We start from the raw sequence: 56754 nt of genomic DNA on the forward strand, positions 1-56754 counted from the left end.
AAAATAATTATATTCAAAGCTCCTATAAATCCAAATCTTTCGACCAAATAAGCAAAAATAAAATCGCTACTAGCAATTGGTAAAAATTTTAATTGAGTTTGGGTAGCTTCATTTTTATTTTTTCCAGTAAGTCCACCACTCCCTATTGCTATAAGAGATTGTTTTACATGATAGCTAGGCTTATTTAAGAAATGTTCGATTCTTTTTTTTTGATAATCTTTTAATAAAAATTTATAAGCAATAGGCACAAAAATAATACTAAAAATAGAGATACTTATCCATATTTTCTTATCAACTCCTACTATAAAGAGTACTCCAAACCCAATAATAAGAGTAATAAGAGCAGTACCTAAATCAGGTTCTTTGGCTATAAGAAAAAAAGGAATTAGTATATAAACTGAAAATCTCAAAAATTCTTTTAAATTATAAACGAGTCTAGGAGGGTATTTATAAATTAAAAATCCTAGCATTAAAAGAAGTGTGGTTTTCATAAATTCAGATGGTTGAATAGTGAGATTAAGAATAGGAATTTTTAGCCATCTTTGAGCACCAAGTATTTTTATACCAAATAAATCTACCATTAAAAGTAATATTACATTTAACCAATATATAAAAGGAATAACCCATAGAAGTTTTCTTATAGGTATAAAATAAACTATTATAAAAACAATAAATCCGATTCCAATATAAAGTAATTCTTTATAAAAAAGTTTTTGAGATATTTCATTAACTAAAAATAAACTAATAATTATAAAAGGTAAAATAAGAAAAAGAATAAGAAAGTCGAATTTTCTTATTGACATTGTTTTTGAGTGTAATGGTCAAATAGTTTTTCTATCTCTTGAGAGAGTTTTTGAGAAGCTTCGTCAACTTTTGTAAATATTTTAATAATATTATCTTTATTTTTAATACAGCTTTTTTCTTCTGTACATTCAAGAGCTTTATTTGTAAGTTCATGTATTTGTGTGTGATAATTGTTTTTGATGTTTTTATATTCTTCAAGACAACCAAATTTTTTAAATGTGTTATCACTTAATAACCATTTTCCAAATTCACAGTTAGTAGGTAGTATTCTTTCAATTGATTTTTCTTCAACTACTGCTTCATATGCATTTAGTTTGTATACTAAATGAGCAAGTTTTGCAAGGTCTAGGAACATTCTTGTAAGAGCAAAATCTACATTTTTTCTATTTTCTTGAGCTTTATCTCTAAATCCTAAAACTAAACTGCTAACTGTATCAATATCGTCTTTTGATGCACTTGCCATATTTGTTATTGTTTCTGCATTTGATTGAATATCACTTGTTTCCTGTTGGAGAGTTTTGATAGTAATAGAAATTTCACTTGTTGCTTTTTGAGTACGTTCTGCTAGTTTTCTAATTTCATCTGCAACTACTGCAAATCCTCTTCCATGTTCTCCCGCTCTTGCTGCTTCAATTGCCGCATTAAGTGCCAGTAGATTTGTTTGGTCTGCTATGTCTGTAATTAACTCAACAATTTTACCAATTTCTTCAGCTCTTTGAGATAGCATATTTATTGATTCATTTGTATGAGCAATAAATTCAATTAACTCATTAAGTACATTTGATAGATTTTCAATTTTTGAAGCTGAGTCATTAGCACCTTCATAAATTTCTTGTGATAGAGAATCAATTTTTTGCATATATTCTTTTAATTTTGTATTAAATGAAGTTTTGATATCGTTAATTTGTTTTTTTGTTCCTCCACCTAATTTATTTAGAGTAATAAACATTTCACTTCTAGCTTGTTCTTTCATAGCAGTAGAAATTGCTTTAACAGCATCGTTTATCATACTAGCAGTACTTCTAAATCTGCCTTTGTATCCAGCAAGTGCAATATCTCTATAATCAATCCCACTCTCAGCTGCTCTGATTGACTCTTTAATATCCCTCTCAAATGCTTCTAATTGGTCAAGAATGTCATTTATATCCCATGCAAGTTCAGATAAGGGGTCATCTTCTGGTATATTTGTAATTCTATCGTTAAATTGACCGTTAGCTATATTTTTTATAATAGTTTGTATTTTTTTTAAAAGAGTAGTATTTGTTTGAGATTTTTCTTTTTTAAGTAAAGGTAAGACTATAATAATACCAACAATACTTCCAATTCCTACAATAAAATCACCATTAAAAAAACCATAAACACTGATTATACCAAAAAGCAAAGCTGCTACTGAGTTTAATATTTTAGAGTTCATTGATTATTCCTTTTTGGATTTTTATCATAAGTTCATTAAACGTTAGTTTTTTTGATTCAAGAAGTTTGTTAACTTCTTCCAATGCTGCTTCCATTCCATGAGTTTCTTCAATTGAATTTAGTTTTTTATATAATGGTTCAATTAAGTTTCTAAAATTATCATTTGGTTTTCTTCTTACAGAATAGTAACTAATTATCTGATTGTTAGCATTAAAAGTTGGTGATATGTTTGCAAATACCCAATAAAACCCTCCATCTTTTCTTAAATTTTTAACAAATCCAAACCACTCTTTTCCATTTTGAATATGGTCATATAAAATTTTAAAAGCACATCTTGGCATATCAGGATGTCTTAAAATGTTATGAGGTTGACCTAGCAATTCGTCTTCATTATAACCGCTAATTTCAATAAAAATTCTGTTTCCATAAAGAATTTTGCTTTTTAAATCAGTTTTTGAGATTATAAAATCTTCTTCTTTTAAAAGTACTTCTTTGTTAGTTGGAGTAACTTTTGGTTTTCTCATAAATTCTCCTTTAATTTAACTGCATCTATTCCAAGTTCTGCTGTTTTTTCTATTTCATCTAGTGAATTAGCTAGATATACAATTTTTGTATCAAGCAAATATTTTTCAGCAATTTGTTGAAATTTTAATGCCTTTTCTAAAATATCGGTAAAAATATATTTTGCTTTAAGGTTTGAAACAAAAATTAATTCTTTAATTGAATTTATAATAACTCCATACTCAATTGAGTTTTTTTTACAAAAGTTAAAAACTTCAAGAGATGAATCTGAGTAGAGAAATATAAGTGTGGAGTTACTAGGAGAATTTTTTATATCTTCAATTGTTTTTACTCTATAAAACTTTTCATTGCTAAAGGGCTCTTCAAGAATTAGCATAGCAATCCTTACAAATATTTTTATTATCTATTGTGTTTATTTCATTTTTTGGATAAAAAGTTTTGCACTTATCACATAAAATTAAATCTTTACATTCTTTTTCATTTTTATTTTGGACTTTAGGTTTTTTAAAAAAGAAAAAATAAATTGTTCCTATTATAAGTAAAAAGATTATTAATTTACCCATTGTTTTCCTTTATAAAAACATAATTTCTATTGCCTTTTGATATTATATTAGCTTTTATATTTTCGAGTTCATCTAATACATTTGAACCTTTATATAATAGTATTGTACCATTTTTATTAAGATATGGTTTTGCTATTTTTATTATTGTCTCTGTTTTTGTTACAGCTCTGCTGGTTATGAGTTCAACTTTTACATTATCTAACTCTTCTAATCTTTTAGGGCAAACTATTACATTTTTTAACCCTAAAAGAAGTTTTATATAGTTTAAAAAACTATATCTTTTTTTTAGAGGTTCCACTAAGTACCATTTAGTATCAGGCATTGCAATAGCAAGAATTAAACCTGGAAATCCGGCACCGGTTCCTATATCTAGAGCACTTTTTACATTTTTTATTTTTTCAATTGGAAAGAGACTATCTTCGATTTGGGCTTTTATCTCTTCTTCACTTTTATAGTTTGTAAGTTTGTGAGTTTTATTCCATTTTAAAAGTTCACTGACAAAAATATCAAACTGCTGATTTAGATTTTGCATTGTAAATCCTTAAGTATATTGGTTGATTAGTATTAGAGGTAATATGGGTTATAGAGGTTTAAAAAAAATATCCTTTACTAACCTCTATAACCCCTACTAACCTCTATTAACTTCCCACTTAGAACTTGGCTACTAAAGCTTGTGTCCAAGCTTTTCTTTTTTTGTTTTTAAGTAATTTTTATTATAAGGATTTGGTTTTACTTTTATAGGGATTCTTTCAATAACCTCAATCTCTTTAAATGCAAATTCTTTTCGTGGGTTGTTTGTTAAAAGTTTTATTTTTTTTATTCCAAAATTTTTTAAAATTTCTTCTACTATGCTAAAGTCTCTAAGGTCTGCCTCAAAGCCTAGCTGGTGGTTGGCTTCAACGGTATCAAGCCCTTTATCTTGAAGTGCATATGCATTTACTTTATTAAAAAGACCAATACCTCTACCTTCTTGTCTAAGGTATATTACCATACCACCTTTTTCATTAATAGTCTTAAGCGCATACTCTAATTGTTCTCCACAATCACATTTAAGACTACGTAAAGCATCTCCAGTTAAACATTCACTATGAATTCTAACAATTGGTATTTCTGGAAGATTTTTCGTAAATATTACTAAGTGTTCTTTTTCTTGATCTTTAAAAGATTGGATTTTAAACTCTCCATAAATAGTTGGCAGATTTGCAATATTAGAAATTTTCAAAAAATCTCCTTTTTTTTGTTAAAATTATAACTTAATAAATTTAGCAAAAGGATAAAAATTGAGACATTTTTTATGGCTGATAGATTATACCAAAGAGGAAATTAAAGAGATATTAAGTATCGGATTTGAAATCAAAAAAGAGACTAAAGCCGGAGTTTTCAAACCATACTTAAAAAATAAACAACTTGCTATGATTTTTGAAAAGTCTTCAACGCGTACTCGTGTATCGTTTGAAGTAGGTATAAATCAGCTAGGAGGTAATGGTATATTTTTGAGTAGTAGAGATATTCAGTTAGGTAGAGGTGAGCCTATTAAAGATACGGCAAGAGTGATTAGTTCAATGGCTGATTTAGTTATGATTAGGACTTTTGGTCAAGAGAGACTAGAGGAGTTTGCAAAATATTCAAAAGTGCCGGTAATAAATGGATTAACTGATTTATGCCATCCAGTGCAATTACTTGCTGATATTATGACAATGATTGAATTTGAAAAATTTGATTTTGATAAACCAAGTCAAACAACAGTTGCATATGTTGGTGATGGAAATAATATGGCAAATTCTTGGGTAGTTTCAGCATCAAAACTTGGATTTAATCTAAAAATTGCAACTCCAAAAGGGTATGAAGTTGATGATTTTATTCAAAAAAAAGCTTTTGAGTTTGCTAAAGAAAGCAAGGCAAAAATAGAATTTTTATATGACCCTAAGGAGGCTGTAAGAGAGGCAGATGTAGTAACGACTGATACATGGGTTAGTATGGGGCAAGAAGAAGAGAAAGAAAAAAGAATAAAAGACTTTAAGGGCTTTGAAGTTGATAAAAACTTAATGTCTCTTGCAAAAAAAGATGCTTTGTTTCTTCATTGTCTTCCGGCATATAGAGGATATGAAGTGAGTGAAGAAGTTTTTGAAGAACACGCTGAAGAAATATTTACAGAAGCAGAAAATAGACTTCATGCTCAAAAAGGTTTAATGGTATGGCTAGAGAAACAGCAGAAAAATTAAATACAAAAACAATAGTAGAGTGTAAAAAATTAGAATTGATTGAAGGCGATTTAAGTGAGCCTATGTGGGTTATGTTAACACAGGATAACAATGTAAAGGTAGTTATTTCTCCTGAAGATTATATTTCTATGATGGAAACTTTAAAAGGGGTTATGAAAGAAAACTTAGAGCTTAAACTTGAAAAAGCAATTCTTAGTGAATTTCCTATTGATTATGAAGATGTAAAAGCAGTAGTTTTAGAAGAAATGAAAAAGAGTGATAAAAGTATTAAAGAAATAGTAGAGAAAGTAAAACTCGAACATCCTAATCTTTTTTATAATATTGACTTAGATAAAATCCTCTAAAGGAAAATTTTTTTCTTTTTCTTCTTTTTATCCTTGACAAATAAATTTTAATAGATTATAATTTGAACATAAAATTTATTATAAGGAGGTGCCAAATGGCATGTGAAAGAGAAACAAAAGAATTAGCACAAGAAACTAAGGAGGTAAAAATGGAAGAAGTTAAAACTCAAGAAGGGGTACTTGTTTTAAAACAAATGCCAGAATTTAAAGCAGAAACTTATGATGCAGAAACAGGTCATTATACAGAAGTTAGCAGTGAAGATTATAAAGGTAAATGGACAGTAGTATGTTTTTATCCAGCAGATTTTACATTTGTATGTCCAACTGAGATTGCAGCAATGAATGCAGCACTTCCATTCTTAAAAGAACTAGGTGTTGAAGTATTAGCAGTATCTACTGATACAAAATTCTCTCATAAAAGATTTGTAGAAACTGAACCACTGCTTAAAGGTCTTAAACTTAAAATTGCAGCTGACCCAACAGGAGAAATTACAAGAAAATTTGGTGTAATGATTGAAGGTGCAGGACTTGCTCTTAGAGGAAGATTTCTAATCAATCCTGATGGACAAATTGTAGCTGAGGAAGTTCAAGCGCCACCAGTTGGTAGAAGCGTGAAAGAATTTTTAAGACAAATTATTGCTCATCAACATGCATATAAAACTGGTGAAGTAACTCCTGCAAACTGGAAACCTGGTAAAAAAACATTACCAGTAAATACTGATATTGAACCAATGACAGGAAATGTTGGTGCATATGTAAGTATAGAAGATTTAATTGATGAGAATGATGTAAAAGAAATGGAAGAAATGGTAAAAGCATTTAAAAACAGCTAATTTCTTCCTTTTACTTTTCTTTAAAAAGTTTTAAGAGCTTTTTAAAGAAAAGTAAATAGAAAGGGAAATATGAAAAGTTATAAAAGTTTGCTTGAGGAATCAAATCTCAAGACTACTCCTCAAAGACTTGCTATTTTAAGAGAGCTTGATAAAAAAGGTCACGCAAGTATTGAGGAAATTTATGAAAATATAAAAGAGATGTTTCCAAGTATTTCGCTTGCTACTATTTATAAAAATATTAATGCTTTAAAAGAAGAGGGTGTTATTAGTGAAATTTGTCTTCATCAAAAACCAAAATTTGAGATAGCAAAAGAATCTCATGCGCATTTTATTTGTAAAAAATGTGGAAAAGTTGAAGATGTGCCTCTCAATGAAATAATTAGAAATGATATAGAAAAACTTTATCCTAATTCACAAAAAGAACTTTATATTTATGGTATTTGTAAGGCATGCGACTCTTAGTGAATTGATAATGGAAAGAAGTAGCCAAGTTCCAAGTGAATAAGCGTATAGAAGCGATCAGTTAAATATTAAGCGGCTAAAGGTTGAAAGTTTGTTGATAGTAAATATGATAGCTGATTTTGAGCTTCCTTTTGCAGTCTCACTTAAAAGTAGGCGAAAAGTTATTAATTCTATAAAAGATAAACTAAAAAAATTCAATGTTTCAATTCTTGATATTTCTGGTGAATATCCAAAAGAAGCTAGTATTGCTATTGTTTTTGCTGTTCATAATGAAAAACAAGCAGGAGAAATAAGTAGGAAAATAGAAGAGTTTTTATATAAAAACTTTCCTGAAATAGAGTTTTTCTTTGACAGTGAAATTATTTAAATTTCAATTACTCTTATCATATTTGTAGTGCCTTCTCTACCAATTATACTTCCCATTGTTACTATTATTTTATCACCTTCTTGTAAAATATTTAATTTTTTAGCAGTTTCTACGAATTTACGAATAAGTTTTTCAGGATCTTTTATTTTTGGCATTTCAAATATTTCTTCAACTCCCCAGACTACTTTTAATTTTCTACTAGTCTCACGAGAGTGTGTAACTGCAATTATTGGTGCTTTTGGTCTATATTTTGCAATTGAACGAACAGTAGTGCCACTGCTTGTGAAACTCACAATTGCTTTTGGTTCAATTGCTTTTGATAAATCAGCAACACTTAGAGCAATTGCATCTGTATCAATTGTTTCATATTTTTTATAATAAGGATATATACCTTGGATCTCTTTTATAATTTTTGTCAGCGTCTCAACAGCTTTTATTGGATATTTTCCAACAGTTGTTTCATCACTTAGCATTACTGCATCAGTCCCATCCATTACTGCATTTGCTACATCACTAACTTCTGCACGAGTTGGAAAAGGTGAATTTACCATAGATAGAAGCATTTGTGTTGCAGTAATTACAGGTTTTTTTAGTTTGTTTGCCTTTCTTATTATCTTTTTTTGAATTACAGGGACTTTTTCTATGCCAACTTCAATACCTAAATCTCCTCTTGCTACCATTACACCATCACTTGCTTCAAGTATTTCATCCAGATTTTCAACTGCTTTTTTTGTTTCAATCTTTGCAATTACCCATGGAGTTGCCCCGGCATTTTTTAATATTTCTTTAGCTTTTAGTATGTCTTTTTTACTATTTACAAAAGAAATAGCAACAATATCTACTGCGTTTCGTGCGCCAAAAATTAAATCTTTTTCATCTTTTTCTGTAATAGCTGATATTTTTAGATTGGAGTTTGGAAAATTTACCCCTTTTCTACTTGATAACACTCCTTCATTCTTAACTTCTAAAACTAAATAGTCTTGTGTTTTTTCAATAACTTTTGTACGAATACTTCCATCTGCAAAGAAAACATACTCATTAATTTCAACTTGATCTATAATTTCAGGATAGCTTAAAGTTAAATCATATGCACTTTTTGGATTTTTTTTGATAAGCCTTATTTTGTCTCCTCTTTTAAGTTCAAGCAGACCATTAATTTCTCCAATTCTAATTTTAGGTCCACTAATATCTTGTAAGATTGCTGTTTTACTATCAAGTTTTTTTGCTATTTCTCTTATTTTTTTTATACTTGCTTTATGGGTTTTGTGATCCGCATGAGAAAAATTTAATCTAAAAACATCAACTCCTGCTTTAATTAAATCTTCAATCTTGTCATTACTAGAAGGGCCAAGTGTTGCTACAATTTTTGCTTTTTTCATTTTACTCCTTTTGTATTTGTATTTTTATTATACCAATTAAAAATATAAAATGGAAAATGTAGAAGAAGTAAAAACTTAATTTGTATATTTTGTATATTAAAGACTAGTGTTTAGCAAATAGCAAATTCACAAATAACCCATATACAAATAACTATGAAAAGTGAAAAATTTATAATGATTTAGAATAAACTGATGCTTATAAAATGAGAGAGGGGAGAGAGAAAATTATTTTACTTTGATACAATCAGTTTCTTTTTCTTTGTCAAATGCCCACCACTCTTTTTGTGACCAAGGTTTTAGTTCTTTTAATTTATTCATTAAGTATTCAAAATCTCTAGGAAGCAATGCTTGGTCTCCATCACTTAGTGCTTCTTTTGGACAGTTATGCATTTCAATTATAAGTCCATCAGCACCAACTGCCATTCCAGCATATGCAAGGGCACTTACAAATTCTCTTTTCCCAGCTGCATGACTTGGGTCAACTATAATTGGGAGATGAGTCATTTTTTGCATAATTGGTACAAGTGTTACATCAAGAGTATTTCTTACCGCACTTTCATAAGTTCTTGTTCCTCTTAAACATAAAATTACTTTATCATTCCCTTCACTCATAATATATTCTGCACTCATTAGATGTTCTTTAACAGTTGATGCAATTCCATTTTTTAAAATTACTGGTTTATCAAGTTTTCCTATTTCTTTTAGTAAAGGGAAGTTTTGCATATTTCTAGCACCAATTTGAATAACATCAGCGTATTTATATACAACATCAATATCATTTATGCTCATAAGTTCTGTTACAATAGGAAGGCCAGTCTCTTTTTTAGCTTCCATAAGCATTTTTAGACCTTCTTCTCCGTGCCCTTGGAAAGTATAAGGTGAAGTTCTAGGTTTATAAGCTCCTCCTCTTAACATTTGAGCACCATTTTCTTTTGCTACTTTAGCTAGGTAAACTACATTCTCTACTGTATCAACACTACAAGGCCCTGCTATAATTACTTTGTTTCCTCCACCAATTTTTACACCTTCAACATCTATTACTGTATCTTCTGGATGAAACTCGCGACTAGCTCTTTTGTAAGGAGCTGAAACTTCTAAAACTTTTGCTACCCCAGGTAGTGTATTTAGTGGTCTTCCAAGTAAATCAGTCTTATCTCCAATAATGCCAATAACAACTTGTTTTTCGCCAGGGGCAATACTTACATCGTGACCCCATGCTTTGATTTGTTCTATGGTTTTATTAATCTCATCTTGAGTAGCCCCCACTTTCATAACTAATACCATATTTATCCTTTTTTTAATTTTTTGAGATATTATAGCAAGTTTAAATTAGGAATGCAATAAAAAAAGATATTAATTGATAAAAATTTTCCATTTTAGTTTTGTTATAATTTTATTAAAAAAAGAATAGGTATGTTTGAGAAGCTTATTAATAAATTAAAATATGGTATTAGCAAAAAAGAGTTTGTAAGTTTTATGAAGAAGTATTATCCAGGTTTTAATTTTGAGCAAATTTTCGATATATTAAAATTTCAAGGGCTTCCTTTAACATTAAAAAGTAATAAAGTTTATTTAAAAACTTCATTAATTCGTTTTGATGAAGCTGAATATACTATTTTTGATTTAGAAGTTAATAATTCAAAGCCAAAAGATGGTCAGATTATTGAAATAGGGGCAGTAAAACTTAAAAACTTAAAACCTGTAGATGAGTTTTCTTTTTTAATTTATGCTAGAGATTTACCTAAATATGTAACAAAGGTTACAGGCATAGATAATGAAATGTTAAAAAATAAAAAAACTCAAAAAGAGATTTTAGAAAAATTTAGATTATTTTTAGGAGACAGTATAATAGTAGCACACGCAGCTGATTTTGATTATAACTTTTTAGCAATTCAGTTTAAAAAAGAAAATTTAGGAGAACTTTTAAATAGACATTTATGTACTATTTCACTTGCTGAAAAAACAATAAAAGCTAACAGGTATGGACTTAAATATTTAAAGGAAGAATTAAATTTACCAAAAGAGATAGACCATAGAGCTCTTGGAGATGCAAGAACTACAACAAGAGTTTTTCTAAAAGCTATCGAAAATTTACCAAAAGATATAGTGACAGCGGAAGATTTGATAAATTTTGCTCTTCCTAAAAAGAATAAGTGTAAAAAGAAAAAGAAATAGTTTTATTTTTTTAATTCTTCATTAAATAAAATAACTTTATTTCTTCCTTCATTTTTTGCTTTATATAAAGCAATATCTGCATTTTTTATACATTGCCAAGGTTGGTTGCAGTGGTCTAGAAATACACTTATACCAATGCTTACTGTCTTGTTGATAGTTGTGTTATTAAATTGAATAGGTGTTTGAGAAACTTTTTTTCTTATTTTTTCAGCTACATTTACTGCATCATCTATTGTTTTTATGTTTTGTAAAATAATTATAAATTCTTCTCCCCCATATCTAATTGCAATATCACTTTTTCTTATGCTATTTTGAAGAACTCGTGCTAACGTTTTAAGAGCTATATCTCCTGCTTCATGTCCGTATGTATCATTTATTTTTTTAAAATAATCCATATCAATCATTAAAAAGCCAACTTTTTCGCCTCTTCTTTTTGCACTTGCAATAAGAGTTGTAATAATCTCATTTAGATATCTTCTATTGTATAATCCAGTGAGAGGGTCTTTTATAGTTTGTTTGTGCAATAATTCAAGAGTATATTTTGCTTCAATTACTGAGGATACTTCATTTAAATATGCTTTTATGTAAGGTAAATTTTTATTGATAGATTCTTTGTCATTTTCATTTATCATTATCTTTAGTATTCCGCTAAAGTTACCTCCACTGCTAAAAGGGATACATATGTATTCATTATTACAAATATGTGAAAGACATATTTTAGGGTATTTTAAAGAGTTGGTTTCTTTGTTTAACCTATATGCTCTGCATTTCTCAAATTCTTCAGTAATATTACAGCAAATATCTCCTTCTTGATAGATTACATTTAAGTTTTTATCATTATTATTTATTGCTATCAGCGAGAACTGTTCTATATTAAAACTTTTTACAATATCAATTAATCTTTGAAGGACATTTGTTGAACTGTAGTCATCCTCAATAAGTCTTTTAAACTGAAAAATATTTGCAAGTTGTTCTATTGTTTCTTTTGCATCAATTAATGGATCATTTGATTTTTCTTTTTCAATTAAAGAAGTATATTTTTCTTCAATTACTCCAAATGAGTTTTTCATTTTTGTTAAAAAATCATTGTATGAATTTACGAAATCTTTTGCTTCTCCTTTTAGTTTTGTTTCAATTTTTTGATCAAAATTTCCTTTTAGCATTTTTTCAGTAGATAGTTTTACTTTTTCAAGTATTTCAAGATAAGGAGTTAGATAATAGTTTACAATTAGGATAATAAAAATCAATGATATAATAGCAATTATTATGAGTTTTATTATTGCTTCAAGAAGTTTTGAAAAATAATCTTCTCCTGAAAAAATAATTTTAATAGCTTTATTGTTGTTTATAGGAATTATAGAAGTTATTGTTTTTGAAGAGAAATTATATTTTATTTCTATATTGTTTAGATGAGGTTTAGTTAAATACTCAATATGATTAATATGGTGTAAATTTTTGATAATCTCTAAGAACTTTTTTTTGTCAGATACTTCTTCTAAAATATCTTTTATAAGAAGAGATTGATTTTCTATAAGTTGGTTGGAAAAATTAAAAAATGAGGCTCCAACTACAATTGTTCTAATAATTGTAGAGATTATCATAATTAATGCAATAATTATTAAAATCTTTTTTTTCATTTGCTAAGGGCCTTTAAAATTTCTTCTTTTTTTTCACAAAATCTGCTTGTTTTTGGAATAATAAATAGATCTCTTGCTATATTTTTTTGAGATGAAATTTTAACATCTTCTACACTTATATCAAATTTATCAAATATATCCATGATAGTAGAAATTATACCTTTTTTATCTTCAGTTTTTAGTTTTACACTTATGTAGTTTTGAGAGTGATTGCAATCTATTTCAAACTCTTCTTTTTTAAATTTAATTTTGTTTTTGATAACTTTCGGTTTAAAAGCATCATTAATATATTTTTCAATTAAAGGCAAATCATACTCATCTACATTTTTATCAAATTCTATTTTAAAATATTTAATATCACCTATCTTATATATAGATAAATGATTTAAATTTAATTTTTGTAGTTTCTCAAGAAACCATCCAAGAGAAAAATTTAAAGTATCTTTTTTTGCTAAGTGAATTACTAAATGTTTTTCGTTTTCAAATTTAATCTTTTTATCATTTATATCTTTTATCCATTCAAGGATTTTAAGTATATTTTGAATCGAGTTTTGCAAAAATAGTTGATTTGAAGGTGATTTTAATAGCTCTTTTTTTAGTTTTGTAGGTAAACTTTTAAACTCTTCCTTTGATAAAAGCATTTTTTCTTTTCTTTTTCTTTGTGATATTTCATTTAATAATTCTTTATTTTGCAGAGCATTTAGCGTATTTTCATAAAGTGTTTTTAATAAATATTCTTTATATGAATTAAATACTCCCTTTCCAACTGCCTTAATATCAGCAATTGTTAGAATATATAAATATTCTAAAAATTCTTTATTTTGAACTATTTCAGCAAAAGATAGGATTACTTTATCGTTAAAAATATCTTCTCTTTGAGCAATATTTGACATTAAAGTGTGATGTTTTATTAGTTTTTCTATAATTTCTGGGTTTGGAAATTTTAAATTTTCAGCAAATTCTTTTGCGATTTTTGCTCCTACAATTGAATGGTCTTCACTTCTTCCTTTACCAAGATCATGAAAAAATGCGGAGAATCTCAGAATTGCTTTTTCTTTTTCATTTAGTTTATGAAACTCATCAATGCTATTTAGTTCTTTTAAGGTATATAAAGAATGTATATCAACTGGATATTGATGATATCCATCAAATTGGGCTAAATATTTTACCTTTTCAAATGGAGGAATAATTTTATCAAGTTTATCTGCTCTATATAATGCAAAAAATAGAGGATATAGTTTTTTATAATAAAAAAGTTTTTTGATTAAATATTTTGGTAAGTTTTCTTTTTTTGATTTTAAATTATTAACTACTGAAATGTCGCACTTTTCATATTCTTTTTCAATTGTTAATATTTTTTGAATGTAATCTTTAAATGTGTGTTTTGTATAAATATTTGAATAAAGGGTGTTTTGACATAGAAAAAAATTTTTGTCAATTCTTTTTTGTTTAGTCTCAGAAAAACTCATTTTGTATAGGTAAGGCTTTATTATTTTTTTGATTGTTATTTCACAAAATGTATTAACTCTCCATAGAGATTTTAATAAATCTCTTATAAATTTTCTTTCAGCTCTAAGACGAGGAGAATCTTTATATCCTAAATTCAAAGCTATATCTCTTTGATATTCTAGGTAAACAGTATCTACTTTTTTCTTTGCTACTAAGTGTAAATAGACTCTAGTTTTGAATAAAAATTCTAGAGCACTTCTATACTCTTTAAATTCTTCTTCATTTACATATTTTGGAATTAGATATGAATTATTTGGGTAGTTAAATATAACTTTACTAAGCCAAAGCAAGGTATTAGAGTCTCTAATTCCTCCAAAACCATCTTTGATATTTGGTTCCATTGAAATTGGGTATTTTTTGTGTCTTTGCTTTAGTTCTTTAAATTTTGCTAATATATATTCTTTTTTGTTATGGTTCCTTATTTTATTAAGTTCATTTTGAGTTTCATACCATAAAAATTTACTACCGGTTATAAATCTTGATTCAAGCATAGCGGTTTTTATAGTGATATCTTCATTGCTTGCAATAAACAGATCTTTTAATTCGTGTACTCTATGACCAATTTTTAGTCCCAAATCCCATATCATAGTTATAAAATTTTCAATGATTTGCCGAGTATTATAACCTTGCAAATTTTTATAAACTATCATAATATCAATATCTGAAAATATAGAGAGTTGCTCTCTTCCATAGCTTCCAAGAGCAATAATTGATATAGGGATATTATTCATTGGAGGTCTAAATTCTTCAAAAGACTTTTTGAGGATGTATTTGTATATTAGAGTTAGAAAAAAATCCATTTTTTTAGTATGTTTTACAAAAAAGTCTTTTCCACCTTCAATTGTAACTTGATTTAAATATTTTTTTATTTCTTGTTTTATTTGTTTTGAAATTTCAAGGTCGTTATTTGAATTATATATTAATTCTTCTATTTGCATTTTTCCTCTTTTTGTGGTATTTTATCAAAAAAATCAAAGGTATTTAATGGTAGAGCTTTATAATCTTGATTTGTTTGAACTTGGTAAAAGGGCGAGTGAGATAAGGGAAAAGCTTTATGGCAGAAAAATATTTTTTAATATAAATAGACATATAAATCCTAGCAATATTTGTAAAGATGTATGTAAATTTTGTGCTTTTTCAGCTCATAGGAAAAATCCAAATCCTTATACCCTAACTATTGAAGAGTGTGTAGAAATTGCAAAAGAGGTTTACTTAAAAGGAGCAAAAGAAGTTCATATTGTATCAGCTCACAATCCAGAAGTTGGATATGAATATTATATGAATATAGTAAAAAGTATAAAAAAGACTCTTCCAGATATACATATAAAAGCTTTTACTGCGGCTGAGGTGAATTTTTTAAGCGAGATTAGCGGTAAAAGATATGAAAAAGTTTTAGATGATATGATTGAAGCTGGGGTTGATTCAATGCCAGGTGGTGGAGCTGAGATATTTGATGAGGGTATTAGAAATAAAATTTGCAAAGGAAAAGTTAGTAGTGAAGATTGGTTAAAAATTCACGAGCTTTGGCATAAGAGAGGGAAAAAGAGTAATGCGACAATGCTTTTTGGTCATATTGAAAATCGATATCATAGAATTGACCATATGATTAGACTCAAAAAACTTCAAGATAAAACAGGCGGGTTTAATTCTTTTATTCCTCTTGTATATCAAAAAAAAAATAACTTCTTAAATGTAAAAGATTTTTTAACTGGAGTTGAAATTTTAAAAACTGTAGCAATAAGTAGAATAATTCTTGATAATATTCCTCACATTAAAGCATATTGGCCTACATTTACTCTTAATTTGGCACTTGTAGCTGGGGAATATGGTGCTGATGATATTGATGGTACTATTCAAAGAGAGTCAATTCAATCCTCAGCTGGTGCTGATTCGAGAAATGGACTTGATATGGAAGAACTTATTTTTCAAATAAAAGATGCAGGGTTTATCCCTGTTCTTAGGGATAGTCTTTATAATGAGATAAAAGTTTATAAATAAGAGCTAGCTTTTTCTAATATTTCTATAGGATTAATAGGTTTAATAATTACTTCTTTTGCTCCTGCATTTAATGCTTCTTGTTTCTTTGTATCATCAGTTGTGAGTATTACTACTGGAATGTTTGAAAATTCTTTTTTTTCTGTTCTTAGAATTTCTAAAAATTTAATTCCATCCACAAGAGGCATTATTATATCTAAGAAAATAATTCCAATATCAGGAGAAAGAAGTTCTAAAGCTTCAAGCCCGTTATCTGCTTCTAATACTTCATATCCTCCTTGTGCAGCAAGTATTGTTTTTAAAAGTTTTCTATTAGTTGCATCATCGTCTACAATTAATATTTTTTTCTTTTTCATTTGTTACCTTTTATAGAGTTTATTGTGTTTTTAATTGCTTCTGGATTTAGATCAGGAATTATATCATCTACTCCATCGTAATGTCTATCACCAATTAAAATTATTTTAACATTAAGTGATACTTGTTTTATAGACTTAATCAATAAACTCATATCTGCATCATTAAACTCATCTTCAATTAAAATTATAGCATTTGAATGTTCATTTAATTTTTTATTAAGTTCATTTAATTGCATTGCACTATCAAAATCAATATCTAACACATTTTTTAAATAATTTAATAAAAATGAACTTTCAGTTGCAATAATTATTTTTTCTTCATTATTACTTGAAGTTGTAGTATTTTCTTCAATTTTAGCAGTAGTTATTTCGTTTTCTTCTTTAATGTTTTCAACTTCTGTTTCTTCAAACTCTGCATATTTGTGTTTTGCTACATTTTCGAGAACTCTTTCAAGTTCTTTTGTTTCAATTGGCTTAGAAATATAATCGTCCATACCAGCACCTAAAAATCTTTCTCTATCTCCTTTTAATACATTTGCAGTTACTGCAATTATAGGTGTGTGAGGAATTTCTTCCTCTTTTTCAAATTCTAAAATTTCCTGAGTTGCTTCAACTCCATCCATTACTGGCATTTGGATATCCATAAATATTACATCATATTTTTCAGGATTCATTGAATATTTATTAAATGCTTCAAGCCCATTATTTGCTGTATCTGATTCAATTCCCATAGATTTTAGTTTTGTTTGAAGAAGCTTTCTATTAATTGGATTGTCTTCTGCAATTAGTGCTTTTAACTGATAAATTGGTTTTTCTTTTGTTTCTCTTTTTATTCTAGTTATGACTTTTTTTTCTTTTGAAGTTGTAATTGCGTTATATATTTTTGATGGTACATTAGGGTCAAAAATAGTGATTTCTGGGTCAATTTTGTCTATTTCTTCTTTAAATGCAAAAGATGAAATTATTATAATAGGTAAGTTTAGAGTTTTTAATTTTAATATTTCATCTTTATCGCTTTCTTCATAAAACACTATTACTCCATTTATATTTTCAGAAGTTTGAAGTTTTTTGATTTCTTCATAGTTATTAAATCCAATTCTTGATACCCCAAAATAATTTAGATACTCTATACTATACTCTTTTCTTAAACTGTCTCTTAAAGTATTAAGAACGGCAAAAGTTGTATTTTTGAAGATATTTTGTTTATATCTAGGAGTGTTATCAGCTATTTCAAATTCAATTGTAAAGAAGAATTTACTTCCTTTATTAATTTCACTTTCAACATTTATATGACTTCCCATCATTTCAAGATAACTTTTTACAATTGTAAGACCAAGACCAGTTCCACCATATTTTCTCGTAACTGATTCATCAGCTTGTGCAAAAGCTTCAAATATTTTTTCTTTTTGTTCTTCATTCATACCAATACCAGTATCTTTGACTTCAAAATATATTTTTGCTTTATTGTCTTTTATTTCTTCAAGTAAAATTTTTACGCTAATAAGTCCTTTTTCAGGTGTAAATTTAATAGCATTGTTTACTAAATTTGTAATTATTTCTTTAATTTTTAAGATATCCCCTTTTAGTACTGATGGAATATTAGGTGAAACTTCAGCAACATATTGAATCTGTTTTTGAGCTGCAGGTGTTGCGAAAATTTCAAGTGTATTCTCAAATTCATCAATTGCTTTAAAGTCAATAATCTCAAGTGAAACTTTATTACTTTCAATTTTTGAAATATCTAAAATATTATTAACAATTTGAAGTAGATTTTTTGCACTTTGAGAAATAGTATTTACGTACTCTTCTTGTTCTGGTGTTAAGTCAGTTGTTTTTAGTACTTCAAGGAATCCTAAAATACCATTAAGTGGGGTTCTTATTTCATGTGACATATTTGCAAGGAAAAGTGATTTTGCTTTTGTTGCTTCTTCTGATTTTTTAATTGCTTCTTGAATAATCTTAATAGCATCATCAACTACTTTAATAGCTTCATTAATTCCTTTTGTAGAACCAATATCAATTTCTACTTCTTTTCCAATAATTGGAGTGAGAGAAGTAAGTAAATCAGATAACTCTTTAATATGTAGTTTAATAAGTTTTAAGATATATAAACCAATGAAGAAGATAATAATTGCAATAGCAAATATTATCGCATTTATAATGAGATTTTGATTTGCTTGTTGAGTAATGTGAGTTAATTCTTTAGAAATTTTGTTATTTAAATCTTTAACCGCTTTTTGGAAATAAGAAATCCTTTTTGTGAATAGATTAAAGTAATCTAATGCATCAATTGGATATCCATTAAATTCTCCATTTAGATAATATTCCATATTTGCTTGTTGGATATAAAACATAACAGTTTTAATATCACTTTCTATTTTTTTGAAATCTTTAGATTGAAAATATGTTTGAGTTTTTTTATCTAAGAAAAGTAATGGTAAAATATTTGTATCATGGTAATAAGTCAAAAGTACGTTTGTATATTCCTCTTGAGATATTGGAGCGTCTGCAGTAATATAATATGAACCAAAACCTCTAATAATACCTGAGAAAGAAATAATTCTCTCAAATGGGAACTTTATTTCATAAATAGTTTTGATTTTATTTGGGAAATGTTTTTGAATTTTTGCAATTGCTTTAATAATCTCTGTTTCCAGTGCTGTATAGTAGTTAAAAAAGTAAGTTTTGATGTAATTTTCTTTAAAAGAGTCAATTTTTTTTCTAATTATAGGAAGCTTATTTGTAAGATTTAAAACTGGTTTTATATCATTATAAAATTCTGGATTTTGATTGATAAATGTTTTTAGTTCATTTATTGCATTACTAAAAAGAACTCTTTTACTTTTAACAATATTTTTTGAATTTGGATAAGACCCTTTTGATACTGCATAAATAGAAGTGGCTCCTCTTTCTTGACCTAAATATACAAGCATATTTTCAAGTTTGTTAGTTAACTTCATATATTTAATACTTTTTTGGACTTGTTGATATTTTTGAAAATTTTGATACAGAAAATAACCACTTATTCCCATTAAAATAAGTGTTGGTAAGAATATTGCGATTGCGATTAATTTTATAAGTGAGCTTTTCATTTTTTCTCCTTAAGTGTTTTAGGGTTTATATCTGTACAATAATGAGAGAGTCTATCATGTGACATTGCATAGTCAAGATACTTTTTAGCTTTGTTATATTTTCCCATTCTAATATAAAGTCTAGCTAAACAGCAATTAACTCTTTCATTTCCAAGAGCTAGAGCTTTTTTAAAGAACTCTTCTGCTTTTTTATAATCTTTCTCTATTCCCCAGCCATTACAATACATTCTTCCAAGCATATAATATGTCTGAGAAGATGGCTTATCTTTTATTTCAGTTAATAAAATATAAGCTTTTTGAAAATATTTTTGTGCTTTCTCTGGGTCTGTTTTTTCTAGTTTTATTCCTTTATTAAAAGCTCTATAAGCTTTTGTAAAAGTAAAGTCAAGTGAAAAAGCAAAAATAACACTAATTAATAAAATAAAAATCTTTTTCATTTTATTCCTTTATAATATTTTGTAAATCTTGTATTGAATTAATTTTGACTTTTAATAATTTTTCTATATATTTTTTATCTTTTTGAAATTTTTTATTATTTTGTGTTAGTAAATAATCCTCTACTGTTTTTATAATTAAACTTTTAATTTCAGGAGGAATTTTGTCTTTTGGTTTTGAGTGTGTATCTATTTTTTCTAGGAAGTTATAAAATTTATTTGTTAGATACTCTATTTTATGTAAGTCAGTTTTATTTCTTGAGAGTTCATCTATTTTTTTAAGAATTAAAGCTAAATTACTAAGTCTTAAATTTAATGCTGCACCTTTTAGTTTATGGGCAGTCTTGTGTATTTTATTATAGTCTTTTTCTTTTATTGCAGATAATAAATCTATTTTATCTTCTTTTAGTATTTCAAAAAGTTCTTCTTTTAGTTCATAAATAGTTTCTACATCAATTCCAAGCTCTTTTGAAGCATTTTCGAGTTCATTTTCTAATGCTTTTGTGGCATCTTCTTTTGATAAGTCAAGCATTTGTTCAATTTCAGAAAACTCATCTTCAAAATTAATAGAAATTTCCATTATTGAAACTTCAGGTTTTGTAGGGGTTTTAGGCGTTTGTTGAATATCAATTTTAGTTGTTTCTAATTTATGTTTAGTTTCTATTGAATAGTTTGTTTGAGAAGAAGTTTCTTTTATTGGATGTGGAGTTTCTTTTGGTTTTGGTTCTAGAGGAGATTTTATTTCTTGTGTTAAAATAGGGTTTAATTCAGTTTTTATATTAGGTTCTATATCTTGAGAGGTTGAATGTTTTGGATTTGGTTTTGTTTCTTCGATTTCAATAGGTTTAATTTCTTCTAATTTTATTTCTGACTTTAATTGTTCTAAAGGTTCAATTGTTTCAATAAGTGGTTTGATTTGAGGAGTCTGTGATTTTATTTCTTCTATAGTTTCTTTATGAATAGATATATCAGGTATGTTTAGTGTTTTAAGTGAGGTTTTTTCTTCTAATTCAAATATATTAATATTTTCTATACTTAAAAGTTCTTTTTTTGATATATTAAATTCTTTGTCGTTTATTTTTAATGTCTCTTTTTTAATAGATGAAAGTTCTAGTTCTATTGTGTTTATAATTGATGAGAGGTTTTCTAGTGTAACATTTATTTTTTTTAATAGTTCCTTGTCAACTGCAATTATTTTAGAGTTTTTTGTAACTATTATCATTTTATTCTTCCTTCTTTTTCATCTCTTGATAAATTTTAGAGTATTTTTCTTTATCATGTTCAGAAATTGGTTTTCTAGCTGAGATATAGCCAATTTTTTTTCCGTTGTCATCAAAGATTGGTTCAATAAAGGCTTCTACCCAGTAATATTTTCCATCTTTTCTCAAGTTTTTAACAATACCTCTCCAACTTTGATTTTTTTCAATTGTATCCCACAAATTTTTGAAGACAGATTTTGGCATGTCGGGATGTCTTATAATGTTGTGAGGTTTTCCAATTAGTTCATCTTTTTCGAAACCTGCTAGTTTGCAAAAAGCTTTGTTTACAAAAGTAATAATACCTCTTAAATCAGTTTTGCTAATTATTGGTCTATTTGCTACCCCTGCTTCTTCAAAAGTTACCTCTTCATTAATAATTTTTTTCATCCATATCCTTCTGTTAAAAGCCCCTTTTTGCAATTTTAGCCAATTTTGAGTAAAATACAATATATTTTTTTAAAAAAATTAATAAAATTTTAATAAAAGGAACAAAATGAAAGTATTACTTATAAAAGATGTAAAAGGCTTAGGTAAAGCTGGAGAGATAAAAGTTGCAAAAGATGGGTATGCAAGAAACTATTTAATTCCAAAAGGTTTTGCAAAACTTGCAACGGATGAAGTGATTAGAGAGTGGGAAAAACAAGAAGCTGAAAAAAAAGCAAAACTTGAAGCTGAGCTTAAAGAACTTAATGAAACAAAAGAAAAATTACAAAATTCTAAAATTGTAATCAAACATAAACTAGGAGCAAATGGTCAGCTAATAGGTTCTGTAACTAATAAAGAAATTGCAGAAAAACTAAAAGAACTTGGGTTTAGTATTGAAAAAAAACAAATTGAACACACTTCTATAAAAGCACCAGGTGAATATGATGTTGATATTAAACTAGGTCATGGAATTCATGCAAAAATAAATTTAGTTGTAGAAGGTGAATGATGTCTATTAATTTAGAAGCGACAACGATACTTGGGTATAAAAAAGATGGAGTTGCTGTAATTGGAGGTGATGGTCAAGTTACTTTTGGTAATGCTGTTTTAAAAGGAAATGCTAAAAAAGTAAGAACTCTTTATAATGGAAAAGTACTTGCTGGATTTGCTGGAAGTACTGCTGATGCATTTATACTTTTTGATATGTTTGAAAATCATTTGCAAAATAGAAAAGGAGATTTATTAAAAGCTGTTGTTGATTTTGCTAAAGAGTGGAGAAAAGATAAATATCTAAGACGCCTTGAAGCTATGATGATTGTACTTAATACTAAACATATTTTTATTCTCAGTGGTAACGGAGATGTAGTTGAACCAGAAGATGGAAGACTTGCTGCTATTGGAAGTGGCGGTAATTTTGCTCTCTCTGCTGCAAGAGCTCTTGATAAGTTTGCCAACTTAGAACCTGAAAAATTAGTTAAAGAATCACTTCAAATTGCAGGTGAACTTTGTATTTATACAAACACAAATATTACTATTTTAAAATTGGAGGATAAGTGATGGAAATGACCCCAAAAGAGATTGTAAATTATCTTGATGAGTATGTGGTTGGACAAAAAGATGCTAAAAAAACAATAGCAATTGCTCTTAGAAATAGATATAGAAGAATGAAACTCCCAAAAGAATGGAGAGATGATATTTTGCCAAAAAACATTTTAATGATAGGACCAACAGGTGTTGGTAAAACAGAAATAGCAAGAAGAATGGCAAAAATGATGAAATTGCCATTTATAAAAGTTGAGGCAAGTAAATATACTGAAGTAGGCTTTGTAGGTAGAGATGTTGAATCAATGATAAGAGACCTTGTAAATAATTCTATGAATTTAGTTAGGGCTGAAATGGAAGAAAAATCAAAAACACAAATAGAAGATGATGTTATTAATGAAATAACAAAAAAATTAATTCCTCCTCTGCCAAAAAATGCTCCAGAAGAAAAGCAAAAAGAGTATGAAGTTACTTTTAATAAAATGAAAGAAAAAGTAAAAAAAGGTGAAGTTGATCATTTAAAAATTACTATTGAAGTAGATGAAGATATGGGTATGGATGACAATCTTCCTCCTGAAATGCTAAAAGCACAAGAGAGTATAGTAAAAATTATAGGAATTTTTAATAAAAACAAAGAAAAAAGAGAAGTTACTGTAAAAGAAGCAAAAGAATTACTTAGAAAATATGCAGCAGAAAAATTTATTAATAAAGATGAACTTAAAAAAGAGGCTATTAAAAGAGCAGAAAATGGAATTATTTTTATTGATGAGATTGATAAAATTGCAGCTACTGGAAATACAAGACAAGATCCAAGTAAAGAGGGAGTTCAAAGAGATTTACTTCCAATAGTAGAGGGCTCAACTGTAAATACTAAATATGGATATGTAAATACTGACCATATTTTATTTATTGCAGCTGGAGCTTTTCATGTTAGTAAACCAAGTGATTTAATTCCTGAACTTCAAGGTAGATTCCCACTTAGAGTTGAGCTTCAAAGTCTTGATGAAGAAGCTTTATATCAGATCTTAACAAGACCTAAGCATTCATTAATTAAACAATATCAAAGGCTTCTGGAAGTTGAAGGAGTGAATTTAATCTTTGAAGAAGAAGCACTTAGAGAAATTGCAAGATATGCCTTTTTGGCTAATGAAAAAACTGAAGACATTGGAGCAAGACGCCTTCACACAGTAGTAGAAAAAGTTTTAGAAGATATTAACTTTAATGCAGATGAGTATAAAGGTCAAGATTTTGTAATTACAGCCGATTATGTAAAGACAAGACTTGAAGATATAGTTGAAGATGAAGAAATAACTAAATATATTTTATAAGGAAGTATATGCCAAAAAGTGGATTTGTTGGAATTCTTGGAAAGCCAAATGCTGGTAAATCAACTCTTCTTAATTGGCTTTTAGGAGAAAAAATTGCCCTTGTTTCTCCTAAAGCTAACGCTAGTAGAAAGAGAGTAAATGCAATTGTAATGCATGGAGATGATCAAATTATTTTACTTGATACTCCAGGTCTTCATGAAAAAGAAAGGCTTCTTAATAAATTTATGTTAAAAGAAGCGCTAAAAGCACTTAGTGACAGTGATTTAGTGTTATTTTTGGCAGATGTTAGAGATGATTTAGATGGCTATAAATGGTTTTTAGAACTTAATAAAAAAAATATACCTCATATTGTAGTTCTTACAAAAATAGATCTTGTTTCAAATGAAGAAGTAGAAAAAAAGAAAAAAGAGTATGAAGATATAAAAAAAGCATTAGCTGTTGTACCTATTAGTGCAGTATCAGGCATAGGAAAAGAAGAATTACTAGATGAAATTGTAAAACATTTACCAGAACATCCTTACTACTATGACCCAGAAATTATATCAACTGAACATATTAGAGATATATATAAAGAACTTATAAGAGAAGCTCTTTTTGAAAAGTTAGGAGATGAGTTGCCTTATGAAACAGATATTTTAATTGATAAAATAGAAGAGTATGATAATATTGATAAAGTATATGCTACAATTATTGTAGAAAGACTTTCTCAAAAGGGTATGATTATAGGAAAGAAAGGCCGTAAAATAAAAGAAATAGGTATATATGCTAGAAAGTTATTAGAACAATTTAGTGGAAAAAAAATTTATTTAGAATTGTATGTAAAAGTAGTTCAAGGATGGAGCAAAAATAAAAAGATGCTTGAAGAATTAGGTTATGAGGTAGATTAATGAAACAGGTTACTAAAGAAAAGTTTGAAAATTTATTAGAGACTTTAAAAACAAAACTTAGATTAATTAATAAATATAATTATAATATAGATGAAGTAATAGGAGTTAAATTAAAAGAGAAATATATACTTTATGTAAGAAAAAAATTAATAAGAATTTATAGAGGAGCTTTAAAATCATCTCCTCTGCTTTGTAGTTATTTACCTATTGAAAATGCAATTTTTTATAACTTTAAAATAGAAAAATCTGTAATAGAAAAAGTTGATTTAAAAAGTTTTATAGAAACTAAAGTTTATGAAGAAGCAGGAGTTGAAGAGACTGAAGAGTATATAATTAAATATAAGGTTGTGGATAATTTAAAAGATAATAAGTATGTAGTAATTGAGACAGTAATAGTTCCAGTGACATTTTTAAATAGATATTATCAAGATATATTAAATGAGTCAGGCTATATTGATTATATTTCTTTTCCAGCTTTTTCTTATAAAGCTTTGTATGAGGAAAAAATATTAAAAAAGGCAAATGATTTATTTATTGTATTATTATATGATAAGATTTTTTTAACTTTTTATTCTGAAGGTGAACTTGTATTTATGCAGACTTTATCTGGAGGGCTTGATAAATTATATGATTCTCTTTCTTCTTTAAAAATTAAAGAGTTTAATTTTGAGTTATTTAAGAAACTTCTAACCAAAAAAGGTTTAGCTATTGGAAAGTATTCTTCTGAGGAACTTATTGTATTTGAAGTAATAAAAAAAGAATTTAATAACATTGTAAATGTACTAAAAGAGCAAATTATTCAATTTTTTGATGAGTATCAGATAGAAGATCTTGAGAGGGTATTTATAACATCAGAATACGGTGATTTAAAAGGATTAGAAGAGTTTATAGAACAGCAGTTAGAGATTGAAGCAAGAAGTTTTGAATTTTATGAAAAATATAACCTTGATAGACTTCCAGTTGACCCATTTTTATTTCTTTCAATGCTTGAAGCTCACTATGCTTATCAATATAATGATTTAACATATAATTTTTCTTTGTTTTTAAGAAAACCTACTTTTTTTTATAGACCTTCTGGAATTTTATTTATATCTTCTTTTATTTCTATGATTTTACTTGGAATTTATCCTTTTTATTTATGGATATTAGGTGTGAATTATGAGAATATGAATAATAAATTATCTAGTGATATATCAAAAATAGAGTCAAATCGTAAAGTTCTTCAAAAAACTGTAATTTCTTTAAGTAATAAAGAAAAATTATTAGATAAAAATATTAAAACTTATGAAAAAGATATTAAAGAGTTACAAAAATTTATAGAAGAGGTTTATAAGTTTAAATATTCATATCTTCCTAAGTCTCAGGAGTTAGTAGATATAACATATATTATGAATAAAAATAAAGTTTTTGCTAAAAATATTAATTATAAAAAAGGGGTTTATATTATAAAAGTTTTTTCTTATAATGAATCAGATATTCCAAATTTTATAAAAGACTTGTCCGATAATGGTTTTTCAGTTGATTTTAATGAAATTGTTTATGAAGGAAAAAAATATAATTCTGAAATTAGGGTAAAAGAATGAATACTTTCGATAAAATAGATAACTATTTTTATTCTAAAGATAAAAAAGAGTTAGTTTATACTATAGTATTATTAATACTTGTTATAGGATTTTTGGTTTATTATTTTATTTTTCCAAATATTCAAACTTATAAACAAGCTCAGGAAAAAAAATATTCTGAACTGCAAACTAAATATAATATTTCAAAAAATACTTTAAGAGTATTGCAAATAAGAGTATCTGTATTAAATAAGCAAATAAAAGAGAAGCAAATCAGACTCACTGGTCTAAAAAAACAGAAAATGTTTTATGATGAGCTAGCAAATTTACTTGATTTTGCTGAATTTGATCAACATAAATGGGCAAATTTTATAAAGAAAAGTGTAATTGATGCTAAAAATAAGGGAATTAATGTTGTAAAAGTAGAGAATAAAATTTATAAAATAAATCAAACAAATAGTGATATGCCAAATATTGTAAAAAGAATGGATATAGGTATCCAATTACAAGGACAGTATACTAATTTTATTTATTATTTATACAATTATGAAAATAGAAAAGAACTAATAAGGGTTAATGAAATGAATATAACTTCACCTTCTACTTTTTATGTTAAATTTTCTATATATGGATATGATAGATGAAAAAAATATTGTTATTATTTATTGGGATGTTTCTTTTTGCTAAAAGTGATATATATTTAGATTATGTGAATAAGCTCGTTAATTATGGTTTTGAGCTTAAGAATTTACAAACTGACAAAGCGCCTTTTGAAATTAAGATTGATAAAAATATAAAACATAAAAATAGCGTAGAAAGGACTTTAGTTAAGAAAATAAAAATAGAGTTATTGTCTATTTTTAACAATCAAGTTTATTTAAAAATAGATGAATATTTAGGAGATCAACTTATAAAAACTCAGAAAAAATGGCTTAAAAAAAGTGATAGGATATATAATTGCAAAATTATTAAAATTAGGTTAGAAAAAGTGATATTAAAATGTGGGAAAAAGATATTAATAAAATCATTAAATAAAAAAATACCAGGTTTTAAGGAAACAAGATGAAAAAAATAGTAGCTGTTTTGTTGATAACTATATTTAGTTTTGCATCTAACTGCAATAATAAGCTTTTTTCTTATGCAAATAGTTTTAATAAAAATGAAAGAGTAAGTATTAAAGAGTTTTTATATTTACTTGGTACTCAAAAATGTAATGTAAATGTTATTATTAAAGATACAAAAGCAGAAAAAATATTAAATGAAAAAATGCCCTTTGTTAGAATAAAAGATTATACTTTTTCTCAAATACTAGATTTAATTCTTAAAAAAAGAGGACTTTTTTATATATTAGATAATAATGAGCTTGAGATAAGCTATTATCAAACAAAATCTTATAAACTGGATTTTATTTCAAGTAGTAGAAAAGGAGAAGCAATATTAGATGCTACAAATAACAAAGTAACTAATAATTATGAATTTACTTTTTGGGATAAACTGGAAACGCAGTTAAAAAAATTACTTGAAAATAATAAAGATGACTCGCAAAATGTAATTTATGAACCGATAGTGAATAAAGATACAGGAGTAATTGTAGTAACTGGTACTATGAAACAATTAAAGGCTGTTGATAATTTTATGAATAACTTAATAGATTCTTTGACAAAAGAGGTATTAATTGATGTAAAAATTTATAGTGTTGAGCTTAGTAAGTCTCATAAAACTGGAATAGACTGGTCTCAATTATCAATTAGTTTACCAAATAGTAGTGTGCCTTTAAGAGCAAGAAATATATTTGGTTCTAATTCTATTTTTAATTCTTCACAATTTAATTCGGAAGCTTTATTAAATTTTTTAGCTCAAAATGGAAATGTTAACTCTATTTCAAATCCAAAAATTATGACCCTTAATAATCAAAAAGCAATAATAAGTGTAGGTGATACTATTTATTATAAATATGCTTCAAAAGTAGTAACAGACCAAAATGGAAATCCTCAGACTGAGTATACAATAGAATCAAAGTTTGTAGGAGTTATACTTGATATTACTCCTCAAATAAGTGATAATGGAGAAATTATTTTAAGTATTGCTCCAAGAATAAGTTCTTTTAGAGACTTAAACCAACTAAGCACTCAAACTATAAGAGATATGCCACCTGATACTAGAGTTAATACAATGCTTAGTGTTGTAAAAGTAAAAGATAATGATACGATAGTACTTGGTGGACTTATAAGTGATGATAAAAGTTTAAAAGTTAATGGGGTGCCTATTTTGAAAGAAATTCCTTTAATAAAATACTTATTTTCTTCAAAAGAAGAAATTAGTAATAAAAAAGAATTAGTTTTTGTAATTACTCCACATATTATTAATTTAAAAAAGAAAAAAACATTAAGGGATCTGGGTTTTGGTAAACTTCGCTAAAGCACGCGAATTATTTAGGGATGTAGTTGATTTAAATAATTATATACCTCTTAGTACGTCAGAAAAAACAAAAAATGACTTGCTTCTTGCAATTAATCAAAAAGAGAAAATGATACTTCTTACTGGAGAAGCAGGGAATGGTAAAAGTTTGCTTCTAAGGACTGTTTATGAAGAATTGAAGATTAATAAAAAAGTTTTTTTTGTAACAAATCCATATCTTGAAATAAATTCTATTTTGTCTTTGTTAAAATCTCTTGATATAAATACTCATCAAATTTTATTGCTTGATGAAGCACAACTTCTTACACCAGAAATTTGGGAAAATCTTAGAATTTATTCTGATAGAGGCAATGTTACCATTGTTTTTGCAACTCATGATACTGATATCAAAAAACTTCTTGAAAAAAAACATTTTAGTACAAGGATTAATTATATAATCCCGGTAAAAAAAGTTACACAAAGTGAAATGGAAAATTTTATTTATTCTAAACTTTTAAAAAATAATTTGAATGAAATTGCAGATATGTTTAGTAAAAGGAATTTTAAAAAAATTTATAAATATACAAAAGGTTCACTGAGAGCTACTAATCAATTAATGTTCAAACTTTTTGATGTAATGGATTATTTTTATAAAAAATATCCAAGCAAATTTGAAAATAAGAAAATAAAAAATAAATATATAGAAATAGCTATAATGGATTTGAAGGCTAATTAATGCATAGATATGAGGAATTAGAAAAATTGTATTATAAGAGGCTTATATGGAAATTTTTTATATTAATTTTGCTTTTTGTATTTTTTGTATTAATAGGTTTTTATAGTTATTCAAAAAAAGGTAAAAAAATTCAAGCAAATGAAGAAAATATTACTATGTTCAAGGAAAGAACTTTAAAAGAAAAAAAAGAGATTAAGTCTGTAGAAGTTAATAAAAGTATTAAAATGGATAATAAAATTAATAAAAGTAATGATAAATTAGTGTTTGTTTTACCACAAATAAAAGAAAAAGATATAACAGAGTCAATCCATCAGAAAAATATACAGAATGTAAAAAAAGAAAATAAACTTAATAAAGTTTCTAAAGATATTAAAAACACTTCTATAGTTGTCATTAAAGAAAAAAAAGTGAATATTAAGGAGCTAATTCAAAAATATAAAGAGCAACCAAATTATGAAATAGCTATGATAATAGCAAAAAAATATTTTGATAAAGATTTAAAAAAATCTCAACTTTGGGCTTTAAAAGCAAATAATTTAGATCCGAAAAGAGAAGAGAGTTGGTTACTTTTTGCTGATATTCTATTAAAAGAAAATAAAAAACAAAAAGCTATTGAAATTTTAAATATATATCTTGATACATATGGAGAAAACTCAAAAGTTATGGCAAAAATAAGGAGTATAAATGAATGATAAAATAATAGGGCAGATTAAATCTCTTCCGCCTCTTCCAAAAAGTGTTATAGAAGTTCAAAGAATTACAAATGACCCTAATTCATCAATAGCTGATTTAGTAAAGGTTATTAAAGATGATCCAATGCTTACTGCTAATTTATTAAAAGCTGCAAATTCCCCACTTTATGGTTTTGCAAGACAAGTTAGAAGTGTAGATCAGGCTGTTGCACTATTTGGTATGGTTACTATTAAAGGTTTTGCAATATCTTTTGCAATCAGAAATAGTATGAAGTTTGATTTAAGTGCTTATGGAGTTGATGAAAATTATTTTCATGATATATCTATTTTAAGAAATGCACTTGCTATTAGATGGTATAATGGTAAAAAAGAAAAACTTGATATAATAGCTACTGATTCTTTTTTAATAGATTTAGGGGCGGTTATAATTTCTCTAGTATTGAATTTCGAAGGTAAAAGTGAAGAGTTTAGAAAGAAATTAACTAAAGAAAATAGAGAAGAGTTAGAAAAAGAGTTTGTAAGCGCAACTACTTATGAAATTACTGCTGAAGTTTTTAAACATTGGCATTTTGGAGAAGAGCTTATAGAGCCTATTAAAAATATAAATACTCCTCGAAATTCTAAAAATTATCAAGAAGCAGCTGTACTTGATACAATAAGAACAATATATGATTTAATAGATAATAATTTTGAAAAAAACTCTAAACTTGGAATAGAAAAAGCTAAAAATTATGGCTTAGATGTTAAAAAGTTAAATCAAGTATTAGAAAAAATTAATCAAGGATAAAAATGAAAGAATTTGCTTATAAATTATTAAAAGGGATAGATAGAAAGGATATTCCTAGAGATAAAAGAGATATTGTTAATGATTTAATTGTTTTTGGAATTGTAACTAATGGGAAAATTTTAAAGTTAAAATCTAAATATAGAGTTGGAAAAGTTGATGTTACTAAAAAAGGATTTGGATTTTTGACTCCTTTAGGGGTTAAAGAAAAAGATTACTTAATAGAAGAGTATCATTTAAATGGTGCTAGTAAAGGTGATTTAGTAATAGCAGAGAGACTTTTAAATAAAAAAGGTCGTCCAAAAGTAAAAGTTTTATATATCTTAGAAAAAGCATTTGCATATAGTGTGGTATATCTTACTTATGAAATTAAAAAAGGTAAAAAAGTACCAGTTCTTAAAAATATAAAAACAGATCAGCCTGTATATGTAAATGAAAAGAAAAAAGCTCTTAAAAAATTGCCAGAAGGAGCAGTTTTTAAAGTAAATAACTATACTGCGAAAATTGAAGAAGTTTTAGGAGTATTACAAGACCCATGGGTAGATGAAAAAATTTCACTTGCACTTTATAATAAAAAAGAAGAATTTAGTAAAAAAGCAATGCACGAAGCAAAGGCTTTTGGAGATTATGTAGATAAATCAATGTATCCTGATAGAGTAGACTTAACTCATTTGCCTTTTTGTACAATTGATCCTCCAAGTGCAAAAGACCACGATGATGCAATATATTATGATAAAGAAAATAATGCAATTTATGTTGCTATTGCAGATGTGAGTGAATATGTATATCTAAATGGAAATATAGATAAAGAAGCAAAGGAAAGAGGTTTTAGTATATATTTTCCTCATAAAGCTGTGCCTATGCTTCCGAGGGAACTAAGTGAAAATATTTGTTCATTAAAAGAAAATGAAGATAGACTAGCTTTTATTTTTAAAATTGTTTTTGATAAAAATAATGAGGTTATAAGAGAAGAATTGTTTGAAGGAATCATTAACTCAAAAAGAAAATATTCATATGATAAAGTAGATGAGTTTTTAGAAGGAAAATTTGATGGATTAGATGATGTTGATAAAGAGATACTTGATTGGTTAATTCCTTTATGGGAAAAAATTAAATACATAAGACAAAAAAGATTAAAAAATGGACTTGAATTTGAGAGTGATGAGATTAGAATGAGTTTAGATAAAGATGGCAATATTAAAGAAGTTATGTTTGAAAAGGAGACACCATCCCATAAATTGATAGAGGATTGTATGTTACTTGCGAATAAGGCTGCTGCTAAGATGATTGATTTTGGTATTTTTAGAGTTCATGAAAAGCCATCCCAAAACTCACTTGATGAACTATATAGCGAACTTGCTGCTTTAGGAATAAATGTAAATGTAGATGAAAAAAATTTTGTGAAAGTTATAGAAGATGTTCAAATCCAGGCAAAAGAGATGGGAATTAAAAAGTATGTAGACAAATTAATAATCCGCTCTCAAGCACAAGCAAGATATGATGCAGCTTGTACTCCTCATTTTGCTTTAGGTTTTGATAGATATACTCATTTTACATCACCTATTAGAAGATATTCAGACCTTATTTTACATAGAATCTTAAAAGCAACGATAAAAAATGATAAAAAGGTATTAGATTATATTTTAAGGAATGTAGAAGCTTTAGTTGTAAAGCTAAGTGAGTTAGAGCGTGAAGCTATGAAAGTTGAATGGGATTTTTATGATAGGAAATATGCGAGATTTGCAAAACATAATATTGGTAAAAAATTTAAAGGTGTTATTGAAGATAAAGAAATTCCTCCAATTGCAAAAGTAGTTGAGGGTAAACTTTTAGGGGCTAGAGTATTTTTAAAAAATAGTGAAAGGTTTAGTCTTTTTGAGAAAGTAGATATAGAAATAGTAGATAGTAATATTGCAACTGCAAAAATTAAAGGGAAAGCACATAAACTAGAGGAGGAGTGATTTTGTTTAGTATGAGTAGGTCATACCAAAAGCAAATAAATATGCTCCTCCTTTACTAAACTCTCCATTTGTATATGTTTGAGAAACTGGGTCATAAATACTTGCTCGTCTTGTTTTTTGTTTTGTATAAAGAGCAGATAATCCAAAAGTCATTCTATCATCATATTTATATTTAATTCCTGTAGAAAATATATGTTTATCACTGTCTGGCAAACTAAAATCTATAGTAGAATCAGGAACAGGAGTTTTATCATAAGCGTATCCTATCATTGCTGTTAGTTTATCTGTACATTTGTGTGTTAGACCAAATCTGTAAGTGTTTGAATCTTTCCAGTTTTTTGGTTTTGGATTACCAAAAATGCCATTTACAATTGGGTCGCTAAAATCAAAGTCTAAATTTGTATAACTTGACCAATATGTTCTATCAAATACAAATTCAACTGTAGTTTTATTAAATGTTTTTGCTATTGCTAAATTAAGAGTAGCAGGAAGAGGTATAGTTACTTTTCCTGGGGTATTAAAGACAATTACTTTATAGACATCTGCTATATTTTTTGTAATTAAATATTTATTGTAAAATCCACTTGATATACCTGAGAGAGATAAGTTTATTTTTGAGCGATAAGTTGCTGAAAATGTTAAAGTATTATCATATTTATAAGAAATTGCAGCGTTCCAACCTTTATCAAAACTATCTCCATTTAAATATTCAGAATAAAGAGGAGTATAAGTATCATCTCCATTTTGCTTTAGACCTAATACATTTGCAATTCCTTCTGATTTTACAAATCTTATACCAAAAGCGATACCTATGTTATTATTTATTTTTTTAGCAATAACAGGATTAAATTCAATTGTTTTTAGAGTAAATTCTTTAGCTCCTGCTTCTGGAATAGTATTATCCCATCTTTTTGAAAGTCCTCCAGGATATGTTACAGAAAATCCTATTCTCCATCCGTTAATGTCTTTTGAAGCAAAGTGAAACTGCGGTACTACAAAATCTTCTTTTCTTGAGTAATAAACTTCTCCATTATCATTTTTAAATTTTATTTTATTTAAGTGAATAAAGGTTGAAGTTAGTTCGAAAAAGTTTTTATTTTTATCATTAAAGACCATATTTGCAGGATTGTAATATGCTGAATCAGCTCCACTCGCATTAGCAACATATGCAGCGCTTAGTGCTACTCCACTTAGTGATTGTTCTGGTATTTTGTAACCACTTGCAAAAAGAATTGCTGTTGAAACTGATAAAAACATTACTTTTTTCATTATCCATCCTTTTGGTTTATTGTATAATTTTACAAAAAGTTTGAAATGTATAAAAAGGATTTTGACAAATTAAATGAATTACCTCACTTTTTGTTGTTATATGGGGATAGTTTTTATCTTCAAGAATATGAGAAAAAAATAATAGAAAATTTTAAAGATGCAAATTTAATCAAAATGTATTATGATGAATTTGATTACGAAAAAGCTAAAATTCACTTAAGTGAAAACTCTCTTTTTGGAGATATAAACATTTTAATTGTAAAGCATAATAAAGTTCCCCATAATATTGAAAAGTTAATAGAATATACTAAAGATAGCTATCTTTTTTTCTTTTATTATGGAGATAAAAAACCTGATGTTTTTGGAAAAAACTATGTTCGTTTTTTTGAACCAAATTTAAGAGAAAAAGTAGAATTTATTGACAATGTTGCTAAAAAATTTAATATAAATATATCAAAAGAAGCTAAACTTTTTTTGGCAAAATCAATAGAACCTTCTTTTTTAAGAAAAGAGATTGAAAAACTTTCATTGTATTCTAGTGATATTGCATTAAATGATGTAAAGGAATTAGTTTTTATTTATAAAGAAGAGTCTTTTGAAGATTTAATTGTTTCAATATTTAGTGGTGAAGATTTTTATGAAAAGTTAAATTCTCTCTTAGAGATAGTTGATTTTAAAAGAATAATACCTGCGATTATTAGGTATGTGAGGGAACTATATACTTATAATCTTTATATTAAACAAACTGGAAACAACTCACTAGAGGGACTTTTAGGTTATAAACTTCCTTTTGATATTGAAAAGCAAAGGATTGCATTAGCTATCAAATTTAAAGAAAAAGATTATTTAGAAGTTTTAAAAAATTTACTTAATTTTGAGCTTAAAATAAGAAATAGTGATAAAAATAAAGAAGCAATTTTTTGGGAAGCTATGAGCTATTTAAAAATTTTTAATTCTTTTTAAATATACTTTTAAGTTTTTTTGCAGCTTTACTTAGACCTAGCTTCATTCCAGAGTATCTCATTATTTTAGCCATTTGTTTGAACTTTTCTTTTTCATAACAAGGGTCAGTGCAGTTTCTACATCTAGGTTTTGGGTCGTTTGGACATTCTTGAAGTTTTAATATTGCATATTTAAGAAGTTCATGGCACTCTTCACATAAAGAAATTTTAAAACTAAATGTTTTTTCTTTATATGGGATAATATATTCTTTTTCTTTTCTGTTTTGGTGTTTGTCATTACAATAAATAGTAAAAAATTTATTAAGAGTGGATATTTCGCTTTTAAATTTTTCTATAGTCATTTTTTTGCCTTAATATGTACATAAAATAATTATAAACAACTTTATCTATTTTTTCATTGATTTATGTCAAGAAAAGTAGAGTAGTTTTGTTTTATTGCTTCATAAAGAATTATACCACAACTTACTGCAAGATTAAGGCTTCTTCCATCTTTACTCATAGGTATAGTAATACACCTATCTTTATATTTGTTTAAGATGTTTTCATCAATTCCTTTTGTTTCACTTCCAAATATTAAATAATCACCCGCTTTGTAAGTTTTTTGAAAATAAGGGGTTTTTGTCTTAGTTGTTGCAAAAAAACATCTATTTATATCAACGCTATCTAAAAACTCATCTACACTTTCCCATATTTTTAAGTCTAGTTTATTCCAATAATCAAGTCCAGCGCGTTTAACTGCTTTTTCACTAATATCAAACCCTATAGGTTTTACAATATGTAAAGTGGCTTTTGCATTTACACAAAGTCTACCAATATTTCCTGTATTTGGTGGTATTTGAGGATTAAAAAGTACTATATTAAACACTTTTTTGCCTTTGTATAATATGAGTTAATATTTTTGCAATTGATTTTGGTCTTTTAGCGAAAATATTTCTAAGTCTATCTTTTATTATCTTATATTTTATCTCTTTTTTTAATTTTCCATTTTCCATTTTCAATTTTCCATTTATAGAATGATTGTTTTGTTTGCATATACAAAAATTCTGTCTTCTATAGCATATTTTATTGCTCTACTGAGTACTATTTTTTCTATATCTCTTCCTTTAAGTCTCATTTCCTCCCAACTCATTTCATGATTTACTCTAATTATATCTTGTTCAATAATTGGACCATCATCAAGATTGTTATTTACAAAATGAGCAGTAGCACCAATAATTTTTACTCCTCTATCATACGCTTGTTTATAAGGGTTCGCTCCTATAAATGCTGGAAGAAATGAATGATGAATATTTATAATTTTATTTGGGAATTTTTCTACAAAATTTGGGGTTAATATTCTCATAAACTTAGCTAGTATTATAAAATCAGGATTTGTAGGGGTTATAATTTTTAGCATTTCATTTTCATGTTCTATTCTGCTTTTGCCTTCAGCAGGGATATAGTAAAAAGGTATATCAAACTTTTCTACTAAGTCTTTTAGATTTTCTCTATTTGCAATAACACCTAAAATTTCTACATCTAAATCACCTGAATATTGTTTTATTAAAATGTCTCCAAGTGCATGAGCTTCTTTTGTAGCAAGTAGGAATAATCTTTTTTTCCTTTTTTTAAAGATTCTAACATTTGCACAAGGGACTTCTTTTAGTATTTCTTCTTTTAATTTTTCTTTGTCAACTTCTCCTGCAATTACTGTTCGAAAGAAGAATTTATTATTTTCTTTATCAACAAATTCTTGCTGAGTTTCTATGTTAAAATCATTTTCATATAGTACTTTTGAAATTTTATATATTAGCCCTTTTTTGTCATCACAATCGATTAAAAGATTATATTTCATATCAGGCCTTTTTAATTACAATTTTATCATAACTTCTAATTTCATTTAAAATTGACATTCTAGGATTTTTAGGATCAATATTTTTTGGTTTATATTTTTTATCCCACAGGTTTTTTTCTTTTATCCATTCTTCACAGCAGTTGAGGTTAAGAATACTAAACATTTTTAGAGGATATTTTAAAGAAAGTGCATATAGGAATTTATTTGTAACAATTTTAGGGCATTTTTTAATTTTTATTTCTTTTTTTAATTTATTAGGTAGGCCTAGTTTTTCTATTATATAACTTTGGTTTAGGTTTTTATGGTAGATTAGGTGATAAAGAAAAAAACTAAGGCTTGGATTATTTTTATAAAGTTTTGCTAAATGAAAAAACTCTTTTTTTTTAAACTCAAGATTAAAAAGTTTTTTAGCAATACCTAATGTGATAAAATAATAAAATCCATAGTATAGATACTTACTTTTAAACATCTTTTCAAATTCCATATAAATTCTCTCTTTACTTAAATCATCTAAATTAATGTCAAGACACAGTTTAATTGTCTCTTTTGCAATTTTAAATTTAAGTCTACTAGCAAACTGCATAGCCCTAAGTACTCTTAGCGAGTCTTCTTTAAATTTGTTATCATCAATATGACGAATTACATTTCTTTTTATATCTTGTTCTCCTCCCCAAAAATCAAGAACTTTACTTGTATAAATATTTTTCATAAGAGCATTCATTGTAAAATCTCTGCGTCTACTTGCTTCCTTTTCATTTTGAGTTAAACTTACTTCAAATCCTTTATGTCCTTTTCCTACTTTCGTTTCAGTCCTTGGTAGTGCAATATCAAAATTTTTCCATTTATATACAAAAAAACTTTTACCAACTCCAATAGCTCCAAGTTTTTGCATTAATTTATCAAATTCTTGAGGCTTTATGTCATAAACTTCTAAATCAAACTCTTTTGATTTTATACCTAAAAACTCATCTCTTACACATCCACCAACTAAATAAACTCTTTTTGAAAAGGGAGCAAAAAATTTTTTTAAAAATTCTAAATCATTTTTCATTGTGTGAGAGTTTTTCATCAATTCTAGCAAGTAGATATTCTAAAAAATTTAATGTTACATCAAGTTTTACGTCAAGGTTTTGTGTATTTGGAGATTGAAGGCCGTCAAAAAGTACAAGTAGTCTCTCTTTTATATGTTGTAAAAACTCTTTATCATCACATTCCGGTTCTTCTATTTTTTCAAAAATTTCGTTTTCTTCTATTTCTTGGATAGTCTCAAGTATTGTTTCTTTTAAATCCATTAGAACTCACTTAGCCATTTTTCAAATTCATATCTATTTTTTTGATTTATATTATTAAATTCATTTAATTTTAAAATATTTACACCACTAAATTTTTTTCTTTTTTTTAATCTTTCAATTGATTCTAATAATTCTTTGTCATTAGGATATTTTTTTAAGAGTTTTTGATAAATACTAAGGGCTTCTCTTTTAAAGCCCTGTGATTCTAAAATTTTTGCATATGTTTTAGTTAGCGGCATGTTCTGCTATTAGACTTCCCATTTCGTTTGTAGTTACAACTTCTTTTGCATCAAAGTTTGCTAAATCTTTTGTCCTAAATCCATCTAATAGTACTTTTTTAATAGCTTCTCTTATTCTTTTAGCTCCATTTACTTCACCTAAGTAATCTAGCATCATAGCAGCACTAAGAATTGTAGCAATAGGATTTGCTATTCCTTGACCTGCAATATCAGGAGCACTTCCATGAATTGGTTCAAAAAGTCCAACTTTACCTCCAATACTTGCACTAGGGAGAAGACCAATGCTTCCTACAATCATACTTGCTTCATCACTTAAAATATCACCAAAAATATTTCCTGTTAAGATAACATCAAATTGTTTAGGGGCTCTTATTAGTTGCATTGCTGCATTATCAACATACATATGTTCAAGTTCAACTTCTGGATACTCTTTTGATACTTCAGTGACTACTTCTCTCCAAAGTTCACTAACTTCAAGTACATTTGCTTTATCTACTGAAGTTACTTTTTTTCTTCTTTTTAGAGCTTCTTTAAATGCAATGTGAGCTATTCTTTCAATTTCATCTCTTGTATAAATCATAGTATTGTAAGCTTTATTATCATCTTTATATCTTGGTTCTCCGAAATAAATTCCACCAGTTAATTCTCTTACAACTATTAGATCTACCCCTTTTATTACTTCAGGTTTTAGACTTGATGCATTTGTCAGTTCATCAAAAATTATTGCAGGTCTTATATTTGCAAATAACCCAAGAGATTTTCTAAGTTTAAGAAGTCCTGTTTCTGGTCTTTTTTCTTTTGGTAAAGAATCCCATTTAGGTCCACCAATAGCACCAAAAAGCACTGCATCTGAATTCATACATCCTTTAATTGTTTCATCTGGACATGGGTTATCAAATACATCAATTGCACTTCCACCAAGCAAATATTCATTATATTCTAAATTAAACCCTTCTTTTCCTGCTACTGCATCTAGGACCTTAATTGCTTCATCTACAATTTCTGGGCCAATTCCATCCCCTTTTAATACGGCGATTTTATAACTTTTCATCGTTTTCCTTTAAAATTTCTTTTGCATAATTTATAAGACCCCCAGCAGCTATTAGATTTTGCATAAACTCTGGAACTCTTTCAAATTTATAATCTTTTCCTGTATCTACATTATGGATTATACCTTTATCAAGGTCAATTTTAATTAAATCACCTTCATTTATTTCATCAGCCTCAAGAAGTTCAAAAATAGGAAGCCCCATATTAAAACTATTTCTATAAAAAATTCTAGCAAAGCTTTTAGCAATAACTGCTGCTACTCCTGCAGCTTTTAATGCAATTGGAGCATGTTCACGACTACTTCCGCTACCAAAATTATACCCCGCTACAATAATATCTCCAGGTTTAACTTTTTTAGGAAATTCAGGGTCAGCATCTTCCATTACATGTTTTGCTAATTCATGTGGGTCAGATGTATTTAAATATCTTGCTGGAATGATTAAATCAGTGTCTATATTATCTCCAAATTTCCAAACTCTACCTGTAATTATATTCATATAAAGCCTTTTTGTTGGAATTTTATCAAAAAATATAATTTAAGTAAAAATGGTTTATTAGTGGTACTGACTAAATAAAACGAAACAATTACAAATTTTAACATAGCAAAAGCGTTAAAAAAGTGCACTTAAAGCAAAAGCGGTTTGCACTTTTTAGCTTTTTCGTAGTAGCTACAATTTGCTTTCTTGTTGAGTGTATTTAGTCAATGCCTTATTAGTTAACTAGTTAAGTGTATTAATAAATAAAAATATACCAAAAAACCAATAACTAATAACCAATAACTAATCTACCTTTTTAAATTATTTACTGTTTGAAGCATTTCATCACTTGTCATAATTGCTTTACTTGCTGCATCATATGCTCTTTGACCTGTAATTAAATCAGTCATCTCTTCTACAAGTTGAACGTTACTCATTTCAATAAAACCTTGTCTAATTTCTCCAACTCCATCAATTCCGGGAGTAGTTACAATAGGGTCTCCACTAGCAGATGTATTGATATAGAGGTTACTACCAAGTGAATGAAGACCAGCTGGGTTTATGAATTTTGCAAGTTGAATTTGACCAATTTGTTGTACTTGAGTTTGTCCTGCTTCAAGTATACTTACAGTCCCATCAGTTCCAATTGAGACTTGAACAGTTGTAGCCGGAAGAGTTATTTCTGGTATTAACTTATATCCATCGCTTGTAACTATATTTCCATTTGCGTCAAGTTTAAAAGCCCCATCTCTTGTATAAGCTATTCTTCCATCTGGTAACTGAACTTGAAAAAAGCCGTCACCTTGAATAGCTAAATCAAGATTATTATTTGTTTGTTTTAAATTTCCTTGAGTAAATTGTTTAGCTACTGCTGTAGGTCTAACTCCAAGACCTACACTAATTCCAGTAGGACTTGTTGTAGTAGTAGAAGTTGCTGTTCCTGCATATTCCATTGTTTGATAAAAAAGATCAGCAAACTCAGCTCTTTGTTTTTTATATCCAATTGTATTTACATTTGAGATATTATTTGAGACAACATCTATTTGCATTTGTTGAGCCATCATTCCTGTTGCAGCAGTATATAAACTTCTTACCATTATTTCTCCTTAATTTTCAATTCTTCATTCTCCATTCTCAATTAGTATTATGCTCTTACATTTGCTAATTTTTCTATTGCATCACGGTTTAAATCGTCCATAAATGTGCTCATTACTTTTTGATATTGTTCTACCAGTCTATTAGTTTCAATAAGTTCTGTCATTTCTTTTACTACATTTACGTTTGATTTTTCTAAAAATCCTTGAATTGTCGAATTTGTAGTGTCTATTTTTTCACTTCCAGGTACAAAATCCCACATTTTGTTTCCAACTTTTTTTATAGTATTTAAATCATCAATTCTTACTATTTTCAAAGTAGTAATTTTTGTTCCATCTACATAGATATTTGCATTTTTATCAATTGTTATATTTTTTGCATTTGGTGGTATTTGGATAAAATCGTTTTTAGTGTCTAAAACTTTATAACCTTCTTTTGTAACTAAATATCCTTCATTATCGAGATTGAAACTTCCAGCTCTTGTTATTTTTTCTCCTGTTGGTGATTCTATTACAAAAAAACTGTTTTGTTTTTTTAGTGCAATATCAAGAGGATTTGAAGTTTTTTGCATATTTCCAAGAGAAAAATTTGTATATTCTTCAACAACTTGTGGAACTTTATTAAGGGCTCTATTTATAAATTTTGCTGCTTCTTTTGTATTATTTTCTAAAGGCAAAATATCTCTCTTTTCACTAATTAATCTTTCATAATTGCCGATTATTATATCATCTTGCTTAAAACCATTGGTATTTACATTTGCAAGGTTGTTTGAAATTACATTTAGTCTGTTAAATTGAGTAACCATACCACCGGTTGCTGAATAGTAGCCGTTAATCATTTATTAACCTTTTTTGTTTATAATAAGCAAAAATCATTCCAAATGAAAATTTTTAAATTTATGATACAATTACGGTTTACTTATTTTGACATTTAAGTGAATTTTAAGTTCTTCACCTAAACTTTAAGGAGATTTAATGGCACTTCCAAAAGAGCTTATAAAATTATTTAAAGATAATAAAAACGGAATTGTTACTTATGAAAGTATTGTAAACTTTTTACCAAAAGCACCTACTAAAAAAGAAGCAAAAGAGATTTTAGAATTAGCAAAAGAAAATAATATAAGGCTTATGACTGCAGCTGAGGTTGCAAAACTTAAAAACTTAGAAGATGTAGTAAAAAGTGAGGAAGAAAGAGAAAGAAAAAAAGAAGAACTTGCTGAAGATATTTTAAAAGACAAAGAGTTACTTGAGTGGAGCCGCTCAGACAGCCCTGTTAGAATGTATTTGAGAGAAATGGGACATATACCACTTCTTGATAAAGATGAAGAAGTAGAAATTTTTAGAAGAATTCATCTTGGAGAAGAGATTATTCTTGATGCCATATGTTCTATTCCATTTTTAATTGATTTAGTACTAAAATATAAAGAGCCACTACTTAATAGAGAAAGAAGAGTAAAAGAGCTTTTTAAAAACTTTGTTGATGAAGAAGAAGTAGAAGACGAGGACACAAAAGAGGGCAAAAAAAATAAAAAAATAACTTTACGCGAAAAAAGAATAAATGAGTTATTTAACAATCTTGAAAAAGCGAAAAAAGAGTGGGAAAAAGTTATTGATGAGTATGATGCTGTTCTTCAAGATAAATCAATGCCTGAACTTGATAGGCTTTATAAAATTTTACAATTAACATTTAAAAAGAAAAAAGTAAAAGAAGCTCTTAATGAACTTGGTTATACATCAAAACTTATTAATGAAATTGTAAAAACAGTTGAAACAGCTTTAAAAGGCGATAAAGATTTTGAAAAAGAACTTAAAAAGAAAGAGTATAGATTGCCTCTATTTAATGAACAACTTAGAAAGCTTCATAAAGAAATTTTAAGCAAAATTACAGAACTTAGCAAAGAAGATATAGCAGCAATGGTTCCGGAACATACTATGGTAAATGTTTATATGGATATTAAAAAGCTTGTAGAAGCTAAAAAAGCCAGTGAAAACCGTTTTGGAATGGACCCTAAGAAGCTTGAAGTAATTTTAGAACAATTAAAAAGAGGTAAAAAAATAGTAACTGAAGCAAAAGAAAAAATGGCAAGAGCAAACTTAAGACTTGTTGTTAGTATTGCTAAAAAATATACAAATAGAGGTCTTCCATTTCTTGATTTAATTCAAGAAGGAAATATTGGACTTATGAAGGCTATTGATAAATTTGAGTTTGAAAAAGGGTATAAATTTTCAACTTATGCAACTTGGTGGATTAGACAAGCAATATCTCGTGCAATTGCAGACCAAGCAAGAACTGTTAGAATTCCAATTCATATGATTGAAAACATTAATCAAATAAATAAAATTATAAGAAAATATGTTCAAGAAGAAGGAAAAGAACCTACTCTTGAGATTATCGCAAAAGAGATGAAAATGCCAATTGAAAAAGTGAAACAGATATTAAAAATTTCAAAAGAACCTGTATCTCTCGAAGCGCCAGTTGGTGAGGAAGAAGATGGAAAATTCGGTGACTTTATAGAAGATAAAAGTTTTTCTAATCCTTATGAAGAAGTAGTTCAAGAAGATTTAAGAAAACATATTGAAGAGATACTTGAAAATCTAAATGAAAGAGAAAGAGCAGTAATTAAAATGAGATTTGGCCTTATGCCAGATAAAAGTGAAAGAACACTTGAAGAGATTGGAAAAGCACTAAATGTTACAAGAGAGAGAGTTAGACAAATTGAAAGCAGTGCTATAAAAAAACTCCGTCATCCAAATATTGGAAAGCTACTGAAAAACTATATTGAAGGGTGAAATATAAAAATGAAAAGTGAAAAGTGAAAAATGAAAAGTGAAAAGTGAAAAATGAAAAGTGAAAAATGAAAAGTGAAAAAAGAGGGAAATTGAGAATGGAGAAATGGAAGTTAATTGAAGAGTTTTTAATAAGATTTATAAAAGAAGAAATAACAAAAACTGGTATAAAAAAAGGAATATGTGGGCTTAGTGGAGGAATTGATTCAGCAGTTGTAGCAGTTTTAGCTAAAAAGGCATTGGGAGATAATTTTAAAGCTTTTCTTCTTCCGAGTCAATTTTCTTCAACTTCTAGTATTGAGGATGCAAAAGCTCTTTGTCAAAAATTTGATATTGACTATGAAATTATCTCAATTGCTCCTCTTCTTGAATCTTATAAAATAGACGATAAAGTAAGACTTGGAAATTTTAGTGCTAGAATGAGAATGGCGATTTTATATGATAAAAGTGCAGAGCTTGGTGCTATAGTAATTGGTACTAGTAATAAGAGTGAGTTAATGCTTGGATATGGAACTCTCTTTGGAGATTTGGCTAGTGCACTTAATCCAATAGGGGATCTTTATAAAACTGAAATTTTTGAATTTGCTAAGTTTTTAGGAGTAAATGATAGTATTATAAATAAACCTCCAAGTGCAGATTTATGGGAGGGTCAAAGTGATGAGAAAGAATTAGGTTACTCTTATGCTGAGATTGATCCAGTGTTAGAAGATTTTGTAGATAATCGTGCTACAAAAGAAGAACTTCTTAAGAAATATGATAAAGCTTTAGTAGAGTTTGTATTAAAAAAAGTTTATCAAAATCAATTTAAAAGAAAACTTCCAATTATTGCAAAAATAAAGCCAAGAACAATAGGTCATGACTTTTTGTATGAGAGAGACATCAGATTATAAGTGAAAAGTGAAAAGTGAAAAGTGAAAAGTTAAGGATATATAGTTTTTTTGAAGAGATACTTTTTTATCCAAAGTGGTATCATTGGCCTTTTGTAGTTTTACTTTTTCCTTTTTCTTTTATTTATATGACAATACTTCATTTTAAGTTTCCAAGAAAATTTGAAAATTTAGGAATTCCTATTGTATCAGTTGGTAATATAATTATTGGAGGTAGTGGCAAAACTCCTTTTAGTATAGCTCTTGCAAATTATTTTAATAAATATAAACCGGCTGTTATTCTTAGAGGATATGGTAGAAAAAGCACAGGTTTATTAGTAGTTAGTGAGTGGGGGGATATAAAAGTAAATGTTGAAAAAAGCGGTGATGAAGCAATGGAAATAGCTATATCTACCAAATCTTTAGTTATTGTAAGTGAAGATAGAAAAGAGGCAATACTCAAAGCAAAAGAAATGGGGGCTGGATTTATAATACTTGATGATGGATTTGATAAGCCTTTTAAGAAATTAAATATTGTAATAGATACTAAAATAAAAAATCCATTTTGCTTGCCTGCTGGTGGATATAGATATCCAAGGGTTGCTCTAAGATTTGCTGATTTAGTTATAAAAGAGAATAAGGACTTTAGTAGAATTGTAAATGTTCCTGAAGGTGATATTTTAATTAGTGCAATATCAAAACCAAATAGACTTCTTAAATACTGGAAAAAGAAATATAAATTTTTTCCAGATCATTATTATTATAAATTAGAAGATATTAGAGAATTTAAGGATAAAATAATTGTTACGACAAAAAAAGATTATGTAAAACTTAAAAAGTTTAAATTAAATTTGAAAGTAATAGATCTTAAAATTAATATCAATAAAAATGTTTTAGATAAAATAGAGAAATATTTGATAAAATTTCAACAAAAAGGCTAAATATGGATATTAAAGAAGTAAAAGAAGAGATAAAAAAAGAAGAAGAGTTACTTATAAAAGTATTTCAACTTGAAAAATTTATAAAAAAATATAAAACCCCAATTATTGTAATATTTGCTATTATTGTTATAGGTTTTATTAGCTATAATGCATATAACTATTATAAAAAACAACAATTAATTGCTGCAAATAATGCATTAGATGCTATTATTCAAAACCCAAACAATAAAAAAGCATTAGAAGAATTAAAACAAAATAAAAAATTATATGATTTATATCTACTTCAAAAGGGAGAACTAAATAAAATAACAACTCCTGAACTTCAAGAAATAAAAGCATATAAGCTTGCAATGCAAAAAGGAGATATTGCTTTACTTGAAGAATATTTAAATAATCCAAATTACCATATATTAAAAAATTCAGTAAGAGTAGCACTAATAAAACTTTATCTTCAAAAAGGAGATAGAAAAAAAGCTATTTATTATGCTAATCAAATTCCACTTACTTCAAAATATAAAGAAATTGCTAATTATTTAATTCACTATGGAATAGTTAAATGAATATAAAATTAAAAATTTATAAATTTATGTTAAAGTCTTAAAATAAAAAGGAATATAAATGTATAAGATTATAAGTTTAATAATATTTGTGTTTTTAATTGGTTGTAGCAATAAAGATATCTTTATTCCAAAAGATTATAAAGAAAAAACGTTAAAATCAAACACAAATACTAAAATTTTAGAAGGCTATACTAAAGATACAGTTACGCTTAAAGAACTTCACCTAAAATATGTAAAAAAGACTTCTTTTATTGATAATGGTGTAAGAGGGGAGTTTATATATTATGATGATAAAGGAAATAGATTAGGTAAATTTATTAAAATAGATAATGATTTAGCAAAAAATGGAAGTAAGTTACTTTTGATAAAAGAGAAAAAAGTTATAAACCTTCCATATATGATAGCAAGTGCGAAAAAAAGGAATAATTTAATCGCAATTGTTTTTGAAAATAATGCAATTGGGATATACGATTTGAATAAAAATTCTTTAATATTTTACCAAGAAAATGAACCCGTAATAGTTGCAAAGTATTTAAAGGCAAAACCGATTTTTTATAATGACTTAGTATTATTTCCTCTTCTTAATGGAAAAGTTGGAGTTTATGATTTAAAAGATAAAAAATTTATAAGAAATATAGATTTGAGCAGTGAAAGTATTGTAAATAATATAATTTTTCTAAAAATTGTAAATAATCAACTTTTTATGGCGACGCCTGAGAAAATTGTTCTTTTTGACCCGAACTATTTAATAGATTTTAGAGGAGATATTAAACATATTATAAGTTTAGGAAGATATCTTTATGTATTTATGGTAGATGGAAAAATAATAAAATTTGACACTAATCTTAAAAAGATAAAAGAAGTTAATCTTCCATTTGCAGATTTTTTTGCACCAGGTAAATGCGGAGGAAATATTTACACAGTAACATCCAATAAATATCTTATAAAGATAACGCCAGAACTTAATGTAACTGTTTATAAGGGTAATAATTTTGATACTAATTCTCCTTTAAGAATAAATAATTGTAAAATTTATAATTCTAATAAGGTTTATTTCATTGAGTAGATATCTTGAAGCGTTTTTAGAATATCTTATAATAAACAAAGGCGTTAGTAAAAATACATATGATGCTTATAAAAGAGATTTAGTGCAATTTGAAGAGTTTATAAAAAAAACAATAATTGAAGCTGATGCAAGTGATGTTATTGCTTTTTTGTCTCAAATAGAAAATAAACGTTCTCTTAACAGAAAACTAAGCGCGATTAATTCTTTTTTTGACTTTGCTTACAGAAGAGACTTTGTAGAAGAGAAGTTTAAAATAAAGCAGGCAAAAATTCCAAAAAATTTACCAAAATTTTTGGAAAAAGATGAGATTTTAAATGCTATATCACAAATAGATTATAATTCAAGCTGGTTTGAGTTAAGAGATAAAGCGTTGATTTTGTTTTTGTATGCTACAGGACTTAGGGTTAGTGAAGCTCTTAATACAAAAATTACTGATATAGAAGATGGGTGGGTAAGAGTTTCTATGGCAAAAGGTGAAAAGCAAAGAATTGTTCCAATTGCAGATGTAGCAATTAAAGCTTTGGATGAATATTTGCATAAAAGACCTTGTAATAGTGAATATGTTTTTGTTAATAAAAATTGTAAAAAACTTAGTCGGATTAGTGCTTTTAATATTACAAAAAAATATTTAAATGTATCTCCTCATGTGCTTAGGCATTCATTTGCTACTGCTTTAGTTCTTGGAGGAGCTGATTTAAGGGTAGTGCAGGAATTATTAGGACATGCTTCATTAAATACTACTCAAATTTATACCCATATCCAAAAAGAAAATCTAAAAGAAACTGTTTTAAAATATCACCCTTTAGAGGAAATAGAAAATTAGAAATGTAAAATGAAAAGTGAAAAATGAAAATTAACAAATAACCAATAACTAAAAAACATATCTGTGTAATTTAGAATAAAAAATGAATGGAGAAAGTATTGAAAGACATTATAGACTTATTACAAAAAAACGTAATAATTTGTAAAAAAATAAAAAAAATAGAATTAAATACTAGAAAAAAAATAAAAGCATATCTTGGAGTGAATTTAAAGAATGAGTATTGTTTTATAGTTGTATTTGAAAAAAAAAGCAGGTTTTTAACTAAAGATATAGAAACTTTAAATGAAATATTACCTGATATTAATTTTAGATATAAAAAAAAGGTACTTATTTTAAATTCTCCTATATGCAGTAAAGCAAAAAAGAATCTTAAAGATTGGAGGATTCTGTGGTCTTAGTAGATATTGGGAATACTAATTTTCATATTTGGGAAGATGGCAAGATATATAATATTAAAACCCCATATACTATGAAAGATGAAGTGTTTTATATAAGTGTTAATCAAAGAAAAGAAAAAGAATTTTTAAAATTAAATCCAAATGCAGTTAATTTAGAGCATATTGTAAAATTTGATACTCCTTATATAGGTTTAGGTATTGATAGAGTTATGGCGTGTAAATCAATTGATGATGGAATAGTTGTAGATGCTGGAAGTGCAGTTACTATTGATATAATGCAGCAAGGTATTCATCTTGGTGGAGTAATTATGCCAGGTATCAATGCTTTTAGAGAGGCTTTTGGTAAAATTTCAGATAAACTTGATTTAGAGTTTGAAGGAATTGATTTTTTTAAAATTCCTCAAAATACAAAAGAAGCAATAACTTTTGGTAGTATTGGGGCTATTGTATTAATGATAGAGAAGTTTAAGAAAGATAAAAAAGTGTATTTTACAGGTGGAGATGGAAAGTTTTTAAGTCGTTTTATTGATGGTATTTATATAAAAGATTTGGTATTTAGAGGAATGATTAAGACAATAAAGGAAGATTTATGACTATTGCTTTGCCTAAGGGAAGAATTGCAAGTGAAGTTTTGGATATTTTTAGAAAAATTTTTAATGAAGATTTTGAGTTTGAAAATAGAAAGCTTATTTTAAAAAAGGCTGGATTTACATTTTTAAATGTTAGAAATTGGGATGTTGCCACATATGTAGAAAAACAAGCTGCTGATATAGGGGTAGTGGGATTAGATGTTATAACTGAACTTAAAAGTGATGTATTAGAGCTTTTAGACTTAGGACTTGGTAAATGCAGGGTGAGTATTGGTGGAATAAAAGGTGATGAAAGTTATAAAAGTAAAATACAAATAAAAGTGGCAAGTAAATTAGCAAATATTGCAAAAGAGTATTTTAGCAAAAAAGGAATTCCAGCTGAAGTTATAAAATTAAACGGTTCAATTGAACTTGCTCCTCTTGTAGGACTTAGTGATGTTATAGTAGATATAGTTGAGACAGGGAATACTTTAAGAGAAAATGGACTTGAAGAAAAAGAAGTAATCCTTTATTCTAGTGCAAGACTTATAGCTAATAAAAATTCATTTCTTACAAAAAAAACTGAAATTTTAGATTTAGTGGAGAAGATAAGGAAAGTGCATGGGGCTTGAATTATATGCAAAAGTTGAAGAGTTATTTTTAGATAAAGTTGCTGCTAATATTTTGTGGTCAAAATTTATAGAAATTTTAAAAAATTTAGATATTAAAGAGGTTCTAGATATTGGATGTGGGGGAGGAGATTTCTGTTTAATGGCTAAAAATGAAGGGATTGATGTTTTTGGAGTTGATTTAAGTAAAGCTCAAGTAAAGAAGGCTCAAAAAAAAGGATGTAAGGCTATATCAAAAAATGTATGTGAGCTTAATAAAAAGTTTGAAAGCGGCGTTGCAATTTTTGATGTAATAAATTATATGAATGAGAATGAATTAAAAGTATTTTTTGAGTGTGTAAGAAAAGTAATAGATAAATATTTTATTTTTGATATAAATACTTTGTATGCAATGGAAGATTTAGCAGTAGGAACTTTAAAAGCTGAAGATGAGAGTAGATTTTCAACGCTTTTTAGTGAATTTAAAGATAATAAATTAATAACTGAAATAACACTTTTTGAGAAAAACCAAAACTGTTATAAAAAACAACAAGAAAAAATAGTTCAGTATTATCATTCTCTTGAAACTTTAGAAACATTAACTAATATGAAACTAAAAGAAATAATCCCAATTTCACTGTATGGAAGCGAAGAAGCAGAAAAACTGATTTTAGTTTTTGAGAAATAATTATTTTATTTTGCTTTAAAACTTTCTTTGCTTTTACAAAATTCATTTACAAAGCATTTTTCACATTTTGGATTTTTTGCAGTGCATATATATCTTCCAAATAATACAAATGCTTGATGTAATTCATTTAAATCAGTTTTAAAAGCTTCTGTCAAATCTTTTTCAGTTGCTTCTACTGTTTTAGCATCAGTAATTCCTAGTCTATGAGCTACTCTAAATACATGAGTATCCACTGCCATTCTGTTTTCGCCCTCAAGTTCTATTAAAAAAACATTTGCAGTTTTATTTCCAACACCAGGCAGTTTTATTAATTCTTTATGTTCTCTTGGAACTTTCCCTTTGTGTTTTTTTTTTACTATTTTTGCCATTGCAACTAGATTTTTTGCTTTATTGTTAAAAAAATTACAAGATTTGATTGTTTCTTTTACATCATCAACTTCGGCATATGCTAAACTTTCAATATCTGGATATTTTTCAAATAATGCAGGTGTTATTATATTAACTCTTTTATCTGTACATTGAGCAGAAAGAATTATTGCAACAAGTAGTTCATATTCATTTTTATAATTAAGTTCAGTTTTACTTCCTTTGTAATGAGCTAAAAATCTTTTTTTAATCTCTTCAAGTTCTTTTGGCTTTCTTAAAACCATTTTTTTCCTTTTTAAGGTTTATTTGTCTCTTAAAATGCTATAATAACAAATATTTTAGCAAAGGAGTTAAATGGCTGGACATAATAAATGGTCAAAAGTGAAACATATTAAAGCTAAAGAAGACGCTAAAAAGGCTAAAATTTTTACTAAACATGTAAGAGCAATTATGACTGCTGCAAGACAAGGTGGTGGAAATCCAGATAATAACCCATCACTTCGCCTTGCAATAGAAAGAGCAAAAGCTGATTCAATGCCTATGAGCAATATTCAAAGAGCTATTGATAAAGCTACAGGTAATTTAGAAGGTGTAACTTTAAGCGAAGTAACATATGAAGGATATGGTCCAGGTGGTGTTGCTATTATGATAGAATGCTTGACTGATAATAAAAATAGAACTGTTGCAGAAATTAGACATGCATTCAAAAAAGCTGGTGGAAGTTTGGGAACTAGTGGAAGTGTTGCTTGGATGTTTGAAAAAAAAGGTGTAGTTGTTGTAAATAGAAGTGACAAAGATGATGAGGTAATGGAAAAAGCTATTGAAGCTGGAGCTGAAGATATAAAAGAATTAGATGAAGTTTTGGTAATTGAGAGTACACCAGAAGATTTTAATGCAGTTTTAGAAGCAGTAAGCGAAATTGAACAAATAGAAATTATTGAAAGTAATGTGCAGCTTGTTGCAGTAAATGAAAGTGAAGTTGATGATGAGACAGCTGAAAAAGTTGAAAAACTTATAGAAGTTTTAGAAGAAATAGATGATGTCCAAAACGTAATACATAATATGGCTTAAAAATTATAAAAATAAAGTTGAAAGGAAAACTATGAAAAAGTTAATAATTAGTTCGATGGTAGTAACAGCTGGTCTTTTTGCATTTCCAGGAATGGCAGGTGGAAGTATGCAAGGAAATGCTGGTATGATTGGAAAACCGTTACCTGGACTTACTGATAATACAGTAATTGCAGAAGCAAATGGTAAAAAGATTACAGTAAAAGAAATAAATTCTTATCTTCAAGGAATAACAGGGGATTATAGAATTAGACTTCAAGATTTACCAGCAAAGCATATTAAAAAATTTATTCAAGATTATGTAGATACTCTTGCATTATATAAAAAAGCAAAAGAAATTGAAAATACTCCTCAATTTAAAGCTGCTAAGATGAAATTAGCAGTAGATATGTGGTTAAAAGACAGATTTAATAAAATTAAGATAAGTGATAAAGATGTAAAAGAGTTTTATGAAAAAAATAAAGACTTATATTTTAAAACTACACCTCAAATTAAAGCTAGACATATCTTAGTAAAAGATGAAAAGGAAGCTCAAAAACTTATTAATGAATTAAAAGGTTTAAAAGGAAAAGCTCTTGAAGATAAGTTTATTAAACTTGCTAAAGAGTATTCAACAGGACCTAGCAAAGTACAAGGTGGTGAGCTTGGATGGTTTAGTCCAAAACAAATGGTACCTGAATTTGCAAAAGCAGCTAGTGAACTTAAACCTGGAGAAATTACACTAAAACCAGTTAAAACTAGATTTGGTTATCATATTATTTTAGTTGAAGATAAAAAAGACAATAATTATATGCCATTTAATCAAGTAAAAGATCAAATTATTGCATATCTAAAAAATAAAAAATTAAAACAAGAAATCGAAAGTCTCAAAAAACAAGAAAAAGTTAAGTTTTTAATACCAAAAAACTAAGGAGAAGGGAATGGGAATTAAAGACTTAGTAAAACCTGGAGTTTTGAGTGGTAGTGAAGCTGCAAAAGTACTTGATTATGCAAAAGAGCATGGATTTGCTTTGCCAGCAATTAATATAGTAGGTACAGACTCTGCAAATGCTGTAATGGAAGCAGCAAGGGAATTAGATTTACCTATTATTATTCAATTTAGTAACGGAGGTGCTCATTTCTGGGCAGGAAAAGGCCTTGATAATGAAGGAGAGAAGGCTGCAATTCTTGGAGCAATTGCTGGAGCGAAGCATATTCATACTTTAGCTGAAGCTTACGGAGTTCCTGTAATTTTACACACAGATCATGCAGCTAGAAAACTTTTGCCTTGGATTGATGGGCTTATAAAAGCAAATGAAGAGCATTTCAATAAATATGGAAAGCCTCTTTTCTCTTCTCATATGCTAGACCTTAGTGAAGAGCCGCTTGAAGAAAATGTATCTACTTGTAAAGAGTATCTAAAAAAATTAAGTGCACTTGATATTATGCTTGAAATTGAACTTGGTGTAACTGGTGGTGAAGAAGATGGAGTAGATAATACTGGAATAAATAACGCAAAACTTTATACTCAACCAGAAGATGTTGCTTTCGCATATAAAGAATTAAGCGAAGTAAGTGAACTTTTTATGATTGCAGCAAGTTTTGGAAATGTTCATGGTGTTTATAAGCCAGGAAGTGTAAAACTTGAACCAATTATCCTTAAAAACTCTCAAGAATACGTGAAAGAAAAGTTTGGACTAAAAGAAGATAAACCTATTAGATTTGTGTTCCATGGAGGAAGTGGAAGTGAACTAAGTAAAATTCACGAAGCAATTGATTATGGTGTAGTGAAAATGAATATAGATACTGATACTCAGTGGGCATTTTGGAGTGGAGTGAAATCTTATGTTGAAAAATACAAAGATTATTTACAATCTCAAATAGGAAATCCAGAAGGCGAAGATAAACCAAATAAAAAATATTACGACCCGAGGAAGTGGCTTAGAGAAGGTGAAAAATCAATGAAAGAGAGAGTTATTCAAGCTTATAAAGATTTAAGGGCTATTTAAGCCCTTTTTTAATTTAAAATGAAAAATAAAATTATTCTAAATTCTCCAATTACTCCTTTTATCTTTAAAAATAACTTCTACCATATAAAAAGAGATGACTTATTAACTCCGTTCGAAGGAAATAAAGCTAGAAAATTTTATTATTTTTTAAAAAGAGATTTTCCTAAAATTAAAAGAGTTATTTCATACGGTTCGAATCAGTCAAATGCAATGTATTCATTGAGTATGTTAGCGAGAATTAAAGGTTGGGAGTTTATTTATTATACCAATCATATATCGTCTTTTTTAAAAGAAAAACCTAATGGCAATTATCTTGAAGCTCTTAAGAATGGAATGAAAATTAAAGAAATCGATTTAATAGGAGATGAATTAAGAGAATTTATTTTAAGTTTAAAAAACTATGATACGTTAATTATAGAAGAAGGCGGAAGAATTAAGGAAAGTGAAGAAGGAATAAAACTTTTAGCTAATGAAATTAATGAGTACGCAAAAAAAAATAATTTAAAAGTATTTTTACCAAGTGGGACAGGAACTACTGCATATTTTTTAGCTAAACATCTTGATGTTGAGGTAATTACAACTCCCTGTGTAGGAGATGAAGAGTATTTAAAAAAACAATTTCAATGGCTTGGAGGGGGAAAAATCCCTACAATTTTAAAACCTAGAAAAAAATATCATTATGGAAAACTATATAAAAACTTATATCTATTATGGTGTGATCTCAAAACCGCTGGAATTGAGTTTGATTTGATTTATGACCCCATAGGTTGGGAAGTTATTTTAGATAATAATATAACAAATATATTATATATACACCAAGGTGGATTAAAAGGCAATATTTCTATGCTTACTAGATATAAAAGAAAATTAAATTTTTATTGTGTGTAAATTCGAAGCATTATTCATTTATTATAACTTATTCTTATAGAAAAAATTGGATAAATTTGCTATTATTTACATATAAACCGAAAGGAGATGAGATGGGAACCTTGGTTACACTTAACATTGTTTTACCGTGGGTTATAGCTCTGGTAATTTACTTAGCTAAAAAGGACATTGTAACAAATGTCCTAACATTTTTAACGTTGCCAATTCTTTTAGTAACAGCATACCTTGCCTATATTCAACCGCATCCGGTCTTCATTGAGACGCCAAAATGGGTTGATCTGTTGATTACGATTTATGACTTTGGGTTGTTAGGGTACTTTTTCTATCAAGGTATTGTTAGAAAAAATTCTCTTATCAGTATTTTAGCGAGCATTCAAGTTGTGTTTCTAGTTATTGTGCTATTAATGGTGGAGCATACAGGTACTGCAAACATTTATGTTGATGATGTTACGTTGATGTTTTATTTAATAGTAGCAATTGTTGGTGTACCTATTGCTATTTTTGCAGCAAAATATATGGATTATGGTGAAAAAGGTAAACATTCATTCGTTGCAATAGTTGTGTGGTTTTTAGGTGTAATGAACTTTGCTGTGAGTGTTAATAATATAGAGTGGTTTTTTGCTCTATTTGAAACAACTACTTTAGCATCTTATGTTATGATAGGATTTAGAGGTGATAAAGAAGCAATCAATAACTCTAATCTTGCTTTGTGGATGAACCAAATTGGTGGTATTGCTATTTTAGTTGCATTAATGATTTTTATAAAAGTAAATGGAGTTTATCATTTTACAGATTTACTTAAAAATCCTACTGTTATTTCAATGGCAGCACTTGGATTTTTATCTTTAAGTGCACTTGTTAAGGGTGCTCAAATGCCATTCCATAAATGGTTACTTGGAGCAATGGTAGCACCAACACCAGTTAGTGCAATTCTTCACTCTGCAACAATGGTAAAAATTGCACCATACCTAATTTTAAGAATAGCTCCGGTAATTAAAGGAACTCTTCTTGCAAAATTACTAATAATTACAACAGGATATGTTTTTGTAGTAGCGGCTGTAATTGCTCTTACACAAGATAATTTCAAAAAAATCTTGGCATATTCTACAATATCACTTCTTGGACTTATGATGTTAGCAGCTGCAGTTGGTACGCCTATTGCAGTTACGGCATCTTTAGTATTGATTATTTTCCACGCATTTGCTAAAGGATTCTTATTTGTTGAGGCGGGTGTACTTGAAAAAGTATTCCATGTAAAATATATTAAAGAAATGAGAAGACTTATTGAAAAAGCACCATTAACATTGATGTTTATATTCTTTGGATTTTTAAATATGACATTTGTACCATTTGGTACATTTATTGGAAAATGGATGATGATTGAAGAAGTGAGCGATTTTCTTCAACATGGAAGCTATATTATGCTAATCCTATATGTAGGTGCGGGTAGTGCATTTTTAAGTATTCTATATATGAAAGTATTAGGAATTAGTGTTAGAAAAGCTCATGGGATAGAAAAAGTAAAATGGACAAAACTTCCAGCTACATTTAACTTTGTATCTATTTGGTATTATGTATGGCTACTTGCAATTACATTATTTATAGCACCATTTATTGCAGATTATATAGTGCCAATTGCAAGTACAATTGCTGGAAATGCAAATATTTACGCAGAAGGATTAACTCTTTATATGAATAATTCAGCTCTATACTTCTGGCAAATACTTGGAGCACTCGTTCTT

64 protein-coding genes (2 of these 64 cut by a window edge) are annotated in these 56754 nt (G+C 27.5%); 35 read left to right on the top strand and 29 right to left on the bottom strand.

All coding sequences use genetic code 11. The features are described 5' to 3' along the window. From ACYQ1U_RS08785 to ribA, 7 genes are all read right to left on the bottom strand, one after another. On the bottom strand, nucleotides 1-803 hold the 5' portion of the coding sequence (locus ACYQ1U_RS08785; RefSeq protein WP_459886959.1) for an FtsW/RodA/SpoVE family cell cycle protein. The gene continues 274 nt to the left of window position 1, outside the view; 803 of the gene's 1077 nt are visible here — the first part of the coding sequence; its start codon is at nucleotides 801-803; its stop codon lies off the left edge, out of view. Beyond that, complete coding sequence (locus ACYQ1U_RS08790) at nucleotides 794-2218, bottom strand: methyl-accepting chemotaxis protein (protein WP_459886962.1); 1425 nt, start codon at nucleotides 2216-2218, stop codon at nucleotides 794-796. Before ACYQ1U_RS08790 ends, ACYQ1U_RS08785 begins: the two co-directional genes overlap by 10 nt. Next, nucleotides 2208-2741 (bottom strand): PAS domain-containing protein, encoded by a 534-nt coding sequence (locus tag ACYQ1U_RS08795; protein WP_459886965.1) that lies wholly within the window; start codon nucleotides 2739-2741, stop codon nucleotides 2208-2210. Before ACYQ1U_RS08795 ends, ACYQ1U_RS08790 begins: the two co-directional genes overlap by 11 nt. Further along, entirely contained in the window at nucleotides 2738-3115 is a 378-nt protein-coding gene (locus ACYQ1U_RS08800; protein ID WP_459886968.1) for a hypothetical protein, read from the bottom strand. The genes ACYQ1U_RS08795 and ACYQ1U_RS08800 overlap by 4 nt, the downstream gene beginning before the upstream one ends. Next, a complete protein-coding gene (locus tag ACYQ1U_RS08805; RefSeq protein ID WP_459886971.1) occupies nucleotides 3102-3302 on the bottom strand; it encodes a hypothetical protein in 201 nt (66 codons plus the stop codon). Before ACYQ1U_RS08805 ends, ACYQ1U_RS08800 begins: the two co-directional genes overlap by 14 nt. Further along, complete coding sequence (gene rsmG / locus ACYQ1U_RS08810) at nucleotides 3295-3834, bottom strand: 16S rRNA (guanine(527)-N(7))-methyltransferase RsmG (protein WP_459886974.1); 540 nt, start codon at nucleotides 3832-3834, stop codon at nucleotides 3295-3297. The genes ACYQ1U_RS08805 and rsmG overlap by 8 nt, the downstream gene beginning before the upstream one ends. Nucleotides 3835-3966: 132 nt before the next feature. Continuing rightward, nucleotides 3967-4524: a GTP cyclohydrolase II gene (gene ribA, locus ACYQ1U_RS08815; protein ID WP_459886976.1), complete on the bottom strand. Its 558-nt coding sequence runs from the start codon at nucleotides 4522-4524 to the stop codon at nucleotides 3967-3969. Nucleotides 4525-4582: 58 nt separating this feature from the next. On the opposite strand from ribA, the gene argF reads away from it, so the two are divergent. The 5 genes from argF (at nucleotide 4583) to ACYQ1U_RS08840 (ending at nucleotide 7530) form a co-directional block, all read left to right on the top strand. Next, nucleotides 4583-5524, top strand: a complete 942-nt coding sequence (gene argF / locus ACYQ1U_RS08820) for an ornithine carbamoyltransferase (RefSeq protein WP_459886978.1) — start codon at nucleotides 4583-4585, stop codon at nucleotides 5522-5524. Continuing rightward, nucleotides 5497-5868, top strand: coding sequence for a DUF2603 domain-containing protein (locus ACYQ1U_RS08825; RefSeq protein WP_459886981.1), 372 nt, complete (start codon nucleotides 5497-5499; stop codon nucleotides 5866-5868). The genes argF and ACYQ1U_RS08825 overlap by 28 nt, the downstream gene beginning before the upstream one ends. A gap of 95 nt (nucleotides 5869-5963) precedes the next feature. Further along, on the top strand, nucleotides 5964-6701 hold the full coding sequence (locus ACYQ1U_RS08830) for a peroxiredoxin (RefSeq protein WP_459886984.1): 738 nt from the start codon (nucleotides 5964-5966) through the stop codon (nucleotides 6699-6701). A 69-nt stretch (nucleotides 6702-6770) separates the two neighbouring features. After that, nucleotides 6771-7163 carry a Fur family transcriptional regulator gene (locus ACYQ1U_RS08835; RefSeq protein ID WP_459886987.1) on the top strand — a complete coding sequence of 131 codons (393 nt, stop codon included), beginning with the start codon at nucleotides 6771-6773 and terminating at the stop codon, nucleotides 7161-7163. Nucleotides 7164-7254: 91 nt separating this feature from the next. Then, nucleotides 7255-7530, top strand: a complete 276-nt coding sequence (locus tag ACYQ1U_RS08840; RefSeq protein WP_459886989.1) for a DUF503 family protein — start codon at nucleotides 7255-7257, stop codon at nucleotides 7528-7530. Here ACYQ1U_RS08840 and pyk read toward each other — a convergent pair. Together pyk and aroF are read right to left on the bottom strand one after the other, a co-directional pair. After that, nucleotides 7527-8909, bottom strand: a complete 1383-nt coding sequence (gene pyk, locus ACYQ1U_RS08845) for a pyruvate kinase (RefSeq protein ID WP_459886992.1) — start codon at nucleotides 8907-8909, stop codon at nucleotides 7527-7529. The two genes, ACYQ1U_RS08840 and pyk, sit on opposite strands and share 4 nt — an antisense overlap. Before the next feature lie 225 nt (nucleotides 8910-9134). Further along, a complete protein-coding gene (aroF, locus tag ACYQ1U_RS08850; RefSeq protein ID WP_459886995.1) occupies nucleotides 9135-10193 on the bottom strand; it encodes a 3-deoxy-7-phosphoheptulonate synthase in 1059 nt (352 codons plus the stop codon). A gap of 129 nt (nucleotides 10194-10322) precedes the next feature. Between aroF and ACYQ1U_RS08855 the strand changes: the two genes are divergently transcribed. Beyond that, a complete protein-coding gene (locus ACYQ1U_RS08855) occupies nucleotides 10323-11084 on the top strand; it encodes an exonuclease domain-containing protein (protein ID WP_459886998.1) in 762 nt (253 codons plus the stop codon). A gap of 2 nt (nucleotides 11085-11086) precedes the next feature. Here ACYQ1U_RS08855 and ACYQ1U_RS08860 read toward each other — a convergent pair whose 3' ends face one another. Together ACYQ1U_RS08860 and ACYQ1U_RS08865 are read right to left on the bottom strand one after the other, a co-directional pair. Further along, nucleotides 11087-12721, bottom strand: a complete 1635-nt coding sequence (locus ACYQ1U_RS08860) for a GGDEF domain-containing protein (protein WP_459887001.1) — start codon at nucleotides 12719-12721, stop codon at nucleotides 11087-11089. Further along, a complete protein-coding gene (locus ACYQ1U_RS08865) occupies nucleotides 12718-15168 on the bottom strand; it encodes a [protein-PII] uridylyltransferase family protein (RefSeq protein WP_459887004.1) in 2451 nt (816 codons plus the stop codon). Before ACYQ1U_RS08865 ends, ACYQ1U_RS08860 begins: the two co-directional genes overlap by 4 nt. A 46-nt stretch (nucleotides 15169-15214) precedes the next feature. On the opposite strand from ACYQ1U_RS08865, the gene mqnE reads away from it, so the two are divergent. Next, complete coding sequence (gene mqnE / locus ACYQ1U_RS08870; RefSeq protein ID WP_459887007.1) at nucleotides 15215-16228, top strand: aminofutalosine synthase MqnE; 1014 nt, start codon at nucleotides 15215-15217, stop codon at nucleotides 16226-16228. Here mqnE and ACYQ1U_RS08875 read toward each other — a convergent pair. The 5 genes from ACYQ1U_RS08875 to ACYQ1U_RS08895 are packed head-to-tail and all read right to left on the bottom strand — an operon-like array spanning nucleotide 16219 to nucleotide 21753. Further along, nucleotides 16219-16581 (bottom strand): response regulator, encoded by a 363-nt coding sequence (locus ACYQ1U_RS08875; RefSeq protein ID WP_459887010.1) that lies wholly within the window; start codon nucleotides 16579-16581, stop codon nucleotides 16219-16221. The genes mqnE and ACYQ1U_RS08875 overlap by 10 nt on opposite strands. Then, nucleotides 16578-19673: an ATP-binding protein gene (locus ACYQ1U_RS08880; RefSeq protein WP_459887013.1), complete on the bottom strand. Its 3096-nt coding sequence runs from the start codon at nucleotides 19671-19673 to the stop codon at nucleotides 16578-16580. The genes ACYQ1U_RS08875 and ACYQ1U_RS08880 overlap by 4 nt, the downstream gene beginning before the upstream one ends. Continuing rightward, nucleotides 19670-20110: a tetratricopeptide repeat protein gene (locus ACYQ1U_RS08885; protein WP_459887015.1), complete on the bottom strand. Its 441-nt coding sequence runs from the start codon at nucleotides 20108-20110 to the stop codon at nucleotides 19670-19672. Before ACYQ1U_RS08885 ends, ACYQ1U_RS08880 begins: the two co-directional genes overlap by 4 nt. A gap of 1 nt (nucleotide 20111) precedes the next feature. After that, complete coding sequence (locus ACYQ1U_RS08890; protein WP_459887018.1) at nucleotides 20112-21329, bottom strand: Hpt domain-containing protein; 1218 nt, start codon at nucleotides 21327-21329, stop codon at nucleotides 20112-20114. Nucleotide 21330: 1 nt separating this feature from the next. Beyond that, on the bottom strand, nucleotides 21331-21753 hold the full coding sequence (locus tag ACYQ1U_RS08895) for a PAS domain-containing protein (RefSeq protein ID WP_459887021.1): 423 nt from the start codon (nucleotides 21751-21753) through the stop codon (nucleotides 21331-21333). 106 nt (nucleotides 21754-21859) lie between these two features. Between ACYQ1U_RS08895 and rplI the strand changes: the two genes are divergently transcribed. The 12 genes from rplI to ACYQ1U_RS08955 are packed head-to-tail and all read left to right on the top strand — an operon-like array spanning nucleotide 21860 to nucleotide 33180. After that, a complete protein-coding gene (gene rplI / locus ACYQ1U_RS08900) occupies nucleotides 21860-22300 on the top strand; it encodes a 50S ribosomal protein L9 (RefSeq protein ID WP_459887024.1) in 441 nt (146 codons plus the stop codon). Next, nucleotides 22300-22848, top strand: coding sequence for an ATP-dependent protease subunit HslV (hslV, locus tag ACYQ1U_RS08905; protein WP_459887028.1), 549 nt, complete (start codon nucleotides 22300-22302; stop codon nucleotides 22846-22848). Before rplI ends, hslV begins: the two co-directional genes overlap by 1 nt. Further along, nucleotides 22848-24161, top strand: coding sequence for an ATP-dependent protease ATPase subunit HslU (hslU, locus tag ACYQ1U_RS08910; protein ID WP_459887031.1), 1314 nt, complete (start codon nucleotides 22848-22850; stop codon nucleotides 24159-24161). Before hslV ends, hslU begins: the two co-directional genes overlap by 1 nt. Nucleotides 24162-24169: 8 nt before the next feature. Further along, nucleotides 24170-25048 (top strand): GTPase Era, encoded by an 879-nt coding sequence (era, locus tag ACYQ1U_RS08915; RefSeq protein ID WP_459887034.1) that lies wholly within the window; start codon nucleotides 24170-24172, stop codon nucleotides 25046-25048. Then, nucleotides 25048-26631 (top strand): hypothetical protein, encoded by a 1584-nt coding sequence (locus tag ACYQ1U_RS08920; RefSeq protein WP_459887037.1) that lies wholly within the window; start codon nucleotides 25048-25050, stop codon nucleotides 26629-26631. Before era ends, ACYQ1U_RS08920 begins: the two co-directional genes overlap by 1 nt. After that, nucleotides 26628-27254: a hypothetical protein gene (locus ACYQ1U_RS08925; protein WP_459887039.1), complete on the top strand. Its 627-nt coding sequence runs from the start codon at nucleotides 26628-26630 to the stop codon at nucleotides 27252-27254. The genes ACYQ1U_RS08920 and ACYQ1U_RS08925 overlap by 4 nt, the downstream gene beginning before the upstream one ends. After that, entirely contained in the window at nucleotides 27251-27676 is a 426-nt protein-coding gene (locus ACYQ1U_RS08930; protein WP_459887042.1) for a hypothetical protein, read from the top strand. The genes ACYQ1U_RS08925 and ACYQ1U_RS08930 overlap by 4 nt, the downstream gene beginning before the upstream one ends. Next, a complete protein-coding gene (locus ACYQ1U_RS08935) occupies nucleotides 27673-29028 on the top strand; it encodes a type II secretion system protein GspD (RefSeq protein WP_459887044.1) in 1356 nt (451 codons plus the stop codon). The genes ACYQ1U_RS08930 and ACYQ1U_RS08935 overlap by 4 nt, the downstream gene beginning before the upstream one ends. Then, entirely contained in the window at nucleotides 29012-29743 is a 732-nt protein-coding gene (locus ACYQ1U_RS08940) for an ATPase, T2SS/T4P/T4SS family (protein WP_459887046.1), read from the top strand. Before ACYQ1U_RS08935 ends, ACYQ1U_RS08940 begins: the two co-directional genes overlap by 17 nt. Further along, entirely contained in the window at nucleotides 29743-30435 is a 693-nt protein-coding gene (locus ACYQ1U_RS08945; protein ID WP_459887049.1) for a tetratricopeptide repeat protein, read from the top strand. The genes ACYQ1U_RS08940 and ACYQ1U_RS08945 overlap by 1 nt, the downstream gene beginning before the upstream one ends. Then, nucleotides 30428-31222, top strand: a complete 795-nt coding sequence (locus ACYQ1U_RS08950) for an HDOD domain-containing protein (RefSeq protein ID WP_459887052.1) — start codon at nucleotides 30428-30430, stop codon at nucleotides 31220-31222. The genes ACYQ1U_RS08945 and ACYQ1U_RS08950 overlap by 8 nt, the downstream gene beginning before the upstream one ends. A gap of 2 nt (nucleotides 31223-31224) precedes the next feature. Further along, complete coding sequence (locus ACYQ1U_RS08955; RefSeq protein WP_459887055.1) at nucleotides 31225-33180, top strand: ribonuclease R family protein; 1956 nt, start codon at nucleotides 31225-31227, stop codon at nucleotides 33178-33180. 6 nt (nucleotides 33181-33186) lie between these two features. Here ACYQ1U_RS08955 and ACYQ1U_RS08960 read toward each other — a convergent pair whose 3' ends face one another. Beyond that, nucleotides 33187-34449 (bottom strand): OmpP1/FadL family transporter, encoded by a 1263-nt coding sequence (locus ACYQ1U_RS08960; RefSeq protein WP_459887058.1) that lies wholly within the window; start codon nucleotides 34447-34449, stop codon nucleotides 33187-33189. 45 nt (nucleotides 34450-34494) lie between these two features. On the opposite strand from ACYQ1U_RS08960, the gene ACYQ1U_RS08965 reads away from it, so the two are divergent. Continuing rightward, nucleotides 34495-35412 carry a hypothetical protein gene (locus tag ACYQ1U_RS08965; RefSeq protein WP_459887061.1) on the top strand — a complete coding sequence of 306 codons (918 nt, stop codon included), beginning with the start codon at nucleotides 34495-34497 and terminating at the stop codon, nucleotides 35410-35412. Here the strand turns inward: ACYQ1U_RS08965 and ACYQ1U_RS08970 are convergent. From ACYQ1U_RS08970 to ACYQ1U_RS09020, 11 genes are all read right to left on the bottom strand, one after another. Then, nucleotides 35399-35752: a nitrous oxide-stimulated promoter family protein gene (locus ACYQ1U_RS08970; RefSeq protein ID WP_459887064.1), complete on the bottom strand. Its 354-nt coding sequence runs from the start codon at nucleotides 35750-35752 to the stop codon at nucleotides 35399-35401. The two genes, ACYQ1U_RS08965 and ACYQ1U_RS08970, sit on opposite strands and share 14 nt — an antisense overlap. 53 nt (nucleotides 35753-35805) lie before the next feature. Next, complete coding sequence (locus ACYQ1U_RS08975; protein ID WP_459887067.1) at nucleotides 35806-36276, bottom strand: tRNA (cytidine(34)-2'-O)-methyltransferase; 471 nt, start codon at nucleotides 36274-36276, stop codon at nucleotides 35806-35808. Beyond that, a complete protein-coding gene (locus ACYQ1U_RS08980) occupies nucleotides 36269-36403 on the bottom strand; it encodes a flagellar M-ring protein FliF (RefSeq protein WP_459887069.1) in 135 nt (44 codons plus the stop codon). Before ACYQ1U_RS08980 ends, ACYQ1U_RS08975 begins: the two co-directional genes overlap by 8 nt. 14 nt (nucleotides 36404-36417) lie before the next feature. Beyond that, complete coding sequence (purU, locus tag ACYQ1U_RS08985) at nucleotides 36418-37245, bottom strand: formyltetrahydrofolate deformylase (protein WP_459887072.1); 828 nt, start codon at nucleotides 37243-37245, stop codon at nucleotides 36418-36420. A 1-nt stretch (nucleotide 37246) separates the two neighbouring features. Next, nucleotides 37247-38296: a tRNA nucleotidyltransferase/poly(A) polymerase-related protein gene (locus ACYQ1U_RS08990; protein ID WP_459887075.1), complete on the bottom strand. Its 1050-nt coding sequence runs from the start codon at nucleotides 38294-38296 to the stop codon at nucleotides 37247-37249. After that, nucleotides 38286-38537 carry a CiaD-like domain-containing protein gene (locus tag ACYQ1U_RS08995; RefSeq protein ID WP_459887077.1) on the bottom strand — a complete coding sequence of 84 codons (252 nt, stop codon included), beginning with the start codon at nucleotides 38535-38537 and terminating at the stop codon, nucleotides 38286-38288. The genes ACYQ1U_RS08990 and ACYQ1U_RS08995 overlap by 11 nt, the downstream gene beginning before the upstream one ends. After that, on the bottom strand, nucleotides 38537-38776 hold the full coding sequence (locus tag ACYQ1U_RS09000; protein WP_459887080.1) for a tetratricopeptide repeat protein: 240 nt from the start codon (nucleotides 38774-38776) through the stop codon (nucleotides 38537-38539). The genes ACYQ1U_RS08995 and ACYQ1U_RS09000 overlap by 1 nt, the downstream gene beginning before the upstream one ends. Further along, nucleotides 38763-39827, bottom strand: coding sequence for a 3-isopropylmalate dehydrogenase (leuB, locus tag ACYQ1U_RS09005; protein WP_459887083.1), 1065 nt, complete (start codon nucleotides 39825-39827; stop codon nucleotides 38763-38765). The genes ACYQ1U_RS09000 and leuB overlap by 14 nt, the downstream gene beginning before the upstream one ends. After that, nucleotides 39814-40323, bottom strand: coding sequence for a 3-isopropylmalate dehydratase small subunit (gene leuD, locus ACYQ1U_RS09010; protein ID WP_459887086.1), 510 nt, complete (start codon nucleotides 40321-40323; stop codon nucleotides 39814-39816). Before leuD ends, leuB begins: the two co-directional genes overlap by 14 nt. A 287-nt stretch (nucleotides 40324-40610) precedes the next feature. After that, entirely contained in the window at nucleotides 40611-41399 is a 789-nt protein-coding gene (gene flgG / locus ACYQ1U_RS09015) for a flagellar basal-body rod protein FlgG (RefSeq protein ID WP_459887089.1), read from the bottom strand. A gap of 47 nt (nucleotides 41400-41446) precedes the next feature. Beyond that, nucleotides 41447-42235 (bottom strand): flagellar hook-basal body protein, encoded by a 789-nt coding sequence (locus tag ACYQ1U_RS09020; protein WP_459887092.1) that lies wholly within the window; start codon nucleotides 42233-42235, stop codon nucleotides 41447-41449. Nucleotides 42236-42371: 136 nt separating this feature from the next. Here ACYQ1U_RS09020 and rpoD point away from each other — a divergent pair, with 136 nt between their 5' ends. From rpoD to ACYQ1U_RS09070, 10 genes are all read left to right on the top strand, one after another. Beyond that, entirely contained in the window at nucleotides 42372-44186 is a 1815-nt protein-coding gene (rpoD, locus tag ACYQ1U_RS09025) for an RNA polymerase sigma factor RpoD (protein ID WP_459887095.1), read from the top strand. A 65-nt stretch (nucleotides 44187-44251) separates the two neighbouring features. Further along, nucleotides 44252-45073 (top strand): NAD+ synthase, encoded by an 822-nt coding sequence (locus ACYQ1U_RS09030; protein WP_459887098.1) that lies wholly within the window; start codon nucleotides 44252-44254, stop codon nucleotides 45071-45073. A gap of 14 nt (nucleotides 45074-45087) precedes the next feature. After that, a complete protein-coding gene (locus ACYQ1U_RS09035) occupies nucleotides 45088-45990 on the top strand; it encodes a tetraacyldisaccharide 4'-kinase (RefSeq protein WP_459887101.1) in 903 nt (300 codons plus the stop codon). Nucleotides 45991-45992: 2 nt separating this feature from the next. Then, nucleotides 45993-46550 (top strand): tetratricopeptide repeat protein, encoded by a 558-nt coding sequence (locus ACYQ1U_RS09040; protein ID WP_459887103.1) that lies wholly within the window; start codon nucleotides 45993-45995, stop codon nucleotides 46548-46550. A 58-nt stretch (nucleotides 46551-46608) separates the two neighbouring features. Next, entirely contained in the window at nucleotides 46609-47616 is a 1008-nt protein-coding gene (locus ACYQ1U_RS09045) for a hypothetical protein (RefSeq protein ID WP_459887106.1), read from the top strand. Continuing rightward, nucleotides 47609-48439: a tyrosine-type recombinase/integrase gene (locus ACYQ1U_RS09050; RefSeq protein WP_459887109.1), complete on the top strand. Its 831-nt coding sequence runs from the start codon at nucleotides 47609-47611 to the stop codon at nucleotides 48437-48439. Before ACYQ1U_RS09045 ends, ACYQ1U_RS09050 begins: the two co-directional genes overlap by 8 nt. Before the next feature lie 98 nt (nucleotides 48440-48537). Beyond that, nucleotides 48538-48837 carry a hypothetical protein gene (locus ACYQ1U_RS09055; protein ID WP_459887112.1) on the top strand — a complete coding sequence of 100 codons (300 nt, stop codon included), beginning with the start codon at nucleotides 48538-48540 and terminating at the stop codon, nucleotides 48835-48837. Next, entirely contained in the window at nucleotides 48828-49430 is a 603-nt protein-coding gene (locus tag ACYQ1U_RS09060) for a type III pantothenate kinase (protein WP_459887115.1), read from the top strand. Before ACYQ1U_RS09055 ends, ACYQ1U_RS09060 begins: the two co-directional genes overlap by 10 nt. After that, nucleotides 49427-50038, top strand: a complete 612-nt coding sequence (gene hisG, locus ACYQ1U_RS09065; protein WP_459887118.1) for an ATP phosphoribosyltransferase — start codon at nucleotides 49427-49429, stop codon at nucleotides 50036-50038. Before ACYQ1U_RS09060 ends, hisG begins: the two co-directional genes overlap by 4 nt. Continuing rightward, complete coding sequence (locus tag ACYQ1U_RS09070; RefSeq protein WP_459887122.1) at nucleotides 50028-50702, top strand: class I SAM-dependent methyltransferase; 675 nt, start codon at nucleotides 50028-50030, stop codon at nucleotides 50700-50702. The genes hisG and ACYQ1U_RS09070 overlap by 11 nt, the downstream gene beginning before the upstream one ends. Nucleotides 50703-50707: 5 nt before the next feature. On the opposite strand, the gene nth is transcribed toward ACYQ1U_RS09070, so the two are convergent. Then, nucleotides 50708-51352: an endonuclease III gene (gene nth / locus ACYQ1U_RS09075; protein WP_459887124.1), complete on the bottom strand. Its 645-nt coding sequence runs from the start codon at nucleotides 51350-51352 to the stop codon at nucleotides 50708-50710. A gap of 70 nt (nucleotides 51353-51422) precedes the next feature. On the opposite strand from nth, the gene ACYQ1U_RS09080 reads away from it, so the two are divergent. The 5 genes from ACYQ1U_RS09080 to ACYQ1U_RS09100 all read left to right on the top strand — a co-directional run. Continuing rightward, the gene (locus ACYQ1U_RS09080; RefSeq protein WP_459887127.1) at nucleotides 51423-52139 is read left to right on the top strand and encodes a YebC/PmpR family DNA-binding transcriptional regulator; all 717 of its coding nucleotides are present in this window, start codon (nucleotides 51423-51425) and stop codon (nucleotides 52137-52139) included. 31 nt (nucleotides 52140-52170) lie between these two features. After that, nucleotides 52171-53046 (top strand): peptidylprolyl isomerase, encoded by an 876-nt coding sequence (locus ACYQ1U_RS09085; RefSeq protein WP_459887130.1) that lies wholly within the window; start codon nucleotides 52171-52173, stop codon nucleotides 53044-53046. Nucleotides 53047-53056: 10 nt separating this feature from the next. Then, nucleotides 53057-54124: a class II fructose-bisphosphate aldolase gene (gene fbaA, locus ACYQ1U_RS09090; protein ID WP_459887133.1), complete on the top strand. Its 1068-nt coding sequence runs from the start codon at nucleotides 53057-53059 to the stop codon at nucleotides 54122-54124. A gap of 18 nt (nucleotides 54125-54142) precedes the next feature. Beyond that, on the top strand, nucleotides 54143-55012 hold the full coding sequence (locus tag ACYQ1U_RS09095) for a 1-aminocyclopropane-1-carboxylate deaminase/D-cysteine desulfhydrase (RefSeq protein ID WP_459887136.1): 870 nt from the start codon (nucleotides 54143-54145) through the stop codon (nucleotides 55010-55012). A 92-nt stretch (nucleotides 55013-55104) separates the two neighbouring features. After that, nucleotides 55105-56754: the 5' portion of a proton-conducting transporter transmembrane domain-containing protein gene (locus ACYQ1U_RS09100; RefSeq protein WP_459887138.1), read on the top strand. 198 nt of this gene lie beyond the right edge of the window; 1650 of the gene's 1848 nt are visible here — the first part of the coding sequence; it begins with the start codon at nucleotides 55105-55107; its stop codon lies beyond the right edge, outside the window.

The organism is Caminibacter profundus (genome assembly GCF_054657155.1).

Bases quoted from the DNA above. Each gene is read 5' to 3' on its own strand.
- ACYQ1U_RS08825 (WP_459886981.1), top strand. From the start codon at position 5,497: ATGGCTAGAGAAACAGCAGAAAAATTAAATACAAAAACAATAGTAGAG.
- ACYQ1U_RS08945 (WP_459887049.1), top strand. From the start codon at position 29,743: ATGCATAGATATGAGGAATTAGAAAAATTGTATTATAAGAGGCTTATA.
- ACYQ1U_RS09095 (WP_459887136.1), top strand. From the start codon at position 54,143: ATGAAAAATAAAATTATTCTAAATTCTCCAATTACTCCTTTTATCTTT.
- leuD (WP_459887086.1), bottom strand. From the start codon at position 40,323: ATGAATATAATTACAGGTAGAGTTTGGAAATTTGGAGATAATATAGAC.
- ACYQ1U_RS08965 (WP_459887061.1), top strand. From the start codon at position 34,495: ATGTATAAAAAGGATTTTGACAAATTAAATGAATTACCTCACTTTTTG.
- ACYQ1U_RS09080 (WP_459887127.1), top strand. From the start codon at position 51,423: ATGGCTGGACATAATAAATGGTCAAAAGTGAAACATATTAAAGCTAAA.
- ACYQ1U_RS08865 (WP_459887004.1), bottom strand. From the start codon at position 15,168: ATGCAAATAGAAGAATTAATATATAATTCAAATAACGACCTTGAAATT.
- ACYQ1U_RS08930 (WP_459887042.1), top strand. From the start codon at position 27,251: ATGAAAAAAATATTGTTATTATTTATTGGGATGTTTCTTTTTGCTAAA.
- hslV (WP_459887028.1), top strand. From the start codon at position 22,300: ATGTCTATTAATTTAGAAGCGACAACGATACTTGGGTATAAAAAAGAT.
- ACYQ1U_RS08960 (WP_459887058.1), bottom strand. From the start codon at position 34,449: ATGAAAAAAGTAATGTTTTTATCAGTTTCAACAGCAATTCTTTTTGCA.
- ACYQ1U_RS08885 (WP_459887015.1), bottom strand. From the start codon at position 20,110: ATGAAAAAGATTTTTATTTTATTAATTAGTGTTATTTTTGCTTTTTCA.
- ACYQ1U_RS08980 (WP_459887069.1), bottom strand. From the start codon at position 36,403: ATGGAAAATGGAAAATTAAAAAAAGAGATAAAATATAAGATAATAAAA.
- ACYQ1U_RS08925 (WP_459887039.1), top strand. From the start codon at position 26,628: ATGAATACTTTCGATAAAATAGATAACTATTTTTATTCTAAAGATAAA.
- ACYQ1U_RS08805 (WP_459886971.1), bottom strand. From the start codon at position 3,302: ATGGGTAAATTAATAATCTTTTTACTTATAATAGGAACAATTTATTTT.
- ACYQ1U_RS08935 (WP_459887044.1), top strand. From the start codon at position 27,673: ATGAAAAAAATAGTAGCTGTTTTGTTGATAACTATATTTAGTTTTGCA.
- pyk (WP_459886992.1), bottom strand. From the start codon at position 8,909: ATGAAAAAAGCAAAAATTGTAGCAACACTTGGCCCTTCTAGTAATGAC.
- ACYQ1U_RS08950 (WP_459887052.1), top strand. From the start codon at position 30,428: ATGAATGATAAAATAATAGGGCAGATTAAATCTCTTCCGCCTCTTCCA.
- rsmG (WP_459886974.1), bottom strand. From the start codon at position 3,834: ATGCAAAATCTAAATCAGCAGTTTGATATTTTTGTCAGTGAACTTTTA.
- ACYQ1U_RS08835 (WP_459886987.1), top strand. From the start codon at position 6,771: ATGAAAAGTTATAAAAGTTTGCTTGAGGAATCAAATCTCAAGACTACT.
- ACYQ1U_RS09085 (WP_459887130.1), top strand. From the start codon at position 52,171: ATGAAAAAGTTAATAATTAGTTCGATGGTAGTAACAGCTGGTCTTTTT.
- ACYQ1U_RS09020 (WP_459887092.1), bottom strand. From the start codon at position 42,235: ATGATTAACGGCTACTATTCAGCAACCGGTGGTATGGTTACTCAATTT.
- ACYQ1U_RS08970 (WP_459887064.1), bottom strand. From the start codon at position 35,752: ATGACTATAGAAAAATTTAAAAGCGAAATATCCACTCTTAATAAATTT.
- hisG (WP_459887118.1), top strand. From the start codon at position 49,427: ATGACTATTGCTTTGCCTAAGGGAAGAATTGCAAGTGAAGTTTTGGAT.
- ACYQ1U_RS08855 (WP_459886998.1), top strand. From the start codon at position 10,323: ATGTTTGAGAAGCTTATTAATAAATTAAAATATGGTATTAGCAAAAAA.
- ACYQ1U_RS08800 (WP_459886968.1), bottom strand. From the start codon at position 3,115: ATGCTAATTCTTGAAGAGCCCTTTAGCAATGAAAAGTTTTATAGAGTA.
- aroF (WP_459886995.1), bottom strand. From the start codon at position 10,193: ATGGTATTAGTTATGAAAGTGGGGGCTACTCAAGATGAGATTAATAAA.
- ACYQ1U_RS08875 (WP_459887010.1), bottom strand. From the start codon at position 16,581: ATGAAAAAGAAAAAAATATTAATTGTAGACGATGATGCAACTAATAGA.
- rplI (WP_459887024.1), top strand. From the start codon at position 21,860: ATGAAAGTATTACTTATAAAAGATGTAAAAGGCTTAGGTAAAGCTGGA.
- ACYQ1U_RS09040 (WP_459887103.1), top strand. From the start codon at position 45,993: ATGGATATTAAAGAAGTAAAAGAAGAGATAAAAAAAGAAGAAGAGTTA.
- ACYQ1U_RS09045 (WP_459887106.1), top strand. From the start codon at position 46,609: ATGTATAAGATTATAAGTTTAATAATATTTGTGTTTTTAATTGGTTGT.
- ACYQ1U_RS08860 (WP_459887001.1), bottom strand. From the start codon at position 12,721: ATGAAAAAAAAGATTTTAATAATTATTGCATTAATTATGATAATCTCT.
- ACYQ1U_RS08920 (WP_459887037.1), top strand. From the start codon at position 25,048: ATGAAACAGGTTACTAAAGAAAAGTTTGAAAATTTATTAGAGACTTTA.
- rpoD (WP_459887095.1), top strand. From the start codon at position 42,372: ATGGCACTTCCAAAAGAGCTTATAAAATTATTTAAAGATAATAAAAAC.
- flgG (WP_459887089.1), bottom strand. From the start codon at position 41,399: ATGGTAAGAAGTTTATATACTGCTGCAACAGGAATGATGGCTCAACAA.
- nth (WP_459887124.1), bottom strand. From the start codon at position 51,352: ATGGTTTTAAGAAAGCCAAAAGAACTTGAAGAGATTAAAAAAAGATTT.
- purU (WP_459887072.1), bottom strand. From the start codon at position 37,245: ATGAAATATAATCTTTTAATCGATTGTGATGACAAAAAAGGGCTAATA.
- ACYQ1U_RS09030 (WP_459887098.1), top strand. From the start codon at position 44,252: ATGAAAAGTGAAAAAAGAGGGAAATTGAGAATGGAGAAATGGAAGTTA.
- ACYQ1U_RS08880 (WP_459887013.1), bottom strand. From the start codon at position 19,673: ATGAAAAGCTCACTTATAAAATTAATCGCAATCGCAATATTCTTACCA.
- ACYQ1U_RS08995 (WP_459887077.1), bottom strand. From the start codon at position 38,537: ATGGATTTAAAAGAAACAATACTTGAGACTATCCAAGAAATAGAAGAA.
- hslU (WP_459887031.1), top strand. From the start codon at position 22,848: ATGGAAATGACCCCAAAAGAGATTGTAAATTATCTTGATGAGTATGTG.
- fbaA (WP_459887133.1), top strand. From the start codon at position 53,057: ATGGGAATTAAAGACTTAGTAAAACCTGGAGTTTTGAGTGGTAGTGAA.
- ACYQ1U_RS08895 (WP_459887021.1), bottom strand. From the start codon at position 21,753: ATGAAAAAAATTATTAATGAAGAGGTAACTTTTGAAGAAGCAGGGGTA.
- ACYQ1U_RS08890 (WP_459887018.1), bottom strand. From the start codon at position 21,329: ATGATAATAGTTACAAAAAACTCTAAAATAATTGCAGTTGACAAGGAA.
- leuB (WP_459887083.1), bottom strand. From the start codon at position 39,827: ATGAAAAGTTATAAAATCGCCGTATTAAAAGGGGATGGAATTGGCCCA.
- ACYQ1U_RS09000 (WP_459887080.1), bottom strand. From the start codon at position 38,776: ATGCCGCTAACTAAAACATATGCAAAAATTTTAGAATCACAGGGCTTT.
- mqnE (WP_459887007.1), top strand. From the start codon at position 15,215: ATGGTAGAGCTTTATAATCTTGATTTGTTTGAACTTGGTAAAAGGGCG.
- ACYQ1U_RS08990 (WP_459887075.1), bottom strand. From the start codon at position 38,296: ATGAAAAATGATTTAGAATTTTTAAAAAAATTTTTTGCTCCCTTTTCA.
- ACYQ1U_RS08795 (WP_459886965.1), bottom strand. From the start codon at position 2,741: ATGAGAAAACCAAAAGTTACTCCAACTAACAAAGAAGTACTTTTAAAA.
- era (WP_459887034.1), top strand. From the start codon at position 24,170: ATGCCAAAAAGTGGATTTGTTGGAATTCTTGGAAAGCCAAATGCTGGT.
- ACYQ1U_RS08790 (WP_459886962.1), bottom strand. From the start codon at position 2,218: ATGAACTCTAAAATATTAAACTCAGTAGCAGCTTTGCTTTTTGGTATA.
- ACYQ1U_RS09070 (WP_459887122.1), top strand. From the start codon at position 50,028: ATGGGGCTTGAATTATATGCAAAAGTTGAAGAGTTATTTTTAGATAAA.
- ACYQ1U_RS08955 (WP_459887055.1), top strand. From the start codon at position 31,225: ATGAAAGAATTTGCTTATAAATTATTAAAAGGGATAGATAGAAAGGAT.
- ACYQ1U_RS08830 (WP_459886984.1), top strand. From the start codon at position 5,964: ATGGCATGTGAAAGAGAAACAAAAGAATTAGCACAAGAAACTAAGGAG.